This is a genomic window from Sphingomonas jeddahensis (genome assembly GCF_001981525.1).
GTDB classification, from domain to species: Bacteria; Pseudomonadota; Alphaproteobacteria; order Sphingomonadales; family Sphingomonadaceae; genus Sphingomonas; species Sphingomonas jeddahensis.
In genome coordinates this window covers 1-40,458 of sequence record NZ_MPSB01000018.1, presented here as the reverse complement: position 1 = coordinate 40,458, position 40,458 = coordinate 1, and the positions used below count along the sequence as shown (strand labels likewise).

Sequence of the window (40,458 nt, the reverse complement as noted above, 5' to 3'; positions counted from 1 at the left end):
TTCACTCCAGCCTCGTGCTCACGCAGCACGCCTATGATCTGATCCTCGGTAAAACGGCCTCGCCGCATCGCTCGTCTCCATCTGACCAGCTAACTTACCAATGGCATGATTTCCGGGGAGCAGGTCAAGAATTGGGACGTCCTAGCTGAAAAAGCGAAGGGGAGATTGTGACGGAGGCGATCGCCTGAAGCGCCACGCTACACCCTCGCATGGACTTCGAACGGTGCGCTGCGCGGAGGCACCCCTCCACCATGCTGCGCATGGTCCCCCTCCCCGTTCCGGGGAGGAGCTAGCCCCTCGCCGCTTCGATGATGGGGATGAATTTGGCGGCGGTCAGGCTGGCGCCGCCGACGAGGGCGCCGTCGACGTTCGCTGCGTGCAACAGGCCGGCGGCGTTTTCTGCCGTTACCGAGCCGCCGTACAGCAGGCGGATCGTTTCGCCGTTCTCGCCCAGCGCCTCGCGGATGGCGGCGTGCATCGCCTCCACGTCTTCGACCGTCGCCACCTTGCCGGTGCCGATCGCCCAGATTGGTTCATAGGCGATCGACAGCCAGTCACCCGCTGCGCCCTCGGGGAGCGAGGCGCGGATCTGGGCGGTGACGACCGCCTCCGCCTCGCCTGCCTCGCGCTGCTCAAGCGTTTCGCCGACGCACAGGATGGCGTGGAGGCCGGCGCGGCGGAGCGCCTCGGCCTTGCCCTTTACATCGGCGTCGGTTTCGCCTTGCGCCTGACGACGTTCGGAATGGCCGACGATCGAGAAGGCGGCGCCGGCTTCCTTGATCATGTCCGCCGAAACGCAACCGGTGTGCGCGCCGCAATCGTTGGCGTGGACGTCCTCCGCCCCGATCGGAAAGCGCGCACGTTGCGACGCGGGGTAGATCAACGTGGCGGGCACCGCGACGGCTACGTCGACCGTATCAGTGACGGCGGCACCGATCGCGTCGAGTTCGGCGAGCGCCGCCAGGCTGCCGTTCATCTTCCAGTTTCCGGCCACGAACTTACGCCGCATGCACGCTCCTCCCTCATCTGTTGTGCCGTTGCGGTAACGAAGCCCGCCCCTTAAAGCGAGCGGCGTTCAACAGATTGGCGCTGCATGCTCGGGTTCTTTCGTCGTATCATCAATTCGCGCTTTGGCGTGGTCGTCACCATGGGCGTGCTGGGCGTCATTGCGCTGGCCTTTGCGCTGGGCGACATTACCGGTCTGCAAAGCAGCGGCGGCGCATCGGGCGCGACGGTGGCCAAGGTCGGCGGCGAAGACGTCAGCGAAGCCGAACTGACGCAGCGCGTGCAGGACGAGCTGCGTGGCGCGCAGCAGCGCAACCCCGGCGTCGACATGGCGCAGCTGGTCGCCGCCGGCGGCGTCGAGGGCGTGCTCGATCGTATGCTCGCCGGCCTGTCCTTGCAGGCGTTCGGCGAGGATCAGGGCATGGTGGTGAGCCGCGCGCTGATCGGCAGCGAACTGCGCAACATTCCCGCGCTGCAGGGGCCGACCGGCAAGTTCGACCAGGCGATTTACGAGCAGGTTCTGGCGCGTAACCGGCTGACCGACGCGCAGGTGCAGGCGGATATCGCGCGCGAGACGATGGCGCAGTTCCTCGTCCGCCCGCAGGTCGGCGCGGGACAGGTGCCGCAGTCGCTGGCGTTGCCCTATGCCTCGCTGCTGCTGGAGAAGCGCGCCGGCCAAGTAGCGCTGATCCCGGCTGCGGCGATGCCGACGGGCGCGGCGCCGACCGATGCCGAGATCCAGGATTGGTACAAGCGCAACCTCCAGCGCTATTCGCTGCCGGAGCGGCGCGTGGTGCGATACGCTCGCGTGTCGCCCGAGATGGTGAAGGCGCGCTCCACGCCGACCGATGCCGAGATCGCCGCCGCTTACAATGGCGACAAGGCGCGCTGGGCGGCGCGCGAGACGCGGACAGTGTCACTCGTTACCGTGCTTGACCAGAAGGCGGCCGATGCGCTGGCCGCCAAGGTGCGCGGCGGCTCGTCGGTAGCCGATGCGGCGCGTGCCGCCGGCTTGGAAGCACGCCGGCTGGAAGCACAGGACAAAGCGGCGCTGACGTCGGCGACCTCCGCAGCGGTTGCCAATGCCCTGTTCGGTGCGGCGCAAGGCGGCACGATCGGCCCGGTGCGCGGATCGATCGGCTTTGTCGTCGGCAAGGTGGAGACGGTTGCGCAGGTTCCGGGCAAGTCGCTGGCCGACGCGCGCGCGACGATTGTAGACGAACTGACCAAAAAGAAGACGGCCGACGCGCTCACCTCCATTCGGGAGGCGCTGGAAGACGCAATCGCGGACAATGCCAATTTCTCTGAATTGGTGACCGACCAAAAGTTGAATGCGGCGACCACGCCAGCGCTGACGGCGACGGGCGGCGATCCCACCAAGCCCGAGGCGCAGCCCGATCCAACGCTGCTGCCGGTGTTGTCGGCCGCTTTCCAGTCCGAGGAAGGCGATGATCCGCAGGTGGTGGCAACCGGGCCAGATGGCAGCTTCGCGCTGGTCGCGCTCGATCGCATCGTGCGCGCGGCGCCGCGCCCGATCGCCGAAGTGCGCGAGCAGGCCGCCAAGGACTTCACCGCCGACCGCGCACGCCGCGCGGCGCGGGCCGCCGCATCCAAGGTGCTCGCGGCCGTCAACAAGGGCGCGACCGTGGAAAAGGCGCTGGCCGACGCCGGCGTGCGCGGCGCCAGGGTCGAGCGCGCGGTTGCCGCACGATCGCAGATCAACCAGGATCCGCGCGGGCCGAACCCGGTGCTGGCGTTGCTCTTCAGCATGAAGGGCGGCACCGCCAAGATGCTGGAGGCACCCGATCGCGCCGGCTGGTTGATCGTCAAGCTGGAGCAGATCCAGCCGGGCGATGCCGCCAAGGTGCCGCAAGTGATCACCGCGACGCGGCGCGATCTTGGCCGTGCGGTGGGCGCCGAATATGCCCAGCAGTTCACCAATGCCGTGCAGAAGGCGATGAAGGCGAGCCGCAACGCCGATGCAATCGCGCGGGTGAAGGCGAGCCTGATCGGCCAGGGTGGCTCCAATCCGTAACCTGGCTGAAACCGCGCTGGCGGACGGCAAGCCGGCGCTCGTCTGGCGGCGACGGATCGCCGACACCGAGACGCCGGTCGCCGCCGCGCTGAAGCTGATCGAGCCCGGACGCGGCGACTTCCTGCTCGAATCGGTCGAGGGCGGCGCGGTGCGAGGGCGGCACAGCATGATTGGCCTCGCGCCCGATCTGGTGCTGCGGGCCAAGGGCAATGACGCGGCGATCAACCGGCGCTGGCTGAGCGACCGTGATGCGTTCGAGCCGTGCGCCGTGCCGACGCTGGCGGCGATGCGCGATCTGGTTGCATCGTGCCGGATGGACGTGCCCGAGGAACTGCCGCGGGCGCTCGCCTGCCTGGTCGGTTACTTCGGATATGAGACGATCGGGCTGGTCGAGACGCTGCCGCCGGCCAAGACGGATGCGCTCGGGCTGCCCGACATGATGTTCGTGCGGCCGACGGTGATCCTGGTGTTCGACCGGTTGGCCGATGCCCTGTTCCTGGTGGCGCCGGTATGGCCCGATGCGGCGCGCGATCCGGCGGCGATCGTGGCCGAGGCCGAGGAGCGGCTCGATGCGATCGAGGCGCGGCTGGCGGCGACAGCGCTGCCGGCGCGGGTACGCGGCGAGGCGGCGGAGATCGCGCTGACCCCGGTGCTGCCTGAGGGGCGCTATGCCGAGATGGTGCGCGCGGCGAAGGATTATATCGTCGCTGGCGACATCTTTCAGGTGGTGCTGGCGCAGCGCTTCACCACACCGTTCGCGCTGCCGCCGTTCGAGCTTTATCGCGCGCTGCGGCGGATCAATCCCTCCCCCTTCCTCTACCATCTCGACCTGCCGGGCTTTTCGCTGACCGGATCGAGTCCCGAGATCCTGGTGCGGGTGCGGGACGGCGAGGTGACGATCCGGCCGATCGCCGGCACGCGGCCGCGTGGACGAACGGGCCAGGAGGACGAGGCGAACCGCGCCAGCCTGCTTGCCGACCCCAAGGAGCGGGCGGAGCATCTGATGCTGCTCGACCTCGGCCGCAACGATGTCGGTCGGGTGGCGACGGCGGGATCGGTGACCGTCACCGACAGCTATACCGTCGAATTCTACAGCCATGTCATGCACATCGTGTCGAACGTGGTGGGTGCGCTCGATCCCAAGCACGACGCAATCGATGCGCTGTTCGCGGGCTTTCCGGCGGGCACGGTGAGCGGCGCGCCCAAGGTGCGCGCGTGTCAGATCATCGCCGAACTGGAGGGCGAGAAGCGCGGGGCCTATGCGGGCGGCGTCGGCTATTTTTCGCCTGACGGCTCGATGGATTCGTGCATCGTGCTGCGCACCGCGGTGGTGAAGGACGGCACCATGCATGTGCAGGCCGGCGCGGGCATCGTCGCGGACAGCGACCCGGTGTACGAGCAGCGCGAATGCGAGGCCAAGGCCGGCGCGCTGCTGGCGGCGGCGCGCGAGGCGATCGCGCAGGCGAGCTCCGGCGGGTTCGGCCAGTGACCTCGGCTGCGCCGGCCGGTGGGCATTGGCTGCTGCGCTACGACTTGGCGCCCGACTATCTCGCTCGGCGGGGGGAGTTTCGTGCCGCGCATCTCGCGCTGGCGTGGGAAGCGGCGGACAAGGGCGCATTGCTGCTCGGCGGCGCCGTGGGCGAACCGGTCGAATCGGCGCTGCTGCTGTTCAACGATCGCGGCGCGGCCGAGGCGTTCGCGCGGGCGGACCCCTATGTTGCGCAAGGACTTGTGACGGGGTGGCGCGTGCTGCGCTGGCATACGGTGGTGGGTGATACCGCCGCGACGCCGGTAAGACTGGACTGATCGCTGATCCTCCGGTGGCGTGAAAAGGCGGCACGGGCGAGTGACAGCGGGTTTGCTGGACAGGGCGCATAACGGGGGCTAACGGACCCGCCCTGCGCGCGCCTCTTTCGGGTTTCCGGCCGTCGCGCTTTCCATTCGAGCCCGTACTTCAAGGAGTGTCACATGGCGTGGCTCATCCTCGGCATTGCCGTTGTTACCGAAATCATCTGGGCATTGAGCCTGAAATGGGCCGCCACGCAGGGTAGCCTCCTGGCGTCGGCGGTTCCGATCACACTGAGCTTCGTCAACATGGGGCTCCTCGCCTTGGCGATGCGCGGACTGCCGGCCGGGACGGCCTATGCGGTGTGGACCGGGCTTGGTGCAGTCGGCGTGGCGGTGTTCGGCGTGATCCTGTTCGGCGAGAAGCTCAATCCGGTACAGATGGGGTTCATTGGCCTGATCATCGTCGGCGTGGTGGGGACGAAGTTGTTCGCCACGGCGTGAGAGGTAAACTGCCCGCAGTAAGCGTCGTCACCCCGGACTTGATCCGGGGTCCCGCTATCTGCTGACGGTGGCGAAGAAGCGGGATCCCGGATCAAGTCCGGGATGACCGGTGCATTTTGTGAGCCGCCTTCGCACCCGTCGCCGCTCACTCCCGCGGCTCGTCATCCTCGATATCGATGTCGGTGCGAGTGCCGGGCGTGATCGCTTCGGCTTCGCGCTGGGCCTGGCGACGTTCGGCGGCCCAGGCCTGGCCGGCCATGATCCCGCAGCCGGTCTGCCCGCCGGCGCCGATCGGCGAGCAGGTATTGGGCAGACCGCCGGCCACGCGGCCAACGCGATCGACGGTGGCGGCGCGGTTGACCCAGCTCTGGTTCTGCGCGGGCACCTCGAGCGGGCGGCGCAATTCCTTGGGCACGCGGAACTGTTCGTTGGGATCGAGCCGGCTGCACACCACGATCTCGTCAGCGGCGGCGGTGGGGCAACGCTCCTCACCGGTCAGCGTCACCTGACGGATGCGTTGCGGCGGCTGGCCGCTTTCCGCCTGGTTCGCGCCCTGAACCTCCGGCTGTGCATCGGCCTGGGCCGACACCGCGGCGGGAGCCAGCGCAAGCACAGCGGCGGCGGAAAGAACGAACGGGCGAAACATCGAAGGCGACCTCCTGGTGACGACTCAACGATCGCCGGCGCCGGTTTATCCCGGATGAACACAGGCCGGTCACGCGAAATTACCGGGGTGTAACAGTCGTTGCGGCGCGGGCCGGTTACGCTATGTCGGGCGCAACATGATCCTGGTCGTCGACAATTACGACAGCTTCACCTGGAACCTGGTCCATTATCTGATGGAGCTGGGTGCCGAGGTGCGCGTCGAGCGCAACGATGCGCTGACCGCGGCGGAGGCGCTTGCCTCCAACGCCACGGGCTTTCTTCTCTCCCCCGGGCCGTGCACGCCCAATGAAGCGGGGATCAGCCTAGATCTGGTGGCGGCGTGCGCCGAAAGCCGCCGCCCGCTGCTGGGCGTGTGCTTGGGCCATCAGGCGATCGGGCAGCATTTTGGCGGCAAGGTGGTGCGCGGCGGGCTGATGCACGGCAAGACCAGCGCGATCGAGCATGACGCGAGCGGCGTGTTTGCCGGCCTCCCCTCCCCATTCACCGCGACCCGCTACCATTCGCTGGTGGTGGAGGATGTGCCGGAGGTGTTGGTGCCGAACGCGACGGCGGCGGACGGATCGGTGATGGGACTGCGGCACCGCGAGTTGCCGATCCATGGGGTGCAGTTCCACCCCGAAAGCATCGCCACCGAACATGGGCATGACCTGCTTGCCAATTTCGTCGCGCTGACGGGCGCCAAGGCATGACGACCCTGGCGTTGCTGCCCGATCCGTCCAGCCCATTGTCGCACGAGAGCGCGGCTCAGGCTTTCAGCGACATCCTTGACGGGCGGGCGAGCGAGGAGGCGATTGCGCGCTTCCTGATCGACCTGTCGGATCGCGGCGAAACCTCGATCGAGATCGCCGAGGCAGCGCGCGCGCTTCGCGAGCGGCTGATCCCGATCAGCGCGCCAGCCGGGGCGATCGACGTGTGCGGCACCGGCGGCGACGGGCATCATACGCTTAACGTGTCGACGGCCGTCAGTCTGGTGGTCGCGGCGTGCGGCGTGCCGGTGGCCAAGCACGGCAATCGTGCGGCCTCGTCCAAGGCGGGCGCGGCGGATACGCTTGAGGCGCTAGGACTCGACATGGAGCGCGCGGGTGCGTTGGCGGAGGAGACGCTGAACGAACTCGGCATCTGTTTCCTGTTCGCGGCGAACCATCATCCGGCGATGAAGCGGATCACGCCGATCCGCCGGCAGATCGGCAAGCGGACGATCTTCAACCTGATGGGACCACTGGCCAACCCCGCGCATGTCACACGCCAGCTGATCGGCATTGCGCGGCCGGACTATGCACCCGTCTATGCCGAGGCGCTGGCGCAGCTGGGCACCGAAGCGGCGATCGTGGTGTCGGGCGAGGAAGGGCTGGACGAAGTGTCCGGCGCCGGGCCGACGGTGGCGGTTGCGATCGGCGACGTGGCGATCGGTGAGCGGATCCTGCCTGAGGATGCGGGTCTTGCTCGCCATTCCATTGAGGCGATCCGCGGCGGCGATCCGGCGCATAACGGCGTTGCGCTCCGGCGGCTGTTGCAGGGCGAGCGCGGGGCGTATCGCGAAGCGGTGCTGCTGAATGCGGCGGTGGCGCTGACGCTGGTGGGCGAGCCGCTGGAGGCGGGCGCACGGCGCGCGGCGGAGGCGCTGGATAGCGGCGCGGCAAACGATTTGCTCGATCGATGGATCGCATGGGCGTGAGTGCGGGCGTGACAATTCTGGATCGGATCCTTGCCACCAAGCGCGAGGAAGTGGTGGCACGACGGGCTGAGCGGTCGATTGGTGATCTGGATACGCTGGCGAAGACGCAGACCGCGCCGCGCGGGTTCAAGGCGGCGCTGGATCGGATTGTGTCCAGAGTCTCGGCGACCCCTACTCCCGTTCGCCCTGAGCTTGTCGAAGGGCGTGTCTCCGGCGAAGCGACTGGGGCACGTGCTTCGACGAGCGCAGCACCAACGGTGGAGGGCGCCGCTTCTGACCACTCGCCGACATACGCGCTTATCGCCGAGATCAAGAGGGCCAGCCCGTCCAAGGGGCTGATCCGGCCCGACTTCGATCCGCCCGCCCATGCGCGCGCTTATGCCGCAGGTGGCGCGGCGTGCCTGTCGGTGCTGACGGATCGCGACTATTTTCAGGGGCACGAGGATTATCTGATCGCCGCGCGTGCCGCGTGCGACCTGCCGGTGATCCGCAAGGACTTCCTCGTCGATCCGTGGCAAGTCGCCGAGGCGCGCGCGATCGGGGCGGACGCGATCCTGATCATCATGGCGGCGCTGGACGACGGCGCGGCGGCAGAGATCGAGGCGGCGGCGATCGAGCGCGGCATGGACGTGCTGGTTGAGGTGCATGACGCGCCCGAGCTGGAGCGGGCGCTGAAGCTCAAGTCGCGGCTTATCGGGGTGAACAACCGCGATCTGCGAAACTTCTCCGTAAGTTTCGAGCGCACCTATGAGCTGGTCGGGCGCGCGCCGGCCGATTGCACCTTTGTCGCCGAAAGCGGGCTCAACACGCGCGCCGACCTGGATGCGATGGCCGAGCATGACGTGCGTTGCTTTCTCATCGGGGAATCGTTGATGCGGCAGGCCGATGTCGCCGCCGCCACGCGCGCGCTGCTGCAATGAGCGGACTGACGCACCTCGACGAGGCCGGCGCGGCGCGGATGGTCGATGTCGGAGGCAAGGCCGAGACGGTGCGCGAGGCGGTGGCCGAGGGGCGGATCACCATGTCTGCCGAGGCCGCCGGAGCAATCGCGCTTGGCGCGGTGGCGAAGGGCGATGTGCTGGCGGTAGCGCGCGTCGCCGGGATCATGGCGGCGAAGCGGACCAGCGAGCTGATCCCTTTGTGTCATCCCCTGCCCTTGTCCAAGGTCTCGATCGACCTGTCAGTGGAGGCCGACGGCGTGTCGGCGACGGCGACCGTGGCGACGGCCGGGCGGACGGGCGTGGAGATGGAGGCGCTGACCGCCGTCTCCACCGCGCTGCTGACGGTGTATGACATGGCCAAGGCGCTGGACAAACGAATGGAGATCGGCGGCGTCCGCCTGCTGCGCAAGACCGGCGGCAAGTCGGGCGATTTCGTCGCCTAGCGGCGACACCAACCCTATTGTCGTCCCACGGAGGCGGGGATTCCCACACGCTGGTGGTGCGGCTCGACCGAAGAGCTGCGCGTCTGGATTCCCGTTCCGCGCAACGATGGCGCCGGGGGCTAGCGCCCGCGTTTCTTCCGCGCCGCCGCCCGGATCAGATGGAATCGCGTCTGGCGCCCATCGAGATACCGCACGCCGATGCCGTCGAACCAGGCGTCCTCCTCCAGCCGGAACGGCACCACCTGACCGTCCCATTCCGGCACGGCATGCGCGGCCGACAATTCAATCGACCAAGCCGTCATCGGCCGTAACGCATGCATGCCGCGCGGGCTGGGCTGCTGATCGTCCCAGAAGCCGATCGCGCTGCCGGCGGCATGGCCGTGAAAGCCGATCGGGTGCGAATAAATCGTCGGCTTCAGCCCGCGCGCGATTGCCGCTTCGCGCGCGGCGACGAGGATCTGGTTGCCGGTGCGCCCGGTGCGGAACGCCGCCGTCACCGCGTCCTGAACGCCGTTAGCGGCCGCCATGCCGGCGCGCAGTCCCTCGGGCGCACCACGCTCACCCGGGCGTAGCACATAAGCGAGGTGCTGAGTATCCGTGTTCAGGCCGAGATAGGTAATGCCGAAATCGACCCACAACATGTCGCCGGGGCGGATCACCTCATTGCCGCCAAGCTCGCCCGCGCCTCGGCGGAAGATCGCCACCGAGGGCTGAAACCAGGTGGCGAGCCTCAGGCCAGCGATCGCCTCGCGATACCACCAGACGAGATCGTCGGCCGTGGTTCGCCCCGGCGTGACAGCATGGGTGGAAAAGCCCTGCGCGATGATTGCGTGCGCGATGCGGACGATCTCGGGATAGCGCGCCATCTCCGCCGGTGTCCGGGTCTCAAGCCAGCCGATCGCCAGTCTGTCTGCCGGGACGAGGCGTTTGGCATTGTCGCTCAAAGCGGTGCGCAGTTCGTCATATTGGCTCTTGGTCAGCCCGTCCGCGAAGGCACTGTCGGGCGAGATGTTGATCGCGATCCGCTTGGGTCGTCGCGCAGCGACGATCTGGCCGAGCCGCTTCCATTGATCGGGCTCCTCGTCGGGGTTCCACGCCGAAGGAAACAGGTTCGCCAGGCCGTAGCGGCTGACGGTCAGCCGTTCGACAGGGCGGCCGGCACCGGGATCGTGGAACACCAGAATCGTGCGGCGTCGGGCGTGAAAGCTTTCGGCGTCGAGCATCGTCGCCAGCACCGGATCCTCGGCATATTCGCGGGCAACGAGGATCCACATGTCGACGCCGGCCTCACGCATCAGTCGCGGGACCAGGGTGTCGAGCCGCTCGCGCAGCCAGGCGTCGCGGATGCGGGCTTGCTCCCGCAGCGGCAGCACCGTCGGGGCGAGCGGGGACAAGGTTTCCGCCTGATCGACCGCGGGCGCAGGCGCCGCCCCCAGCAGCCCGAACGCTGCGACACCCGCTAACCACCGCATCTGTACCTCCCCTCGCGCGCCGTGAGCGGAGGCATAATCAATCGGGGTGTTGCTGGCGCGCCGAATCTGTCACTCGGCACGACATGAGCGATCTGCTTCCCGTTGCCGAAGCGCAGGCGCGCCTGCTCGCCGCCGCGCGGCCACTGCCCCCTGAAACACTGCCGCTTGCCGAGGCGATCGGGCGCTGGGCCGCGGAGCCGGTGCTGGCGCGGCGGACCCAGCCGGCGCGGGACCTGTCCGCGATGGACGGCTATGCGCTGCGCTTCGCCGACCTGCCGGGGCCAGTGCGCGTGATCGGCGAAAGCGCGGCGGGGCGGCCGTTCGCCGGCCTGGTCGGCGCTGGCGAAGCGACGCGCATCTTCACCGGCGCGGCGATGCCCGATGGCGCCGATGTGGTGATGGTTCAGGAAGAAGCGCGGCGCGACGGCGCGCTGCTGATGCTGGATGGCGAGGGGCCGACGCGGGTTGGCGCGAACATCCGCCGCCAGGGGCTCGACTTTCACGAAGGTGATACGCTGGTAGCCGCGGGCGAGCGGCTGACGCCAGCGCGGCTGGCAGTGGCGGCGACCGGCGGTGTCGGCGCGGTGACGGTGCGCCGGCGGGTGCGCGTGGCGATTGCCGCGACTGGCGATGAACTGGCTGAGCCGGGCGCGGCGCCCCTGCCCGACCGGTTGCCGGAATCGAACCGCCTGCTGCTACGCGCACTCCTGTCCGACCTGCCGGTGGAGATCGTCGATCTCGGCATCCTGCCCGATCGGCTGGACACGCTGACCGCCGCCTTTACCTGGGTCGAGGCGGACGTGCTGGTCACCACTGGCGGTGCGTCGGTGGGGGATCACGACCTGGTCCGTCCCGCGCTGATCGCTGCTGGCGCAGCAATCGATTTCTGGCGCATCGCGCTCAGGCCGGGCAAGCCCCTGATGGCAGGCTGGCGCCGTGATGAGCAAAGAGGCGAAATGGCCGTGCTGGGCTTGCCGGGCAATCCCGTGTCGGCGTTCGTCACCGGGCTGTTGTTCGTCAAACCAATGGTGGCGCGGCTTGCCGGGGCCGCGCAGCCGCTACCGACGACAACGCGCGCAGTGCTCGGCGAGGCGTTACCGCCGAACGGCCCGCGAACGGACTATATGCGTGCCGAGCTGCGCGACGGGCACGCTTATGTTGCGGCGATCCAGGACAGTTCGATGCTGCGCACGCTAGCGCGCGCCGGATGCCTGATCGTGCGCGAGCCGAATGCGCCGGCGGCGGAACGCGGCGACTCGGCGGAAGTCCTCGTGATCGCTTGACGGAGCAAATTACGTTCCGTAAAGGTTCTACGTCTGTTCGCGGCGGAGATGATGCGATGCTCACGAGGAAGCAGCACGAGCTGATCTGTTTCATCAACGATCGCCTGGCGGAGACCGGCGTTTCGCCTTCTTTCGAGGAGATGAAGGATGCGCTTGACCTCAAGTCCAAGTCCGGCGTCCATCGCCTGATCTCCGCGCTGGAAGAGCGCGGCTTTCTGCGTCGCCTCCCCAATCGCGCCCGCGCGCTTGAGGTGCTCAAGGTGCCGGAGCGGGCGGAGGATCACGCCGCCGCAGTGACCACGGTCCCACCCCGCGCACTGCCGGAGCCGGCCAACGACGTGGTCGAAGTGCCGCTGCACGGTCGCATCGCTGCCGGCGTGCCGATCGAAGCGTTCGAGGGATCGACCAGCCTTCCCGTTCCCGCCGCCTTGCTGGGCGCAGGCGAGCATTTCGCGCTGGAAGTGGCAGGCGATTCAATGGTCGAGGCCGGCATCCTGGACGGCGACTTCGCGCTGATCCGCAAGCAGGAAGTGGCGCGCGACGGCGAAATCGTGGTGGCGCTGATCGAGGATAGCGAAGCGACGCTGAAGTACTTCCGGCGCGAGGGCGCAATGATCCGGCTCGACCCGGCGAACCGCTCCTATGATCCGCAGCGCTATGCGCCGGCGCAGGTTCGGGTGCAGGGCAAGCTGGCGGGGATCCTGCGGCGCTATTCCTGAGGCCCGTCGCACCTCGGCGACCGGCGGGGTTGGTTGAGCAGCGCACGCTGGGTCACGTGTCGGGTATTGCTGAGCGACTTTTGGTGCACTGGAGCCGCTGGCTCCGTTCGCCCCAGGCTTGTTGAGGTGTCAAACAGGAACATGCCCGCTTCGACTGCCGGGCGAAGCATGCGCTTGGGGCAAGGCTGCGGTCAACTCGGGCGAACGGATCAAGCTGATCGTGCATCGATCCGATGCGCGGCGGGGATGCTACCGATCCGAGCAGCCGTCGGTTGACCGCGACCGAGAAGCGCGATTGGCTGTGCGTTGATACAGGAGAGCGGAGTCGCCCCAGGATGATCGCAGCGCTTTCGTTGTTGCTCCAGGCGATGGCTCCGGCTGCGCCTGCGATCGCTCACCAATCATTGTCAACGCCCGCCCCCTTGAGCAGACCGGCAAGGCCTTGGCCGACTCCCTGGCGCGGCGCTGCTCGCCGGCGGAGGACATGACCGTCAGCATCGCCGACGCCACCTTCAGGCCGCCGGCGGACCTGAAATGGCGCCATTCCGAAAGGCGGGACTGTTGATCGCGGCACAACTTGCCGAAGCGACGGGCGACGAGGGAGCGATCGACCGGCTGATCGCCAGCCAGGAGATCGCGCCGACCGAGCGCCCGCTGCTGCTGCATGCGCCATTGCTCGAACCGAAAAGGCGACCTGGCAGGGCAAACGCGACCAGTGGCGTATATGAGCCTTATCGTGCCGATCAGTGGATCGATGTCACCTTCTGGATCGAGCCCGATCGCAGCGTGTCCGATCCCAGGGTGCAGCGGCAAAGCGAAACGTTGAAGGACTTTTGGGTGGCGGGCGTGCTGGAGGGGATCAAGGCGCGCCGCTACGCGCCGTTGACGATGCGGCAATTACCAGTCGAGCGCTACACCGGACGGCCAACCTTTACATCGACTCCGGTTCGCCCAAGCCGGTCCGATCTCCCACGCCGCGGATCGAGATGCTCGACCTTACGGAAGAGCCTCGCTCCAGCGTGGGTGGCTAAGCCAATGGAAATTGGCCCTCACCCGCGACGCACCCAGCATCGCGTGAGCATCAAAGGGCGAAAACCAAGTTTCGCGTAAAGGCGGCGAGCCCTGTCGCCAACGATAGCGCCCAGGAACACGCAGGCGCATTGCCGCGCCGCAAGGTCCGCCGTGAAGTGGGCGATCAGCGCGGACGCGACACCGCGCCTCCGGAAGGCAGGGAGTGTGAAAAGATCCTCGATCATGCCGGCGCCTGATGGTGCGACGGCAAGCGCACCATAAGCGACGGCTTGGTCGCCTATTTGGACGAGGTGAAAGCGATACGGGCCATCCTTGGCTCGATAAGCGACGACGATCGACGCGCTTAGTTCCGGTGATAGCAGCTTGCCACCTGTTCGCGCACCTTCCGCGGATCGCGTCGCACCAGCGCGGCGAGGGTTGCCCAATCTGCCTCCGTCCTGACAGGCACGATCTTTCCCGGCCGGCGCTTCAAGTGGGCCGTCCAGAACCATCTGGATGACGGCGGGCTGTTCGACATAGCCGTCGAGCGCGAGACGGGCCGTGAATGGTTCCGGCGTGAAGGGATCGGTGTGCACTACCCGCCAAGGCGTGTGTGCGAGGTGGCGTTCCATGCTCTCCAGCAGTGCATCGACATCTTGCGGGTGTTCGGCCTTTACGGCGTCAAGGTGATTAGCGTCCCAAACGTCCGGATGAGCATGGTTCAGCACGATACGGCCATGCGATAACTCGACGATTGTGTTGCCGAGGGGGCGCGTTGCCAGCGATATGCCTCGATGACTTGCTTGGTGTACAAGGGTGTCCTCGTTCGCGTTTGTGCAAGAATTGTGTAGCCGAACTGCGGCGCCGATGCTGTGGTGATCGCATCATATTTGAACGTCGCCTTCTATACGGCGCCATCATGCTGAATTTGTTTCGGCATTCACCGTGCTTTCCCGCGCGACTTGGCTTGTGAATAGGTGGACCCTAAAACAAGTTCAGGGTGACGGCGGCTGTGGCGGTGACACTCGGATTCTGGCTTGGCCGCGCTGGTTGCTCGTGCGCCGGTGCGTTCCGGTTCGGGCAGCGGCTTTCGCTGCCCTCACCCACGGATGCTGGTCGCCGGGACGGTACACCGTCACCACTCCGCCGGTGGCGAGCGTCACGGCGACGCCGCCGGTCTGGCGCAGCGTGTGGCGGTCGAGCCGGAGCCAGCGCGGGGTGCAGCCGCGCGGCAGGCGGCGCTCGCTGACGACGATGTCGGCGGCACGGCAAGCGGCGATCAGCTCACCGGCGGGAACAAGATAGGTGCTGCGCGTGGCGAGCAGGCGCCAACGGCGGCCTTTGGCGGTGAGATCGACGCGGCACAGATCGCGGCTGCATCGCGCGCCGGATTGTTCGGACAAGGCAACGGGATCGCCATCCGCACCGCCGTTTTCGGCGAGCATGTTGCGCGCATAATCGCCCGTGCGGTCGCGCAGGAGCGCGACTCGACCGTCTTCCAGCCTAATGCCGACATGGCGGCCGTCACCCGTCACCAGCACAGCGGGTGCCGGCGTTACCAGTGCCCAGCACGCGCCGATCGCCAGCGGCACCAGCCCGAGCCACCGCCAGCGCGTTCGCCACAGGGCCAGCCACAAGCCGCCTGCCGCCATCAGTGCGAAGGCGCCGCGCGGCATGGCGGGCAGCGCCGTCACCGCACCGGGCGCTGCGGCCGTGACATGCGCGATCCACAACAGCAGCGCGAGCGCCTGATCGGTGAGCCACCAGACCGGCCAGCCGAGCCCGGCGGCGTCGAGGACCAGCGCCACCGCCTCCAGCGGCATGATGACAAAGGTGGTGAGCGGAATGGCGACGATGTTGGCGAGCGCGCCGTAGATGCCGGCCTTGTGGAAATGGAACACCGCGATGGGCAGCAGCGCGAGCTCCACCGCGATGCCCGTGAGCAGCAGCGAGGCCGCGCCGCGCATCAGCCGGGCGGGCCAGCCTTCTTCGCGCGGGGCGAACCAGCCACGGACGCGCGGATGCTCGGCAAGCGCGATGATCGCGGTCACGGCGGCGAAGGATAGCTGAAAGCTCGGGCCAACCACCGACTCGGGCCATAACAGCAACACCACCAGCGCGCCGGTCGCGACGAGGCGAAGCGTCAGCGCCTCGCGCCCGATCGCCATGGCGGCGAGCACCAAAAGCGCGGCGATGCAGCTGCGGATGGTGGGCACCTCGCTGCCCGTCAGCAAGGTATAGCCGACTGCGACCAGCGCGGCGATCCCGGCGGCGATCAGCGGCACGCGCCCGGTGAGCGCGAGGCGCATGTTGAGGGCGAGAATGCGGCTGGCGAGAAGCATAGTCAGGCCGACGGCGGCAGTGATGTGCAGGCCGCTGACCGACAGCAGATGCGCGAGGCCGGAGCTGCGCATCGCCTCCTGATCCTCCTCCAGGATGCCCCCGACGTCGCCGGTGGCGAGCGCCGCGGCGATGCCGCCGGCGCTGCCCTCGAGCCGGGACTGGATGTGGCGCGACAGGCGGTTGCGCAGCGGCTCCGTGGGGTCGCCGCCGGCGGTGATCGCCACCGGCCCGAGCGCACGGCCAGTGGCGCCGATCCCGGCGAACCAGGCGACGCGCGCGAAATCATAGGCGCCGGGCACCGCAGGCGCGGCTGGCGGCATCAAGCGGGCGCGCAAGCGGATCGTGGCATTGGGGACCAGCCCGGCTGGCGCGTCGCGATCGGCGACATTGACCCGGACCCGCGTCGGCGCCGGATCGGGGGCGCGGCCTTCCCATTGCAGATCGACGAGCCGCACCCGCACGAGACCGCGCGCGGGCAGCGGATCGACATCCTCGACCTTAGCTTGGAGCTGCACCACCATCGGCCGCGTGAGCACCGGCGCAGCGGCGCGATCCGCCCGGAACCAGATGATCGAGAGCCCAAGCGCAAAGGCGATCGCGCCGATCGCCGCGGCGCGGGCCGCGCGCCCTCCCCGCGCCGCCGCCAGGGCAAACAGCGCGATCGCCGCGGCCCCCATCAGCGCCGCGCGCCAGGCGAGCGGATCGGGCAGGACGAACCACGCCGTAACCCCGGCCCCGATCGCCACGGGCAACCACAAGGGCAGCTGATCGCGCTCCGCCTCCAGCCACGATTCGAGCCGCGACGACGCGGTTTGTCGCGCCGGAAGGTGCATGCTAGGGGCGGGCGCGGCCGTTGTCGCCATGTCGAATTCCAGCCTGGGAGCTAGCGCGCTTGAGCGCAACCACCGAAACCCGCGACCCCGGTGTCGTCACTCGTTTTGCCCCGTCGCCGACGGGGTTCCTGCATCTCGGCGGCGCACGCACCGCGCTGTTCAACCTGCTGTATGCGCGCCATCACGGCGGCAAGTTCCTGCTGCGCATCGAGGATACCGATCGCGCGCGCTCGACGCAGCCCGCGATCGACGCGATCCTGTCGGGCATGCGCTGGCTGGGGCTCGATTGGGACGGCGAGGAGGTGTTCCAATCCACCCGCGCCGCACGCCACGCCGAAGTGGCGGAGGCGATGATCGCGGCAGGCGCCGCCTATCGCTGTTACATGACGGCGGAAGAGATCGACGCAATGCGCGCCGAGGCGCAGGCGAACAAGCAGCCGCTGCGCATCCGCTCGCCCTGGCGTGACCGCCAGAACAACGATCCGAGTGCGAGTTTTGTCGTCCGTCTGAAGGCGCCGACCGAGGGCGCGACGACGATCGAGGATCGCGTTCAGGGATCGGTGACGGTGCAGAATGCCGAGCTGGACGACCTGGTCCTGCTGCGCTCCGACGGGACGCCGACGTACATGCTGGCGGTGGTGGTTGACGACCACGACATGGGCGTCACGCACATCATTCGCGGCGACGACCATCTCAACAACGCTTTCCGCCAGCTGCCAATCATCAAGGCCATGGGATGGCGTGAGCCGGTGTACGCCCACATCCCGCTGATCCATGGCAGCGACGGCGCGAAGCTCTCCAAGCGGCATGGCGCGGTGGGGATCGAGGCGTATCGCGACGAGCTGGGCATCCTGCCCGAGGCGCTCGACAACTATCTGCTGCGGCTCGGTTGGGGCTATGGCGACAATGAGATCATCAGCCGCGAGCAGGCGATCGAATGGTTCGACCTGTCGGGAGTCGGCAAGTCGCCGTCGCGCTTCGATCTCAAGAAGCTCGAGAACCTCAACGGCCATTATATCCGGAGCGCCGACGATGCGCGGTTGGCCGATCTGGTCGCCGCCAAACTCGGGCTGAATGCCGACGACTCGCGCCGCGCGCTGATCGCCGCCGCTATGCCCGCGCTTAAGCCGCGCGCCGCCAATCTCAACGAACTCGCGGACGGCACGGGTTTCCTGTTCGTTGCTCGTCCGTTGCCGATCGCGGCCGATGCGGAAGCGCTTCTCTCCGGCGAGGCTCCAGCGACGCTGGCGAAGGTTCACGCCGCGCTTGACGCCGTGGGCCAGTGGGATACGGAGGCGCTCGAAGAAGCGGTGCGGCAGGTCGCCGAAGCGCAGGGCTTGAAGCTCGGCCAGGTCGCCCAGCCGCTCCGTGCCGCACTCACCGGCCGCCGGACCTCTCCCGGAATCTTCGATGTGCTCGCGTTGCTTGGTCGGGACGAAAGTCTTGCCCGCATTGCCGATCATGCCGCGGATCAAACGGCCGCCCAGGGGAAGGACGAGAACAATGACTGACGCCAAGCTGTCCCTCGCGGATAAGGACTTCGGCTATCCCGTGTTGTCGGGAACCGTTGGCCCGGACGTGGTCGACATTCGCAAGATGTACGGTCAGACCGGCGCCTTCACCTATGATCCGGGCTTTACCTCGACCGCCTCGTGCCGGTCGGAGCTGACCTATATCGATGGCGACCAAGGCGTGCTGCTTCATCGCGGCTATGCGATCGGTGATCTGGCCGAAAAGTCGAGCTTCATGGAGGTCGCGTATCTCCTGCTCAACGGCGAACTGCCGTCGGGCGACGAGCTGAACACGTTCGAGAACACGATCACGCGCCACACGATGGTTCACGAGCAGCTGGCGACCTTCTTCCGCGGTTTCCGCCGCGATGCGCACCCGATGGCGATCCTGTGCGGCGTGGTCGGCGCGCTTTCGGCCTTCTACCACGATTCGACCGACATCCATGATCCCACGCAGCGCACGATCGCGTCGCACCGGCTGATCGCCAAGATGCCGACGATCGCGGCGATGGCGTACAAGTATAGCATCGGGCAGCCGTTCCAGTATCCGGACAATTCGCTGAGCTACACCGGCAATTTCCTGAAGATGACCTTTGGCGTGCCGGCCGAGCCTTACGAGGTGAACCCGGCGGTCGAAAAGGCGATGGACCGGATCTTCATCCTCCACGCCGATCACGAGCAGAACGCCTCCACCTCGACGGTGCGGCTTGCCGGTTCGTCGGGCGCGAACCCGTTCGCCTGCATCGCGGCGGGCATCGCTTGCCTCTGGGGCCCGGCGCATGGCGGCGCCAACGAAGCGGCGCTCAACATGCTTCAGGAGATCGGCACGCCGGATCGCATTCCGGAGTTCATCGCCCGCGCCAAGGACAAGAACGATCCGTTCCGCCTGATGGGCTTCGGCCACCGCGTGTACAAGAATTACGATCCGCGCGCGACGGTGATGCAGAAGACGGTGCGCGAGGTGTTCGACGCGCTGAAGGTCAACGATCCGCTGTTCGAGACCGCGCTGCGGCTGGAAGAGCTGGCGCTCAGTGACGATTACTTCATCGAGAAGAAGCTGTTCCCGAACGTCGATTTCTATTCGGGCGTGATCCTCTCGGCGATCGGCTTCCCGACGTCGATGTTCACCGTGCTGTTCGCGCTCGCCCGGACCGTCGGCTGGGTCGCGCAGTGGAACGAGATGATCACCGATCCGGACCAGAAGATCGGCCGTCAGCGCCAGCTCTACACCGGCCCGACCGCGCGGGATTACGTGCCCGTCGGCCAGCGCTGACATGCGGCGGTGGCGCCCGGTGCTGGTGGCACTGGGCGCTGCGCTTGCGCTTATCGGCCTGCTCTTCATCGGCCAGGGGCTGGGCTATGTGAACTGGCCGCGGTCGAGCTTCATGCTGGACCAGCGCGTCTGGGCCGATCGCGGCGCTGCTGTGGCGGTGGCCGGGCTGCTGCTGATCCTGGTGGCGCGGCGGCTTCGCTAAGGGTTCAGCGCTTGAAGACGTAGCTGGCGCTCAGCGTGACCAGCGTTGCGCGGTAATCGTACAGGTCGCGATCGGCGTCGCGCTGCTGATAGGCGGCGCTCAAGCGCAATCGGATCGGCTGACGCTGATAATCGAGCCATAGCCGGGCCTCATCGATCGTGTCGGCGGTGATTGCCGGCACCGGCTGTGTCGGGGCAAGCTGGAACTTGCGCTCGCGGCGCGACAGGGAGGCGCCCAGATGGACCAACGGCGAGAAGGCATAGGTCAGCGAGCCGCCGGAGCTGGTTCTGCGAACGAAATTGGCGAGGAAGCCCGGCGAACCCTCGATCGCACGCTCACTGTCCGCCGCTAGCAGTAAGCGATCGCCCAGGCGGAGCGTGGCGGCGAGGCTCCAGTTCAGTCCGTCGAGCTCGCGGTCACCCCGAAGCGCGCGGGGCATCGCGACATCGGCGTAGCTCAGCGATCCGACGAGCTGAAGCCGGGCGCCGAGGCGGCGATCGATCCGCAGCCCTCCGGCGGTGACGCGAAAGCGGGCCGGGTCGGACGATCCGGCGATCGGGCGATTGTCATAGGTGAAATCATTTTGGCGGACGAACACGGCGACCACGCCCACTGTCGGGCTGGCGAAGGCAATCTCGCTGCCGTAGCCGAGGAACTGGACATTAAGCGGGCGGCGTAGCGGATTGCTGTTCGTCGTATCGGCATATTCCATGAAGCCACCGGCACGAAAGCCGACCTCCGGGCCGCAATGCACCGCTGCTCTGGCTCGCCTCACTGTTTGCGCGTTGGCCGAGGCTGCCGGAGCGAGCGGCTCGATGGCGAGATCGAACAGATCGATCTGGCGGCGCGTGAAGCTGCCTTCAGGCGCAATGGTGCAGAGCGCCAGCGGCAGCGTGGCGCCCGTCGCGACATCGACACGTTCGCGGTTCAGACGCGTGTTGCGGGCGTAAAGATCCTGACCGATGGTGCCGCGCAACGTGAACAGCACGCGCCCGCGTGGCAGGATGATGTCGGCCGTCACTGAGGGCGAGACCCTGACGTCCTCCTTCTTGATCCGGCGGAGGATGGCGGCGTCGTCACTGCCCCGCGCGACGTTCGTGTCATATAAAAGATCGTTCGACACCGCGATGGTAATGGCGCGCTCGGGCGTGTCGAACGTGCGGCTCGGGCTGGCCGAGATCTGCGCTTGTGCCGCGGCGGGGGCGATGATGGTCGCCAGCGCGAACGCTCCAATGCGCGCGCGGCTTGTTTGCCCACACATCATCGGCCGACGCTGACAGGGCGCGCCATGCGGCTTCGCCAGCGCCGCTGCCAGACCCTGCGCATGGTGCCGAGCAGGTTATGGCCCGTGTCATAGAGCCGGCCGTTGCGGGCCGCGCGGGCGACATCTAGGTCGCGCATGCGTGGCACCGGCTGGAGCGCGGCGCGGACGCCGGTGGTGCGGGCGGCGATCATGCGTTTGCGCTGGGCCTGCGCGGGCTGCATCCGCTCGACCTCGGCAATGGCGAGGTGGGCCGTGTCGATCGCGCCGGCGGCTTGCGCCGCACGCAGCAGCGCCTCGCCCGCTGGGGTGCGCGTCATGATCAGGCTGCGGCCGTCCTGTTCCTCGAACAACGGATAGCCGTTCGCATCGCCATACCAGGCATCGGCGCACGCTATGTCGGCGGCGCCGCCTACCGCATCGGGGCAGATCTTGCAGCGGAACTGAACCGCCTTGCTGAGATGGCCTCCCCAGCTGTCGGCATAGGACATCTCGGCCTGAGCGCCGTCGGCGGTACGGGCGACCGTCAGACCGGGCCAGCCCTCGCCCCGGTAGCGGAAGTCAGTGACGGCATCGGGATCAAGCGCCATTGCGCGGATCACGTCATGTGCGCCAGACTCGCTGGGCAGGCCGCCGCAGAAGAAGGACAGGATGATCGGCACATGGGCTGCGACGCGGGGATCGTAGCGGCCCAATCGGCGCAACGCGGAGACGTCGCATGGCTTGCCGACGAAGGCGAACTGCCCGCCCTCCCCCAAAGCCTCGTCGATTGCGGCGAGCGGAGAGGATGGTGCGTAGCGCGACCCTGCCCCGGCCAGCACCTCCGCACGGCTGCGCGACCAGCGGATGCGGTTGCCGGTCGGCTGCGCCGGATCGGCCTCGACGTGGAGCACCCGATCGACCAGCCCGCTGCTGAGCGCATGGATCAGCAGCGCCGACAGCGCACCGCCTGATGCGCCCGCGAAACGGACGGCGGGATCGGCCGCGGCGCCGGTCAGCGTCTCGCGCCATGGGCCCCAATAAGGGTGGCGACGTGGCGATGGCGACCATGGCGCCACCACTCGGCCGGGACAACTGCCCGCGATCCGCGCCTCCATGCCAAGCGAGATCGGGCGGTGCTGCACCGGGCGCGCGAAGCCGGGAGCCTGCATCCGCATGTCGATCGCTCCGGCGGAGACACCGGCGCACAGCCCGCAGCCGCTGCACAGATCGGCGGCCAACACGCCCGCGATCGTTGGCGACGCGCCGCTCACGCCGCGGTACTCACGCCGAGGAACATAGTGCGCAGCGCTTGGCGATAGTCAGAGAGCAAGCTTTGGACCTGCCCCATGCCTGCGGCTTCCGCGGCTGCCAATGCGGCCCGATCGGTGAGCGCGTCCAGCACCAGGGCCAGCGCACCGTCCTCACTCAACCCGGTGACGGGTAGGATCCGATCATAGCCGAGCAGCGCGAACAGGCCGTCGAACTTGCGGCTATACGCCACGGGCACCACCGGAACGCCGGAGGAGAAAGCGCCGATGCAAGCGTGCATGCGCGCTGCGACCAGCAGATCGAGGCCGGAAATGTAGCTTTTCGCGTCGGACGGAGTCGCGAAGTTCGGAACGCGGATCGCGGCCGGGAATTCGGCGGCGAGGCGATCGGCCAGTGCCCCATCGTCGTCAAATCGATCGCTGCTGCTGGTCGCGTGAGGCACGAGGTGCACTTCCACGTCGCCACGTGCCGCCAGCGCCGCGAGCAGTCGGCGGGTAAAGGTGGCATAATCATAGGACAGGCCGAAGCGGTTGCTGCCGCGCTCCGCCTCGGCGAACAAAAGCCCGGAGGCGTTCACGCCGACCCTGAGGCGCGGGCCACCGCGCAGGTGCGATCGATCCTCGAAGGGCAACTCAAACGCGACATCGACTGCCAGCCGCACGGCGGCGCCCGGCGCGATGTTCTGAGCCACGCCGCGCGAGAGTTCGTCGCGCGCGAACACGGCCTGCGCACGGCGCATCGCGAAGGCAGCGGATGCCTTATAGCCCGGCTTGGTAAAGGGGCCGATCGTTTGGGGCGAGAAGATCAGCGGCTTGCCTCGCGCGATCGCGATCAGCTTGCTGATGAGCAGAAAGGCGTAACGCCGCGGGCCGTAGATGTCGGTGAAACTATCGCCGGCCCCGATATCGAGCACGCAATCGACGCCGGCCATCGCGCGCCAAAGCTCGCCGCCGGGCGCCAGTGCGCGCCAATCGATCGATACAACCTGTGTATCGGGTAAATCGATGCCGGGGCGCTCGGCGTCGCGCGCGGCCATGATGACGAAGCGGGGCGCCAGGCCGAGCCCCTCCGCCACGCCGCGGGCGATCGCCCAGTTGGCAACGGTGAGCGCCCCTACCCCCAGATTGCCGGAGTTCAGCGAATGCCACAGCAGCCCGATCGTGATGGTCGGCCGCCCACGCGTAATATCATGCCACTCGCCGCCACCTGCCGCTCGGCCATGCATTGCGATGCGCCCCCGTCCGTTCGGGCGCTTGTGTGCCGCAACTTACGCGGGAAATGGCGGGTTTGGCGCCAATTCGGGCCAATCTGCCCCACATGGGAGGTACGGGCTAGACGCTGGCGAACCAGATGACGTGGGACGCACCCTTGCCATTGTCGCGGGCCTTCACCCGCACTTCATCCACCGCGAATCCGGCTTGCGCGAGTCGTCGGGCAAAAGCCGCATCGGGGCCGGCGGACCAGACCGCGAGTACGCCACCGGGGCGAAGCGCGCGCTTGGCCGCGGCGAGGCCGCGCGCGGTATAGATGCCATCATTGGCGGGACGGGTCAGCCCGTCCGGGCCGTTATCGACGTCGAGCAGGATGGCGTCATAGCTGCCACTGCCGCTGCGGATCGCCTCGGCGACATCGCCCATATCCACGGTGACTCGCGGATCGTCGAGACAGCCGTCGGTAAGCGCAGCCATCGGGCCCCGCGCCCATTCGATGATGCCGGGGACGAGCTCAGCGACAACCACCTGCGCATCCGGGCCCAGCCGGCCGAGCACCGCGCGCAGGGTGAAGCCCATGCCATAGCCGCCGATCAGCAGCCGCGGCGCGGCCCGGCCGCCAAGCCGATCGCATGTCATGGTGCCGAGCGCGACTTCCGAGCCGCTCATGCGCGTGCTCATCAGTTCGTTGCGGTCGAGCACGATCATGAAGTCGGCGCCCCGTTTGAAGAGGCGGAGCGGCGGGCCGCCCGGCACCTCGGCGACGCCGACCAATTCGCGTGGGGTCACCCGCGCTGGCGGGCCTTGCGCGCGGCATAGCGCGCGTCGCGCGCGGCCTTGAGCTCGGCCGGGGTCGAGATCTTGGGCGGCGGCGCGGGGCGGCGTGCGGCGGCGGCGCGCTCGGCCGCTTCCTCAGCCTCGGCCTTTGCCTTGGCGCGCTGCTCTTCCTTGGCGAGCTTTTCGGCCTCGATCGCAGCCTTGTGAGCCGCGCGACGCTCAGCCGCGGCAGCCTCTTTCGCGGCTGCGGCGGCAGCGCGCGCGGCGACCACTTCCGGATCGAGCACAGGCTTGTTGCGCTGCTTCTCGAGGGCGCGTTCCTTGGCCGCGCGCGAAGCTGCCGCGCGGTCATCGAAGGTGGGTAGTTTGAATCCTGCCATGTGCGGCCCCGTTAGCACAATTTCGCGATCATGGAAGAAAGAGTTTGCAAACACCCCGCCACGCCTTAGGTTCTTCAGCCTTTCGCAAGGCGGGCCGCTGATGGCGAAGAAAAAGCGCTATCTCACCGCCACTATGGCCGATGGCTATGTCAAGACGATCGGGCCGACCAGCGCGCCGTTCACCCATTATTGGCGGCTCGTCGCGCACCTTTCCAACGGCAAGACCGAAGTGTTCTGGGGCCATGCCAAGTCGCTGAAGGAAGCGACAGGCAAGAAGACCGCCAGCGAAGAAGCGGCGCGGCAGCGCGGCTGGGCGCGGTTCGACTTCGAAGTGGTGCCGCTGATCGAGTCCGATCACGGGCAATAGCGATCGACCCGCGAGCGATGTAGAGCGCGTCCGATGATCCGCATCAGCGACCTTAAGCTTCCCCTCCACCACGCCGACGAAGCACTGCCCGCCGCGATTTGCCGCCGGCTGCGCATCACCCCGCGCGAACTGATCCGCTTCGCCGTGGCGCGGCGCGGGCATGACGCGCGCGACAAGGCGAGCATCGTGCTGGTCTATACGATCGACGTGGCGGTGAAGAATGAAGGCACCGTGCTGGCACGGTTCCGCCGTGATCGCGACGTGCAGCTGACGCCGGATACGCGGTATCACCTGCCCGCCGCCCCGCCAGTGGATGCCAAGCGGCCGGTGGTGATCGGTGCCGGGCCGTGCGGGCTGTTCGCGGCGCTGATCCTGGCGCAGGCGGGCCACCGCCCGATCATTCTTGAGCGCGGCAAAGTGGTGCGCGAACGGACCAAGGACACTTGGGGGCTGTGGCGGCGCAGCGTCCTGAACCCCGAGTCGAACGTGCAATATGGCGAGGGTGGCGCTGGCACCTTTTCCGACGGCAAGCTCTACAGCCGGATCAAGGACCCGCGGCACCTGAACCGCAAGGTGCTGACCGAGTTCGTCAAGGCCGGCGCGCCGCCCGAGATCCTGACGGAGGCGCATCCGCATATCGGCACCTTCCGGCTTGTCACCATGGTGGAGAGCATGCGCGCCTCCATTGAAGAGCTCGGCGGGGAGTATCGCTGGTCGACGCGGGTCGATGGGCTGGACATTCAGACCGACGCCAAGGGCGAGCGCCGGGTGCGCGGGCTGCACCTCAATGGCGGCGGTTATCTGGAGGCCGATCATGTCGTGCTGGCGGTCGGGCACAGCGCGCGCGACACGTTCGAGATGCTGCTGGCGGCGGGCGTCCATGTCGAGGCCAAGCCGTTCTCGATCGGCGTGCGCATCGAGCATCCGCAATCCTGGATCGACCGGTCACGCTTCGGACATGAGGCGGGCAATCCGATCCTTGGCGCCGCAGAATACCATATCTCGCATCACTGCTCGAACGGACGAACGGTGTACAGCTTCTGCATGTGCCCAGGCGGGACGGTGGTGGCCGCGACATCGGAGGAAGGGCGCGTCGCCACCAACGGCATGAGCCAATATTCGCGCAACGAGCGCAATGCGAATTCCGGCTTTGTCGTCGCGATCGATCCGGAGCGTGATTATCCCGGCGATCCGCTCGCCGGGATCAGGCTCCAGCGGCAGTTGGAGGAGCGCGCTTATGTCGCGGGCGGTTCCAACTACAAGGCGCCGGCGCAGCGAGTGGGCGACTTCCTCGCCGGTCGGGCATCGACGTCACTCGGATCGGTGGTGCCTTCCTACAAGCCGGGTGTCGAGCCAACCGACCTGTCGCTGTGCCTGCCCGATTTCGCGATTGCGGCGATGCGGGAGGCGCTGCCGGTGTTCGGCCGGCAGATCAGGGATTATGACCATCCCGACGTGGTGATGACCGGAGTGGAGACGCGCACCTCCTCGCCGGTGCGCTTCACGCGCGGTGAGGATGGGCAAAGTCTCAACACTATCGGACTGTTTCCGGCTGGCGAAGGCGCGGGCTATGCCGGGGGCATCCTCTCCGCGGCGGTGGACGGGATCAAGACGGCGGAAGCGGTGGCGCGGAGCATCGCGGCGGGATGACGCTGCTGCTGTTCAACAAACCCTACGGCGTGCTGAGCCAATTCACCGATCGCGGCTCGCCAACGACCCGCGCGACCCTGTCGGACTATGTGGATCAGCCCGGTGTTTACCCAGCGGGGCGGCTCGATCGGGATAGCGAGGGCCTGCTGCTGCTGACGGACGACGGGCGGTTGCAGGCGCGGATCGCCGATCCGAAGTTCAAGCTGCCCAAGACCTATCTGGTGCAGGTAGAGGGCGAGCCAGACGAGGCGGCGCTGGCGCGGCTCCGCACGGGCGTGACGCTCAACGACGGCGCGACGCGGCCGGCGGAGGTGGAGCGGATCGACGATCCCGGGCTGTGGCCGCGCGATCCGCCGATCCGCGTGCGGGCGAGCATTCCGGACTGCTGGCTGTCGCTGACGATCCGCGAAGGGCGCAACCGGCAAGTACGCCGGATGACGGCGGCGGTGGGCTTTCCCACGCTGAGGCTGGTGCGGTGGCGGATCGGTGACTGGACGCTAGGCGATCTGGCGCCGGGCAAGTGGCAGATAGGGTGAAGATCTTCTTCGACGGCGGGCTGCGCCCCCTGCCCGCCGGCATGGAGTTGGCCGTGGTGGCCGGTGGGCGAAGCCATGTCGAATGGGGGCTTGGCGCCGGAACCAGCATGGAGGCGGAATGGCTGGCTCTGATCGCGGCAGCGAAGCTGGCATGGTCGTTGCGGATCGCGGATGCGGTTCTGCTGGGCGATGCGGCGGCGGTAATCGCGCAGGCCAAGGGGCTTGTTCGCGTGCCGGCTGCGCATCGGCAGCATCTCGACGCCTTCAACCATGTGCCGCGCATGCCGGGACGCCTGCGCCTGCGCTACATCAAACGCGCGCAGAATCTTGCCGGCATCGTGTTGGAAAAGCCTGATGTGTGCCGCGCCAGCCATGTACGTGCCGGCGCCTTGATAGCTGGCGCGCGTGTCGTGCGCACTTAGTCCGGCCGCTAAGGTGATGCCGCGCGGGCACAACCGTTGTCGTCATCGCACTGCAACGAAACTCGCATTCGGCTGTCATACAAGTCCCGCAGAGGCCCCCGATCAATTCATCCGGGGGGACTCATGTTCAAGACGACGGCGCGCGCGCGCCTTCTGATCGGTGCCGCTTTGCTGTGCGTGCCGGCGATCGCACAGGCTGGCCAAGTGGTCGGCACCGTGTCCGACGCCAGTGGCACGCGCACCTTGCCCAGCGCGCAAGTGACGATCGTTGAGCTCGGCCGCACCATCCAAGCCGATCGCGCGGGCCGCTATCGTTTCCCCGACGTGCCGGCCGGTACCTACACGCTGCGTGTCGTCTATACCGGGGCGGAGCCGGTCGAAACGACGATCAACGTCGATGACAGCGGCGAGCTGACCCAGGACGTGGCGGTAGGCAGCGGCGGCGACATCCTCGTCACCGGGCAGCGCGCGAACATCGCCAGTTCCCTCAGCCGGCAGCGCGGTGCGGACGGCGTGGAAAGCGTGCTGACGCGCGACTCGATCGGCCAGTTCCCGGACCAGAACGTGGCGGAAGCGGTGCGTCGCGCGCCGGGCGTCAACGTGCTGAACGATCAGGGCGAAGGCCGCTTCGTCGCGGTGCGTGGCCTTGACCCCAGCCTCAATGCCGCCTCGCTCAACGGCGTGCGCGTGCCCGCGCCGGAGGCAGACACGCGTTCGGTCGCGCTTGACGTTGTCGCGTCCGAGCTGATCGAGTCGATCGAGATCAAGAAGTCGCTCACCCCGGACATGGACGCCGACACGATCGGCGCCTCGGTGGAGATCAACACCACCACCGCCTTTGCCCGCAAGAAGAACCTGCTCGCCGCCTCCATCGAGGGATCGTACAACCATTATTCGGACGAGCTGACGCCCAAGGGCAGCGTCAATTTCTCGACCCGCATCACCGACAATTTCGGCATCTCGGGCGGCGCATCCTATTATCTGCGCAAGTTCGAGACCGACAATGTCGAGATGGACGGCTGGAACACCGACGATGCCGGCAACGGCTATGCCGATACGGTCGAGTATCGCGATTATGACGTGCGTCGCCTGCGCACCGGCGGTTCGTTGTCGCTCGACTGGGCGCCAATGGAGGGCACCACGCTCTATGCGCGTGGCATCTACAACCGCTTCTCTGACCAGGAGGACCGCCGTCGGCTGATTTTCGAAATGGACGAGGCGCCCGCCACGTCGACTGGCACCAGCGCGACGTTCGATGCCGCCGACGGCCGCATCCGCGTTGAGCGCGACCTCAAGGATCGCTTCGAGAAGCAGACCATCCAGAGCTACCAGATCGGCGGCGAGACCAACACCGGCCCGTGGCGCCTGCGCTATTCGGCGGCATGGTCGCGCGCGTCGGAGCTGGAGAACGGTTCCATCGACCCGATCACCTTCCGTCGCGACTTCGAGGGCGAGGAAGGCGACGACCTGACGCTCGGCTTTGATTATTCCAACTATCTCTTGCCGCGTTTCACGGTGGGCGGGGCTGACGCTGGCGCGTTCAACCAGGCCAGCGAATATGGCTTCGATTCCTTTGATCGTACCACGCTAAGCCGCGCGGTGGATCGCGAGTGGAACTTCCGCACCGACATCACCCGCACCTTCGCGCTGGCCGAGGGCACGTTTGACGTGCAACTCGGCGGCAAGGCGCGGCTGCGCGAGAAGACGTACGACCTGAACGTCGACACGTTCGACGGCTTCGACGGCGACTTCACGCTAGCCGACGTCACCGGGCCGCAGACCTATCGCCTCGCCGATCTCGGCCCGGTGGTGGGCAAGAAGGGGCAGCGCGCCTTCCTGTCGAGCAACCTGGCCGGGTTTGAGCTCGATTCGCTAGGTTCGGCGTTCGATTCCGTGGCGGAGGATTTCGCGGTGAAGGAGGACATCTTCGCCGGCTATATCCTGGGTCGCTACCAGGCGGGCGCGCTCCGCCTGATCGGCGGCGTGCGGGTCGAGCACACCGAGAACAACATCCGCGGCAATGTGGCGACGCTGAACGAGGATGCGGACGAGGGCGAGCAGCTCCTCGTCACCCCCAATCAGGTCGTTCGCAGCTACACCGACTGGCTGCCGAGCGCGGTGCTGCGCTACGAGGCGACCAAGGACGTCGTGCTGCGCGCCGGTGTGTTCAAGAGCCTGGTGCGCCCGAGCATCGGCCAGCTCGCGCCGCGCTTCTCCATCGAGCGTGATGGCGACGATCTGGAAGGTGCGTTCGGCAATCCGGACCTCAAGCCCTATCGCGCGTGGAACGTCGATGCCGGCGCCGAATGGTATTTCGCCAAGTCCAGCGTGTTGCAGGCGGGCGTGTTCTACAAGGACATCAAGGATTATATCACCACCGTCACGTTCGAGGGCGACGATGCGCCCTACAACGGCGTCTATCGTGGCATCGCCTTCACCGAGGCGGACATTCCACTGAACATGGGCAAGGCCAAGATCTTCGGTGTCGAAGTGGGCTATTCGCAGGTCTATACGATGCTGCCCGCGCCGTTCGATGGCCTGCTGACCAACCTCAACTACACCTTCACCGACGCTGACGGGCAGACGTTCGACGGCGACACCGGTGGCCTGCGCGACATCATGCTGCCGGCCTCCTCCAAGCATACGTTCAATGCGGTGCTTGGTTACGAGAAGGGGCCGGTCAGCATCCGTCTGGCGGGCACGTACCGCGACAAGTATCTCGACGAAGTGCAGGCGATCGCGGACGAGGACCGCTACGTTCGCCAGCACTTCCAGCTGGATGCGAGCGCGCGCTTCCGTATCACGCCGAACTTTCAGCTGTTCGGGGAGTGGGTGAACATCAACAACGCCAAGTACGTCGCTTACCAGAACGCGCCGGTATCGCGCCGCCTGCTGCAGTATGAGGAATATTCCTACACGCTGAAGTTCGGCATCCGGGGCAATTTCTGATGCGGGCACTGCTGCTCGCGGCGGCGACGTTCGTCGCCGCCCCTGCCCTCGCCCAGACGCCGGCGGCCCAGACCTCGGCAACCCCGCCGGTGCCGCGGACGCCGGGCCTGCCCTATGCGCCCAAGTCGATCCCCGACCGGATCGTGCTGAGCGCCGGGGCCGATCCGGCGCGCGAAATGGCGGTCGCATTCCGCACCGATCGCGCGCAGGGCACGGCGGAGGCGCAGATCGTGCTGGCGGTGGACGGCCCCACGCTGGAGCGCGAAGCGAAGACGATCACCGGCACGACCCAGGCGATCGACAGCGCCAACGGCGCCGCCAACTACCATCAGGTGCGTTTCGCGGGGCTCGAGCCCGACCGCGTCTATGCCTATCGCGTGAAGGGCGCGGCGGGCTGGACCGAATGGTTCCAGTTCCGCACCGCGGCGGCGACGTTCAAGCCATTCCGCTTCCTGTATCTGGGCGACACGCAGAATGGCATCCTGACCTATGCCTCGCGCGTCATTCGCCAGGGTTTCGCCGCGGGCAGGATCGCGCTGACCGTCCACGCCGGCGACCTCACGGCGCAGCGCGACGATCTCGACCACGACGACGAATGGGGCGAGTGGAACCAGGCTGGCGGCTACAATTATGCGCAGGTCCCGCAGCTGCCCGCCACCGGCAATCACGAATATGTCGACCATATCCTGCCGGACGGCACGGAAAGCCGGAAGCTGGGGCCATATTGGCCGCTGCAATTCGCGCTGCCGGCGAACGGCGCCGGTCCAGTGAAGCCGACGACCTATTTTGTCGATTACCAGGGCGTACGCTTCATCATTCTCGATGGCACGGCGGCGCTCGACCTGGGGTCGCTCGACGCGCAGACCAAGTGGCTGGATGCGACTTTGGCGGCGAGCAATGCCAAGTGGAACGTGGTGCTGTTCCACCAGCCGATCTTCACCTGCGCACGGCCCAAGGACACCGTTGTGCTGAAGCGAGCGTTGAAGCCGGTCTTCGACCAGCGCAAAGTCGATCTGGTGCTGCAAGGCCATGACCATTGCTACAGCCGCCTCACCGCAGAAGCGGGCCGCGATGCCGGCCGTGCGGCGCGCGCCAAGGGTGCGACCCAAGGCCCGGTCTATCTCGTGTCGGTCACGGGATCGAAGATGTACGGCCTCAACGATCGTGCGCGTACCCAGCCCGACCGCACGGCCGAGGCGACCGAGCTGTTCCAGATCATCGACGTGGAAGAAGGGCAGCTCAAGTTCCGCACCTATACGGCCAGCGGAGTCCTCTACGACGGCTTCGATCTGACGCGCGGGGCGGACGGCAACAATCGGCTGACCGAGCTCAGCGAGCCGCTGCCGGCCGTGCGCACCTGCAACGGCGATGTCGGGCCGGACGGCGGCGCCTGCGTGGCGCGCCGCAAGTGAAACGGCAACACGCCGGGTGAAACGATCGCCTGCTTCGGTTCTTACCGGAGCGGGCAATCGCATATTGCGGCGGGGGCTGCCAATCGGGCCTGATAGGCAGGATCGCCGAGCGCCGGACAGCGCGATCGCGTGCGGCAGGCCGGGCGCGACCTTCTCCAGCTTCTTGGTTCCGCGGTTCGATGACATTAGGCCGCACCCGGGCAGAGCCGGCAGATTCGAAGCGCTTTCGGCACCTGCTGCCGGATTAGCCGGTGCCACTTGAACCCGGTGAGTACTTAGGCTGTTGCCGGCACGATGCCCAGGCCGACGAGGACGAACACCGCAACGCCCACAGCAACGCGGTAGAGGACGAACGGCAGATAACCGCGCATGCTGACCAGCCGCAGGAACAGCACGATCACTCCATAGCCCACGGCAAAGGCAATGAGTGTCGCCAGTGCCGTTTCGCCCGGGCCCATCGGCCCTGGCGTGCCCCAGCTCTTGAATAACTGGTAAAAGCCGGATGCCAGCACCGCCGGGATCGCCAGCAGGAACGAATAACGCGCCGCCGCCTCACGCGTATAGCCAAGCAAAAGGCCGGCGCTGATGGTACCGCCGGAGCGCGACACGCCGGGCACCAAGGCGAGTGATTGCGCCAGGCCGAACAACAGGCCGTGAACCGGGGTGAGTTCTTCCAGCGGGCGCTGCTTCCGGCCGGCGCGGTCAGCCAGGCCGAGAACCACGCCGAACACGATCAGCATGGCGGCGGTGATGCGAAGATCGCGCAAGACCGTTTCGATCACATCCTTGAACAACAGCCCGAACACGGCGATCGGCAGCGTGCCGAGCAGGATCAGCCAACCGATGCGCGCGTCGGCGTCCATCGCGGCCGTCGGCCTGCGCAGCGTGCGCATCCACGCGGTGGCAATCCGCCAGATGTCCTCGCGAAAGTACAACAGGACGGCAGCTTCGGTGCCGATCTGGGTGATGGCGGTGAAGGCAGCCCCCGGATCATATCCGGGCGCCAGCATGGCGCCGACGATGCGAAGATGGGCGCTGGAAGAAACCGGAAGGAACTCGGTAAGTCCCTGCACCAGGCCCAGGACGACCGCCTCGATCCACATGCCTGAAGCGGTCACGAAGCGCCGCATCCTGTAAGCTGTTTGCCGGAGCGGATCGGCCGGCCAAGCGGCCCGACGCTCACAACAGTGCCGAGGGTGGTTACCAATATCACCACCATGGCCATGGCCGCCAAATGCACTTCTGTCACCCTGTCAGCGCAAACAGAATGAGCGAGTGGTATCCCGGCACGAGCAGCGCCGGCACCAGACGCACGAAGGGCCGCCCCATCGCTGGAGCGACCCTTCCATTGCCAGCCGCTGGCGGCTTATGCGTTAGAAGCTGCGACCTACCACGAGGCCGGCCGAGTCCTGACGATCCGCCTTCAGCGGCATGTGACAATGAGACATTCGACCACCTCCTTTCCGTTGTTGAACAGGAACCGCGATATGGGGCGGAGCCATGAAACTTCAAGGATTGCAAATGGTTCGTAGCAGAATGCAGATCCCGTTCGATAACAGCTACGCCCGCCTGCCCGAGCGCTTCTTCGCGCCCGTGCAGCCGCTGCAGAGCCCCTCGCCAGCGCTGGTCCAGATCAACGAGGGACTCGCGTCTGAGCTCGGCATCGACGCGTCATGGCTCAACAGCCCGGCTGGCCTTGATGTGCTTTCTGGGCGGGCGATCGCGGACGGTTCGGAGCCGATCGCGCAAGCCTATGCCGGGCACCAGTTCGGGAATTTCGTGCCGCAGCTCGGCGACGGACGGGCTGTCCTGCTCGGCGAGGTCGTGGATCGCCACGGGCAGCGACGCGACATTCAACTCAAGGGCGGCGGGCGAACCCCATTCTCGCGCGGCGGCGATGGGCGGGCCGCACTCGGCCCCGTGCTCCGGGAGTATCTCGTCAGCGAAGCCATGGCCGCGTTGGGCATCCGCACGACCCGTGCTCTTGCCGCTGTAACCACAGGCGAGCCGGTTGCCCGCGAGACCGTCCTGCCGGGAGCCATGCTGACCCGTATCGCCTCCAGCCATATCCGGGTGGGCACGTTTCAATACTTCGCGGTGCGGGACGATGCAGAGGGTATCCGGCTACTCGCCGACCATGTCATCGCGCGCCACTATCCGGCTGCCGAGGAGACCCAGCGCCCCTATCGTGCCCTCCTCGATGCGGTGATCGTCGCCCAGGCCAATCTCGTTGCCAGTTGGCTGCTGGTGGGTTTCATCCACGGCGTGATGAACACGGACAACATGTCGGTGGCGGGTGAGACCATCGACTACGGCCCCTGCGCCTTCATGGATGCTTATGATCCGGCAACCGTTTTCAGCTCAATTGATCGCGGCGGGCGCTATGCCTTCGGCAACCAGCCGCGGATTGCCCACTGGAACCTCACGCGTTTCGCCGAAACGCTCCTGCCGCTCCTCAACGACGACCAGGATGCAGCCGTGGAGGAGGCGCAGGACGCGCTCGCCCGCTTCGGCTCGATCTTCGAGCAGGCCTATTTCGGAGGGCTGCGGCGGAAGGTCGGTCTCGCATCCGAGCAGGAGGGCGACGTCGAACTCATCAACACTCTCCTGACCGGCATGACGGAGAACCAGGTTGACTTCACCGCATTCTTCCGCGCGCTCGGTCAGGCCGCAGTTGACAATGACGAACCGGCGCGTGCCCTGTTCATCAATCCCACTGCGTTCGACAACTGGGCCGCGGATTGGCGCCTCCGCCTGGAGCGCGATGTGCAGGATGCCGAGACCCGCCGATCGGCCATGGACCGCATCAATCCCGCTTTTATCCCCCGCAACCATCAGGTCGAGGCAATGATTGCGGCCGCGGTCGACCGAACCGATTTTTCGCCCTTCCGGCGGATGCTGGATGTGCTCTCGAGGCCCTTCGAGGATCAGCCTGCCGCCGAAGATCTCGCTCAGCCCCCGCTGCCACATCAGCGCGTAGCAGCGACCTTCTGTGGCACCTGACGCATAAGGCCGGCAGCCCCGGAACTCCGCCGCGAGCTCCGGGGAACGTAGCGGAGCGGTCGCTCGCGTCCAGATCGCCGACAAATGGTCGGTCTGCCTCCACCGAATTGAGCTTCGTTATGCGATATGCGGGCCCTGCCTGAGCTAGCCGCTTGGTTCATCGGCGGATGAAGGCGATATTCGCACTCCCGCTTTGACTCACAGGCGCAGAACTGTTGGCCCCCTGCTGGTCGATGCCGACGCGATTGGCGTTACCGGCCTGGATTACCAGCGCCTGCGCAGCGAGCGCATGTTGGGCGACGCTCGCCACGTTGATCTCACCGGATTGGAGCAGCGATGCGGCGTTCTCGGCGCCCTCCTGCCGGATGACCGCTTCATTGCCGCTGCCACGGTGTGGCGGGCTATTCGGCACGGCGCACCCCGCCCCACAGCGATCAGATCGCACGCGGACGACCGACCGTTCTAGGAATGCAGCTTCGGGTCGCGGTCGGCTATGCAGAGGAAGTCGACTGACGAGCCGTCATGCCGGGCCTGCGCTAGATAATCGAGCCCGCCGCCGAAGTTGCACGATCATCGGGGATCCGGAGAACTGGCCGTGGGCCGTCGCATCAGCTTGGCTTGCTGTGCGCGCCGCAATCTCACCCTCAGGCGAGCATCGCGCAGCAACGCAGCGGGAAGGTCGGTCGCGCCGCGCAGGCCGGCGACGCTGGAGATGTTGCGAATGGTGCGCCGGGTTTCGTTCAGCACCTGTCCCATCATTTCACGTGGCTCGATCTCGCCATGTTCCTCGATCAGCGATAGTCGGTGGATGGCATAGATGCCGATGAAGCCCGCAATGAGGAAATAGAAGTCCCATTGCGTGAGCACGATCGGCAGCGCGAAAGCGCCGTTGGGGCCAGACCAGCGTGCGACCAGCTCGAATTGACGCGCGGCAAAAAAGTCCGCGAGCAGGCCGCCGAGGATCGGCGCCAACCCCGCCGCCACCGCAGTGACCATCGCGTTGGTCGCCACGTAAGCGGTGGCAGCGCCCTTTGGCGACAGTTTCAGCGCGATGTTGGTGCTGGTCAGCGTCACGCCGGCAATTGTCGCGCCCATCACCAGATGCAGCAGGATCAGCCAGAGCTTGACGACATTGCGATCCCCGAATTGTGACGCGCCGATCATCCCCACGATCGCCAGAATGTAGGCGGGCGCACAGACCGCGAGGACGGATTTGTTGGCGAAGCGATCGCTCAGCGTTCCCCACAGCCGCAACGCGAGGATGTTGGCGATCTGGCTCACCACACTCAACACCATGACGAAGCTGATGTTGAAGTGAAGTTGGCGCACAATGAAGACGGTGAAGAACGGCGTCGCGAAGTTGATCGCGAACTGCCAGCTTGCAACGAATATCAGCAGCCGGCTGAAGTTGCTGTCACGCAACGGCTGACGGAGCAATTCGCGCAAGTGGATCGGCCCGGTCGCGGGCGGCATCAGCGGTTCAGGCATCGCGGCCACCACACGCGCGCTGATCAGGCCAGTGATACAGCCTGCGGCGAACATCCCGCCAAACACCAGATCGCGCTTGAATGAACCCGGCGGCGTCACGTCGAGCGCAAGGGCTGCGGCCAGCCCCAGCACCAGGCTGATGCCCGTCAGCCACATCGTGCGTCGGGCGAAGACGGCACCCATCCGGTCCTCGGGCGCGAGATCGCGCATCCACGCGTTCCAGGCGCAAGCACCGACCGCACCCAACCCGCACAGAATGACCTGCGCGCCGAGGAATATGAGCAGCGGCAATGTGCCACTGAAGAATGCAAGCGCAGCCATCACCGCCAACATCGCGCGACCGATCAGGCTGGTGAACACCGCGATCTGCTTGCGTCGGCGCCAGCGTTCGATGAGCCCGATTGCCGGAAGTTGCAGCAACTGCGTCAGGAACGGCACGCTGGCGAGCACGCCCACCATCACGTTGGTTGCGCCGAGATGGAGTGCGAAAGCGGTCAGGATCACGCCCGTGGTCAGCGCGGCAGTGCCGCCGGAGAAGGCGGCCTCGGTGACGAGCAAGCGCAACCCCCGCTCGCGCTCATCGGGTGTGACAACGGGTTGCGGGTGCAGGCTCATGCCGCGGGCAACGTGCGGGGGCGCGCGTGGTTTCTGATAAGCCAAATGGGGTGGTCGACAGAACCAAAGCCCAGCGCCCTAATCCAAGTTACTGAAAAAGGACGGGTTAGTGATGCGACGCCACGCGACCATCCGCCCGCTCGTTTGTTTCTGGCCCCGCAGGAGCAGCGTGGAGATGGTATGGTGCGTTCGCTGATTGCCGGCGGTTACGAGGAAAGGGGTGCGCGCGGCATCTACCCGCTCGGCAGCGCGCAAGATCCGGTGGCAGGAGAACCCGCGACGCAGGTCCTCAACGTTTCCAGCGGGGTGAACTTGCCAGGTACAAGCCGCTGGTACTTCGTCGACGAGTCCGCGAGCGAGATCGTGCTGGTCGACGCGGCAGGCTGGCATGAACTGGCGCGTGTTCCGTCAGGCGGCACTGCGCCGTGCCACCTTGCGCTGAACAACACCGCCACCCTGCTGGCAGTCGCCAATTACGAAAGCGGCACGACCGCGCTATTCCAACTCACACCGGACGGGGCGCCCGTGGCGCTGCCCCTGGTTCAGCAGCACGTCGGGTCCGGCCCAGTGCCCGAACGGCAGGACGGGCCGCACGCCCATTGGGTCGGCTTCGCGGCGAGTGGCTTGCTTTACGTTGCGGATCTCGGCATCGATCGCGTGCTCGCGTTCGACATGGACGCCGCCTCAGGTCACCTGGGTATTCCCCAAGACGCCTATGTCGCGCCGCCGGGCTCTGGTCCGCGCCAATTGGCCTTTCATCCGCGATTGCCGATTGCCTATCTCGTCAGCGAACTGAATTCGACGCTGACGGTGCTCCGGATCGAGGAGGATGGCGCGCTCACCGCGCGTCAGATCCTCTCGACGCTGCCAAGCGATGCCGGCCCCGGCAGCCTCGGCGGTGCCATCGCGCTCGACGCGCACATGGGCCGGATTTACGTCAGCAATCGCGGTCACGACAGCATCGCAACCTTTGCGATCGGGGAGGATGGCGAGGTCGACCTGCTTGGTCACGCAACAAGCGGCGGCAGTTCGCCACGCTTCCTGTTGATCGAAGCGGAGCGCCTGCTGGTGGCGCACGAGAAGAACGGCGGCGTCACTGCTTTGCCGCTCAACGATCATGGCCTGCCCGGCGCGGTGGACGCGCGCGCCGACGTGCCGGGCGCCGCCTTCCTGGGAGTTCTGACATGAAAGCTGCACTGAAGACCGCCGACGGACGCTTCACCATTGAGGAGGTCGAGGAGCCAACGCTTCCTGCGGCCAATTGGGTCAAGGCGCGCCTGCGCATGGCCGGGATCTGCGGCACTGACCTGCGCCATTGGAAGAAGCCCGACGAACACCTGCATTGCTGTATCGTCGGGCACGAAATGGCAGGCGAGGTGGTGGAGGTCGGCGCGGATGTCACTCATGTCGCAGTGGGCGATCGAGTGCTGATCGAGTCCGTCCTAGGGTGCGGCGCCTGCGAATGGTGTCGTATCCAGCAGTATAATCGCTGCCCGGATCTCTACCCGACCCGCCGCGCCAGCGTGAGCCGGGCCTATGCCGAGTTCCTCGTCGGCCCCCAGCATAAGTTCTACAAGCTGCCCGACACGATCGGCTACGACGATGCGGCACTGCTCGATACCTACGCCGTCTGCCTCCATGCTCAGCACCTGTCGGGGCTGACGATCAACGCCAAGGTCGCGATCATCGGCGCTGGTCCGATCGGCCTGGGCCAGTTGATGCTGGCCAAGGCAAGCGGCGCGGACGTGCTGATCATCGACACAGTCGCCCACTCGCTCGATCTCGCGCGTGAGCTGGGCGCGGACGAGACGATCAACACCTCGACTGACGATGCAGTTCAGGCGATACGCGCGATGACCGACGGGCGCGGCGCCGACATCGTTTTCGAATGCGCCGGTGGTGAATCGATGCCGAGGACGCTGCCCCTCGCCACGCGGCTCGTGCGGCGTGGGGGAAAGCTGGTGATCGTCGGCGGCTTTGACGAGGGTGAGATCGCGATTCCGCTTGAATGGCAACGCATTCAGATGTCCGAGATCACGCTGATCCCAAGCGCCAGCTTCGCCTTTCACGATATCTACCCGGAACAAGGCGAAGTGCTGCAGTTGGTCGCTCGCGGCAAGCTAAAGACACAGAAGCTGATCACCCACCGCTTTCCGCTCGACCGCATCAATGAAGCGTTCGATGTGGCACAGGACAAGGAGCGTACCGGCGCTATTTTCGTCGGGTTGGAAATTTGATTATCCTGGTTTGCCGAACACCAAATGTGGGCACCCGCGCTATCGCAGCTCGCCACGATGAAGCGGGTCAGTGGCAAGCGGCAGAAGCATGTAGTTGCCGCCGGTTTGCGCCGCCGGATGTCGCGGGCCGCTGGCGCCGGCTCGGCTGGCCGGGCGGCGCGCCGGGCGAAGCCGCGGCGCCGCCAACCGGGTGGGCGCTGCCTGCTCCGCACTGTGTCGCTGGTACCGTACCCGGCTGATCGCCGCTGCGGGATGTGCGACTTCGCTTTGTGATGCGGGATAACGACCGCGAGGAACTGCTGAGGCGATTATCCGTCCGTCCGGGGCATTATGTGACGCGGCCCTGCTCGACAGCCGAAGCGGGCGGCGAGTGACGAGCCGTGTTCACGCCGAACGATCGGCTCTGAATCTCGAGCCGGACAACATCACGCTGGCTTGTATCCGACAATGGTGGGCGAGTTGCGGCATTTGTCAGGTTACAAGGTATTGGCCAGGTCGCCGACGCGCCGCCATCTGCGTTCGTGGGTACGCTCAGCAGCTTTGCGCATCAGATGCTTGCGCTTGGCAAAGACCTGCTCGATCGGGTTGAGGTCGGGCGATAGGGCCGCAGGAATAGCAGCCTGCACGTCGGTCTGGCAGCTCCGCCACCAGTCCGCCCAAAGTGAAGCCCCCCTCAGCCACTCCCGCGTCTCGCCGGGCAGGGGACTTGGCTTGTGGCTGCCCATTCGCCTCGGTGCGGCGCTGCCCGCGTCCGATAGCGCCACATCCACTTGATCGCCGAGGCCCGCGCCCCCGCCCGAACCGCGCGGCAGCCGGGTGGCACGACATGCCTGCCATCCTCACTGCCCCACCACCTGCGCGCGCAGATCCATCGAATACGGTTCTGCCATGCAGGCCGGCCTCCCCCAAATGCCTGCTTGAAAGCGCTCCGCGGAAGGGGAGGCAATATCACGACCGTTGCGGGGTGTGGGTGGTTGCCTGTGGCGAGAGCCCTGGGGAGCAATTGCGAGAGCAGCTCGACGTGCTGACGTCCAGCCTGTCGCTGTGTCCGGAAAGCGCAAGCGATGTGAGGGAGGCACAAAAACGCCGCCGCGGGTTGAGCCGGGCGGTTTTGACACATGGGATGGTTGGTTGCGGGGACAGGATTTGAACCTGTGACCTTCAGGTTATGAGCCTGACGAGCTACCGGGCTGCTCCA

At 66.8% G+C, this 40,458-nt stretch carries 36 protein-coding genes and 1 pseudogene; 23 read left to right on the top strand and 14 right to left on the bottom strand.

Annotated features, from left to right (window positions below):
- Window positions 1-289: 289 nt before the first annotated feature.
- A complete protein-coding gene (tpiA, locus tag SPHI_RS13990) occupies window positions 290-1,009 on the bottom strand; it encodes a triose-phosphate isomerase (RefSeq protein WP_076745572.1) in 720 nt (239 codons plus the stop codon).
- A gap of 84 nt (window positions 1,010-1,093) precedes the next feature.
- Between tpiA and SPHI_RS13985 the strand changes: the two genes are divergently transcribed.
- The 4 genes from SPHI_RS13985 (at window position 1,094) to SPHI_RS13970 (ending at window position 5,329) form a co-directional block, all read left to right on the top strand.
- Window positions 1,094-3,040, top strand: coding sequence for a peptidylprolyl isomerase (locus tag SPHI_RS13985; RefSeq protein ID WP_076745571.1), 1,947 nt, complete (start codon window positions 1,094-1,096; stop codon window positions 3,038-3,040).
- Window positions 3,024-4,529 carry an anthranilate synthase component I gene (trpE, locus tag SPHI_RS13980; protein ID WP_096348778.1) on the top strand — a complete coding sequence of 502 codons (1,506 nt, stop codon included), beginning with the start codon at window positions 3,024-3,026 and terminating at the stop codon, window positions 4,527-4,529. Before SPHI_RS13985 ends, trpE begins: the two co-directional genes overlap by 17 nt.
- Window positions 4,526-4,846: a YciI-like protein gene (locus tag SPHI_RS13975; RefSeq protein ID WP_076745570.1), complete on the top strand. Its 321-nt coding sequence runs from the start codon at window positions 4,526-4,528 to the stop codon at window positions 4,844-4,846. Before trpE ends, SPHI_RS13975 begins: the two co-directional genes overlap by 4 nt.
- 162 nt (window positions 4,847-5,008) lie before the next feature.
- Window positions 5,009-5,329, top strand: a complete 321-nt coding sequence (locus tag SPHI_RS13970) for a DMT family transporter (protein WP_076745569.1) — start codon at window positions 5,009-5,011, stop codon at window positions 5,327-5,329.
- A gap of 145 nt (window positions 5,330-5,474) precedes the next feature.
- Here the strand turns inward: SPHI_RS13970 and SPHI_RS13965 are convergent, their stop codons facing one another.
- Window positions 5,475-5,975, bottom strand: a complete 501-nt coding sequence (locus SPHI_RS13965) for a hypothetical protein (RefSeq protein ID WP_076745568.1) — start codon at window positions 5,973-5,975, stop codon at window positions 5,475-5,477.
- A 136-nt stretch (window positions 5,976-6,111) separates the two neighbouring features.
- On the opposite strand from SPHI_RS13965, the gene SPHI_RS13960 reads away from it, so the two are divergent.
- The 4 genes from SPHI_RS13960 to moaC are packed head-to-tail and all read left to right on the top strand — an operon-like array spanning window position 6,112 to window position 9,054.
- Complete coding sequence (locus SPHI_RS13960; protein WP_076745567.1) at window positions 6,112-6,684, top strand: anthranilate synthase component II; 573 nt, start codon at window positions 6,112-6,114, stop codon at window positions 6,682-6,684.
- Window positions 6,681-7,670 (top strand): anthranilate phosphoribosyltransferase, encoded by a 990-nt coding sequence (gene trpD, locus SPHI_RS13955; RefSeq protein ID WP_076745566.1) that lies wholly within the window; start codon window positions 6,681-6,683, stop codon window positions 7,668-7,670. Before SPHI_RS13960 ends, trpD begins: the two co-directional genes overlap by 4 nt.
- A gap of 8 nt (window positions 7,671-7,678) precedes the next feature.
- Entirely contained in the window at window positions 7,679-8,590 is a 912-nt protein-coding gene (gene trpC, locus SPHI_RS13950; protein ID WP_233130942.1) for an indole-3-glycerol phosphate synthase TrpC, read from the top strand.
- Complete coding sequence (gene moaC, locus SPHI_RS13945) at window positions 8,587-9,054, top strand: cyclic pyranopterin monophosphate synthase MoaC (protein WP_076745565.1); 468 nt, start codon at window positions 8,587-8,589, stop codon at window positions 9,052-9,054. Before trpC ends, moaC begins: the two co-directional genes overlap by 4 nt.
- A gap of 119 nt (window positions 9,055-9,173) precedes the next feature.
- Here the strand turns inward: moaC and SPHI_RS13940 are convergent, their stop codons facing one another.
- On the bottom strand, window positions 9,174-10,526 hold the full coding sequence (locus SPHI_RS13940) for a M24 family metallopeptidase (RefSeq protein WP_076745564.1): 1,353 nt from the start codon (window positions 10,524-10,526) through the stop codon (window positions 9,174-9,176).
- 83 nt (window positions 10,527-10,609) lie between these two features.
- Between SPHI_RS13940 and SPHI_RS13935 the strand changes: the two genes are divergently transcribed.
- The 3 genes from SPHI_RS13935 (at window position 10,610) to SPHI_RS14915 (ending at window position 13,638) form a co-directional block, all read left to right on the top strand.
- On the top strand, window positions 10,610-11,809 hold the full coding sequence (locus tag SPHI_RS13935; RefSeq protein WP_076745563.1) for a molybdopterin molybdotransferase MoeA: 1,200 nt from the start codon (window positions 10,610-10,612) through the stop codon (window positions 11,807-11,809).
- A 56-nt stretch (window positions 11,810-11,865) separates the two neighbouring features.
- Window positions 11,866-12,528 carry a transcriptional repressor LexA gene (gene lexA, locus SPHI_RS13930; RefSeq protein WP_076745562.1) on the top strand — a complete coding sequence of 221 codons (663 nt, stop codon included), beginning with the start codon at window positions 11,866-11,868 and terminating at the stop codon, window positions 12,526-12,528.
- A 561-nt stretch (window positions 12,529-13,089) separates the two neighbouring features.
- Window positions 13,090-13,638 carry a hypothetical protein gene (locus tag SPHI_RS14915; RefSeq protein ID WP_144036210.1) on the top strand — a complete coding sequence of 183 codons (549 nt, stop codon included), beginning with the start codon at window positions 13,090-13,092 and terminating at the stop codon, window positions 13,636-13,638.
- Here the strand turns inward: SPHI_RS14915 and SPHI_RS15535 are convergent.
- Together SPHI_RS15535 and SPHI_RS13915 are read right to left on the bottom strand one after the other, a co-directional pair.
- Window positions 13,578-14,051 carry a GNAT family N-acetyltransferase gene (locus tag SPHI_RS15535; RefSeq protein WP_408640491.1) on the bottom strand — a complete coding sequence of 158 codons (474 nt, stop codon included), beginning with the start codon at window positions 14,049-14,051 and terminating at the stop codon, window positions 13,578-13,580. The two genes, SPHI_RS14915 and SPHI_RS15535, sit on opposite strands and share 61 nt — an antisense overlap.
- Window positions 14,052-14,534: 483 nt before the next feature.
- Window positions 14,535-16,745, bottom strand: a complete 2,211-nt coding sequence (locus SPHI_RS13915) for a ComEC/Rec2 family competence protein (protein ID WP_233130941.1) — start codon at window positions 16,743-16,745, stop codon at window positions 14,535-14,537.
- Window positions 16,746-16,774: 29 nt separating this feature from the next.
- Here SPHI_RS13915 and gltX point away from each other — a divergent pair, with 29 nt between their 5' ends.
- The 3 genes from gltX to SPHI_RS13900 are packed head-to-tail and all read left to right on the top strand — an operon-like array spanning window position 16,775 to window position 19,701.
- Entirely contained in the window at window positions 16,775-18,226 is a 1,452-nt protein-coding gene (gltX, locus tag SPHI_RS13910; RefSeq protein WP_076745558.1) for a glutamate--tRNA ligase, read from the top strand.
- Window positions 18,219-19,499 (top strand): citrate synthase, encoded by a 1,281-nt coding sequence (locus tag SPHI_RS13905; protein ID WP_076745557.1) that lies wholly within the window; start codon window positions 18,219-18,221, stop codon window positions 19,497-19,499. The genes gltX and SPHI_RS13905 overlap by 8 nt, the downstream gene beginning before the upstream one ends.
- A 1-nt stretch (window position 19,500) precedes the next feature.
- The gene (locus SPHI_RS13900; RefSeq protein ID WP_076745556.1) at window positions 19,501-19,701 is read left to right on the top strand and encodes a hypothetical protein; all 201 of its coding nucleotides are present in this window, start codon (window positions 19,501-19,503) and stop codon (window positions 19,699-19,701) included.
- A 4-nt stretch (window positions 19,702-19,705) separates the two neighbouring features.
- Here the strand turns inward: SPHI_RS13900 and SPHI_RS13895 are convergent, their stop codons facing one another.
- The 5 genes from SPHI_RS13895 to SPHI_RS13875 all read right to left on the bottom strand — a co-directional run bounded on the left by SPHI_RS13895 (window position 19,706) and on the right by SPHI_RS13875 (window position 24,581).
- Window positions 19,706-20,965 carry a hypothetical protein gene (locus tag SPHI_RS13895; protein WP_076745555.1) on the bottom strand — a complete coding sequence of 420 codons (1,260 nt, stop codon included), beginning with the start codon at window positions 20,963-20,965 and terminating at the stop codon, window positions 19,706-19,708.
- The gene (locus SPHI_RS13890; protein ID WP_076745554.1) at window positions 20,962-22,215 is read right to left on the bottom strand and encodes a Coenzyme F420 hydrogenase/dehydrogenase, beta subunit C-terminal domain; all 1,254 of its coding nucleotides are present in this window, start codon (window positions 22,213-22,215) and stop codon (window positions 20,962-20,964) included. Before SPHI_RS13890 ends, SPHI_RS13895 begins: the two co-directional genes overlap by 4 nt.
- Window positions 22,212-23,438, bottom strand: coding sequence for a polysaccharide pyruvyl transferase family protein (locus SPHI_RS13885; protein WP_083720011.1), 1,227 nt, complete (start codon window positions 23,436-23,438; stop codon window positions 22,212-22,214). Before SPHI_RS13885 ends, SPHI_RS13890 begins: the two co-directional genes overlap by 4 nt.
- A 106-nt stretch (window positions 23,439-23,544) precedes the next feature.
- A complete protein-coding gene (locus SPHI_RS13880; protein WP_076745553.1) occupies window positions 23,545-24,213 on the bottom strand; it encodes a spermidine synthase in 669 nt (222 codons plus the stop codon).
- Window positions 24,210-24,581 (bottom strand): DUF6481 family protein, encoded by a 372-nt coding sequence (locus SPHI_RS13875; RefSeq protein WP_076745552.1) that lies wholly within the window; start codon window positions 24,579-24,581, stop codon window positions 24,210-24,212. Before SPHI_RS13875 ends, SPHI_RS13880 begins: the two co-directional genes overlap by 4 nt.
- 100 nt (window positions 24,582-24,681) lie before the next feature.
- On the opposite strand from SPHI_RS13875, the gene SPHI_RS13870 reads away from it, so the two are divergent.
- From SPHI_RS13870 to SPHI_RS13845, 6 genes are all read left to right on the top strand, one after another.
- Entirely contained in the window at window positions 24,682-24,948 is a 267-nt protein-coding gene (locus SPHI_RS13870) for a hypothetical protein (RefSeq protein ID WP_076745551.1), read from the top strand.
- Window positions 24,949-24,981: 33 nt separating this feature from the next.
- Complete coding sequence (locus SPHI_RS13865) at window positions 24,982-26,598, top strand: NAD(P)/FAD-dependent oxidoreductase (protein WP_076745550.1); 1,617 nt, start codon at window positions 24,982-24,984, stop codon at window positions 26,596-26,598.
- A complete protein-coding gene (locus SPHI_RS13860) occupies window positions 26,595-27,134 on the top strand; it encodes an rRNA large subunit pseudouridine synthase E (RefSeq protein ID WP_076745549.1) in 540 nt (179 codons plus the stop codon). Before SPHI_RS13865 ends, SPHI_RS13860 begins: the two co-directional genes overlap by 4 nt.
- Window positions 27,131-27,556 (top strand): reverse transcriptase-like protein, encoded by a 426-nt coding sequence (locus tag SPHI_RS13855; protein ID WP_233130940.1) that lies wholly within the window; start codon window positions 27,131-27,133, stop codon window positions 27,554-27,556. The genes SPHI_RS13860 and SPHI_RS13855 overlap by 4 nt, the downstream gene beginning before the upstream one ends.
- Before the next feature lie 123 nt (window positions 27,557-27,679).
- The gene (locus tag SPHI_RS13850; protein WP_076745548.1) at window positions 27,680-30,505 is read left to right on the top strand and encodes a TonB-dependent receptor; all 2,826 of its coding nucleotides are present in this window, start codon (window positions 27,680-27,682) and stop codon (window positions 30,503-30,505) included.
- Entirely contained in the window at window positions 30,505-31,917 is a 1,413-nt protein-coding gene (locus SPHI_RS13845) for a purple acid phosphatase family protein (RefSeq protein ID WP_083720010.1), read from the top strand. The genes SPHI_RS13850 and SPHI_RS13845 overlap by 1 nt, the downstream gene beginning before the upstream one ends.
- A 275-nt stretch (window positions 31,918-32,192) precedes the next feature.
- Here SPHI_RS13845 and SPHI_RS13840 read toward each other — a convergent pair whose 3' ends face one another.
- Window positions 32,193-33,047, bottom strand: coding sequence for an undecaprenyl-diphosphate phosphatase (locus SPHI_RS13840; RefSeq protein ID WP_233130939.1), 855 nt, complete (start codon window positions 33,045-33,047; stop codon window positions 32,193-32,195).
- A 406-nt stretch (window positions 33,048-33,453) separates the two neighbouring features.
- Between SPHI_RS13840 and SPHI_RS13835 the strand changes: the two genes are divergently transcribed.
- Window positions 33,454-34,920 (top strand): protein adenylyltransferase SelO, encoded by a 1,467-nt coding sequence (locus SPHI_RS13835; RefSeq protein ID WP_076745547.1) that lies wholly within the window; start codon window positions 33,454-33,456, stop codon window positions 34,918-34,920.
- A gap of 157 nt (window positions 34,921-35,077) precedes the next feature.
- Here SPHI_RS13835 and SPHI_RS13830 read toward each other — a convergent pair whose 3' ends face one another.
- Both SPHI_RS13830 and SPHI_RS13825 read right to left on the bottom strand, forming a co-directional pair.
- The gene (locus SPHI_RS13830) at window positions 35,078-35,332 is read right to left on the bottom strand and encodes a hypothetical protein (protein WP_076745546.1); all 255 of its coding nucleotides are present in this window, start codon (window positions 35,330-35,332) and stop codon (window positions 35,078-35,080) included.
- 158 nt (window positions 35,333-35,490) lie between these two features.
- Complete coding sequence (locus SPHI_RS13825) at window positions 35,491-37,023, bottom strand: MFS transporter (RefSeq protein ID WP_083720008.1); 1,533 nt, start codon at window positions 37,021-37,023, stop codon at window positions 35,491-35,493.
- A gap of 180 nt (window positions 37,024-37,203) precedes the next feature.
- Here SPHI_RS13825 and SPHI_RS13820 point away from each other — a divergent pair, with 180 nt between their 5' ends.
- Together SPHI_RS13820 and SPHI_RS13815 are read left to right on the top strand one after the other, a co-directional pair.
- Window positions 37,204-38,211 (top strand): lactonase family protein, encoded by a 1,008-nt coding sequence (locus SPHI_RS13820; RefSeq protein ID WP_076745544.1) that lies wholly within the window; start codon window positions 37,204-37,206, stop codon window positions 38,209-38,211.
- The gene (locus tag SPHI_RS13815; RefSeq protein ID WP_076745543.1) at window positions 38,208-39,260 is read left to right on the top strand and encodes a zinc-dependent alcohol dehydrogenase; all 1,053 of its coding nucleotides are present in this window, start codon (window positions 38,208-38,210) and stop codon (window positions 39,258-39,260) included. Before SPHI_RS13820 ends, SPHI_RS13815 begins: the two co-directional genes overlap by 4 nt.
- Window positions 39,261-39,887: 627 nt before the next feature.
- Here SPHI_RS13815 and SPHI_RS15530 read toward each other — a convergent pair.
- Window positions 39,888-40,150, bottom strand: a pseudogene (locus SPHI_RS15530) (IS630 family transposase); the annotation flags it as partial.
- Between the last annotated feature and the right edge of the window lie 308 nt (window positions 40,151-40,458).

Coding starts and splice junctions, on each gene's coding strand:
- SPHI_RS13845 (WP_083720010.1), top strand. CDS start 30,505: ATGCGGGCACTGCTGCTCGCGGCGGCGACGTTCGTCGCCGCCCCTGCC.
- SPHI_RS13935 (WP_076745563.1), top strand. CDS start 10,610: ATGAGCGATCTGCTTCCCGTTGCCGAAGCGCAGGCGCGCCTGCTCGCC.
- lexA (WP_076745562.1), top strand. CDS start 11,866: ATGCTCACGAGGAAGCAGCACGAGCTGATCTGTTTCATCAACGATCGC.
- SPHI_RS13825 (WP_083720008.1), bottom strand. CDS start 37,023: ATGAGCCTGCACCCGCAACCCGTTGTCACACCCGATGAGCGCGAGCGG.
- SPHI_RS13940 (WP_076745564.1), bottom strand. CDS start 10,526: ATGCGGTGGTTAGCGGGTGTCGCAGCGTTCGGGCTGCTGGGGGCGGCG.
- tpiA (WP_076745572.1), bottom strand. CDS start 1,009: ATGCGGCGTAAGTTCGTGGCCGGAAACTGGAAGATGAACGGCAGCCTG.
- SPHI_RS13820 (WP_076745544.1), top strand. CDS start 37,204: ATGGTGCGTTCGCTGATTGCCGGCGGTTACGAGGAAAGGGGTGCGCGC.
- SPHI_RS13865 (WP_076745550.1), top strand. CDS start 24,982: ATGATCCGCATCAGCGACCTTAAGCTTCCCCTCCACCACGCCGACGAA.
- SPHI_RS13840 (WP_233130939.1), bottom strand. CDS start 33,047: ATGCGGCGCTTCGTGACCGCTTCAGGCATGTGGATCGAGGCGGTCGTC.
- SPHI_RS13860 (WP_076745549.1), top strand. CDS start 26,595: ATGACGCTGCTGCTGTTCAACAAACCCTACGGCGTGCTGAGCCAATTC.
- SPHI_RS13815 (WP_076745543.1), top strand. CDS start 38,208: ATGAAAGCTGCACTGAAGACCGCCGACGGACGCTTCACCATTGAGGAG.
- SPHI_RS15535 (WP_408640491.1), bottom strand. CDS start 14,051: ATGGTTCTGGACGGCCCACTTGAAGCGCCGGCCGGGAAAGATCGTGCC.
- SPHI_RS13900 (WP_076745556.1), top strand. CDS start 19,501: ATGCGGCGGTGGCGCCCGGTGCTGGTGGCACTGGGCGCTGCGCTTGCG.
- SPHI_RS13905 (WP_076745557.1), top strand. CDS start 18,219: ATGACTGACGCCAAGCTGTCCCTCGCGGATAAGGACTTCGGCTATCCC.
- SPHI_RS13915 (WP_233130941.1), bottom strand. CDS start 16,745: ATGGCGACAACGGCCGCGCCCGCCCCTAGCATGCACCTTCCGGCGCGA.
- SPHI_RS13970 (WP_076745569.1), top strand. CDS start 5,009: ATGGCGTGGCTCATCCTCGGCATTGCCGTTGTTACCGAAATCATCTGG.
- trpD (WP_076745566.1), top strand. CDS start 6,681: ATGACGACCCTGGCGTTGCTGCCCGATCCGTCCAGCCCATTGTCGCAC.
- SPHI_RS13885 (WP_083720011.1), bottom strand. CDS start 23,438: ATGCATGGCCGAGCGGCAGGTGGCGGCGAGTGGCATGATATTACGCGT.
- moaC (WP_076745565.1), top strand. CDS start 8,587: ATGAGCGGACTGACGCACCTCGACGAGGCCGGCGCGGCGCGGATGGTC.
- SPHI_RS13870 (WP_076745551.1), top strand. CDS start 24,682: ATGGCGAAGAAAAAGCGCTATCTCACCGCCACTATGGCCGATGGCTAT.
- SPHI_RS13965 (WP_076745568.1), bottom strand. CDS start 5,975: ATGTTTCGCCCGTTCGTTCTTTCCGCCGCCGCTGTGCTTGCGCTGGCT.
- SPHI_RS13875 (WP_076745552.1), bottom strand. CDS start 24,581: ATGGCAGGATTCAAACTACCCACCTTCGATGACCGCGCGGCAGCTTCG.
- SPHI_RS13985 (WP_076745571.1), top strand. CDS start 1,094: ATGCTCGGGTTCTTTCGTCGTATCATCAATTCGCGCTTTGGCGTGGTC.
- SPHI_RS13835 (WP_076745547.1), top strand. CDS start 33,454: ATGCAGATCCCGTTCGATAACAGCTACGCCCGCCTGCCCGAGCGCTTC.
- SPHI_RS13850 (WP_076745548.1), top strand. CDS start 27,680: ATGTTCAAGACGACGGCGCGCGCGCGCCTTCTGATCGGTGCCGCTTTG.
- SPHI_RS13960 (WP_076745567.1), top strand. CDS start 6,112: ATGATCCTGGTCGTCGACAATTACGACAGCTTCACCTGGAACCTGGTC.
- SPHI_RS13895 (WP_076745555.1), bottom strand. CDS start 20,965: ATGATGTGTGGGCAAACAAGCCGCGCGCGCATTGGAGCGTTCGCGCTG.